Below are 57,519 nucleotides of genomic sequence, written 5' to 3' on the forward strand. Positions count from 1 at the left end.
TTAAATCCTCAATTTTATCAAAAAAGCTTTTTGGCTCTTTATCATCAGATTTAAAAGAGACAGCATCAATAATCTTTTTTATTAACTTTATATTCTCAACATTTATTACAACATAATCCCTATTAACCTCTAAAGAAAAAATATTGGTTAATGCTATCTTTAAACTGCCTTCTTTTATCAATCTCCAAAATAAAAATAGGTAGTTAAGTTTATCGAGCAAAATCTCACATTTAATCTTTTTTCTCTTTTTTTAATGGTACAATTTTTAAACCTACTTCTCCGTCAATAGTTAATTTATTAAATACAATTTTAACCTCACTTCCAGTGCCTTCTAAGATTTTAGCCAATTTTTCAACATCTACATTTACTTTAGGTAATTTATCCTTAACTTCATCGATAAGTTTTAACATCTCTTCAATTTTTTCTTTAGAAACTGCTTCTTTCTTTTCTTTTAAACTATTTAAAAATTGAGTTATTTTTTCAATCTTTTCAGCAATTTCTTTAGGAACTTCAATCTTTATTTCTTTAACTTCTTTTTCTTCTGACATACTAATCCCCACAGATTTTAATTAATGCCACAATATATCTATTATAAAAACTTTTATTTAAAGATATCTATAGTGTTTTTCAAAAGTTGTTAAAATTAAAAAGGAATATTTGAACGCCTTCTTAAAAGAAGGCGTTCATCAGTGTCTTAGTTATTCTAGAAGCCATAGGGGCTACGCCCCTATTGGCATACCTCCAATTTGCTAATTTACACCTCCGAGCGTAAGCGAGGAGGTGTTAGGTTTTGGTTAAGCTTTTACTAAAAGGTTATTCTTATTCTAAAGTATTTTGAAAAACACTATTTGTTCAACAACCATCGAGTAGATTTTTAAATTCTTTTAAGGTAGAATTAACATCAATATTCTCCATTCTTTTTATTTTCTTTAAAAACTCTTTCCTTAATTCTATAACCTCTCTAATTTTTTCTTTACCAATTTTTCCAGATTTTATGTACTCATTTACTATCTTTCTCGTTTCTTTATCTATTTTATCAAATACATTGTTAGTTCTGTTTTTATTCTCTTCTAAAGTATAAAATTTTGGAGTTTCTTTACTCTTTTCAATTAATTTTTTAGCTATATCATTAAAATCAATATCCCTTGTTGTATCTATTACTAAGAACGGCTTGTCCCATTTGTATTTTCTCCCCGGCTCATCAAATTTCTCATACATCTTCTTAATCACGTCATTTGGTATTTTTTCTCCTCTCTCAATATTTCTTTTAATTAAAACCTCTAAAGGAGCTTTTAAATATATTATAGCATAATTTTTATTATATTTTTTTGCTATATTTATCAAATCTCTCCTCATTGAGTTGTAATAGTTTGTATCATCCACAATAACCCAGTAGTGTTTTAAAGCAGAGTCTATTAAGCCATAACTTGCCTTTCTAATGAATTCCTCATAAGTTTCCTTCCAAATTGGAAAGCTCTCCCTAATCAAATCACTTCCTAAAACTATGATGTCAATATTGTATCTGCTTAAAATTTTCGCCAAATTCTTTGAAAATGTTGATTTTCCAACTCCTGGCAGTCCTGTTAAAATGATTAGCATGATATCACTCAAAAGGATTTTAAGACAAAAATATATAAGACATTCTGTAAATATTTAAATAATGGTGCATAACTGTGACACAAATTTTTGTGGTGGAAAAATGATTTATGACACAATAATTATTGGTGCTGGCCCTGCTGGCTTAACTGCTGGAATTTATGCTATGAGAGGAAAGCTAAAAGCTCTATGTATAGAGAAGGAAAATGCTGGAGGGAGGATTGCTGAAGCAGGGATTGTTGAAAACTATCCTGGATTTGAAGAGATTAGAGGTTATGAGTTAGCTGAAAAATTTAAAAATCATGCTGAAAAATTTAAACTGCCAATAATATATGATGAAGTTATTAAGATAGATACTAAAGAGAGACCTTTTAAGATTATAACAAAAACTACTGAGTATTTAACCAAAACTATTGTTATAGCAACTGGAACTAAGCCTAAAAAGCTTGGCTTAAATGAGGATAAATTTATTGGTAGGGGAGTTAGCTATTGCACAATGTGTGATGCCTTCTTCTATTTAAATAAGGAAGTTATAGTTATTGGAAGGGACACTCCAGCAATTATGAGTGCTATAAATTTAAAGGACATTGCTAAAAAGGTTGTTGTAATAACTGACAAATCAGAGTTGAAAGCTGCTGAGCCTATAATGTTAGATAGGCTTAAAGAAGCTAATAACGTTGAAATAATTTATAATGCAAAACCATTAGAAATTATTGGAAATGAAAAAGCTGAAGGTGTAAAGATATTGGTTGATGGAAAGGAAGAGATAATAAAAGCTGATGGCATATTTATAAGCTTAGGACATGTCCCAAACACTGAATTTTTAAAAGATAGTGGAATAGAGTTAGACAAAAGAGGGTTTATAAAGACTGATGAAAACTGCAAAACAAATATAGATGGAATTTATGCAGTAGGAGACGTTAGGGGAGGGGTTATGCAAGTGGCAAAAGCTGTAGGGGATGGATGTGTAGCTATGGCAAATATTATTAAATACCTGCAAAAATTGTAAGAAATTATATTTTAATATTTTTATTATAAACTTTATTATAAATTGACTATTTATTTTGTGTTAAAGGAATATCATAAACAATATCTCCTATTTTGAAGTCCAATCTTAAACCTTCTATGTTATCTGGTTTTCTAAATACCCAATAACCATTAATTTCTTGATTAATTCCAATTTCTACTTCATCAAGTCCTCCAATCTTCCAATATTTTTCATCTCCAGAAATTAAGCATACTTCTTTAGGAGAGAACAAATAAGAATCAGAGTTTAAGTTTTTGGCTGTAAAATCAACCCTAAATGCATCTTCAATTTTATCAGTTTGGTTGTTATAGAATTTGTAGTATCCAAACTCTTTTACAGTGAATTTTATTCCTACTTCATCTCTAAACTCCTCTATATTAGTCTTCACTGAATTTTCATGATATTCTTTCTCAAAGATTTCCTTCATCTCCTCTGGTGAGTATCTTTCAATTGTTCCATAGTTTGTTTTTGATAATGTCATGTTATTATACTCATAAGTCAATACAAATTTCGCATTGCTATAAAAGCCCTTAATTTTTGGTAGTTCAATTTCATAGTAATAATTTGCTTTTATAGGAAGATTGTTAACGTCATAAGTTTTTTTAAACAACAAACCGCTATCGTCAAATATTTCTAATATAACTTTTCCACTATTAACTTTTGCTAAACTTCCATTTTCATAGGCAAATGCAAATTGAATTTTTGTTTTATTGCCTTCTTTTACGATATACATGTATTTTATTTCTTTTATTTCATTCAATTGCTCCTTTTCAGTTTTTTGAATTGGAGTCTCATTTTCTAAGTTTTCGTTTGTTTCAATATTATTTGAACTGTTTATTTCATTATTTACATTTGTTGTTTTATTTGTAGTGCATCCACATAGCAAAACAGCAATTATAAAAATAAAAAATAGCTTTTTCATAACTTTCACCTCATAAAAATAAATAAAAAAGAAAAATTTAGAGAGTGATTTTATTTATCATCTAATTTACTCTTTTAATGCTGGAATTACTTTCTTACCAATTAACTTAATTGCTGTTTCTTTGTTAGGTCCAATTGGGGAACCAGCAACTATCTGGGTTACTCCCATCTCAGCTAATTTCTTACACTTCTCAACAACGTCTTCTGGTGTTCCGTAGATTGAGAATGCTTCCAACATTGTGTCATCAACATTCTTGAATGCCTCTGGGAAGTTTCCTGATTTTAATGCATTTCTTATTGCCTCAACTTTCTCCATGTCAATACCATGTCTCTCTAAGACTACTGGTGGTGAACCTGCTGCGATGAAAGCAACAACTGGAACTGCTGCCTGCTTTGCCTTGTCAGCATTCTTATCAACTGACATACATGCGTAGGCAGCGACATCAATCTCATCCATGCTTCTTCCAGCAGCTTCAGCTCCCTTCTTGATTAATGGAATTGCTGCTTCAAAGTCCTTTGGGTTTGATGCGTTGATTAAAACTCCATCAGCAATCATTCCAGCAGTTTCTAACATCTTTGGTCCTTGTGCTCCCATGTAGACTGGAACTTTCTTTTGAATTGGTTTTACAGCTAAAGCAGCTCCTGCAATCTTAACAACTTTTCCTTCAAATGAAACTCTCTCTCCTGCTAACAACTTTCTTATAACTTCAATTGACTCTTTTAATGTTGTAACTGGTTTAACCCACTCAATTCCTAAAGCATCAAAGGTAGCTTTGTCTCCTGGACCGATACCTAAAACAGCTCTTCCTCCTGATAACTCATCTAATGTTGCAATAGCTGATGCTGTTATTGCTGGACTTCTAACATATGGGTTTGTAACTCCTGGACCTAACTTAATTTTGTTTGTATTCATTGCGATAGCTGTTAATGCCATGTAAACGTTTCTGTTGTTGTAGTGGTCTGTAATCCAACAGTATTCAAATCCATTGTCTTCAGCTAACTTAACATAGTAACAGAGTTTTTGTATTGGCTCATTTGGGACAAATTCAATTCCAAATTTCACAGTCTCACCCTTAATTTTTGTTATTAACAACAATTATTATATTATCATTTTATGGTAGTAATTAAGTTTTCTATTTACCACAAATCGAAAAATATTTATAGGGGTAAAAATTTTTGATATGGGCTATTAATTTGTCTAAAAAAATATTTAACTTTAAGAAAAAATGTTTAAATCCCAAAACCATTTAAATAATATAAATAATAATTAGGAAGTTCATCACAAATTTATGATTGTTCAAATCATCTCTTATATTCGCATGTATATAATATTCCATATTATAAGCTTAAGAATTGAAGGTGACAGTTATGAATCTGGAAGAAAGAAAGAAATTGGAAACAAAATCTATTGATGAACTGGATTTAATTGGAAAAAAAGTTTGTGTCGATACCTGTGTGGTTATAGATGGGAGGATAACAGAATTAATTGAGAGAGGTAAGCTTAAAGATGCTACAATAATAATCCCTGAGGCAGTAGTCTCTGAATTAGAATATCAAGCAAATATGGGAAGAGAAATTGGATATAAAGGAATAGAAGAGCTTAGAAAACTAATAGAGAAAGCTAACGAACATAATATTAAAGTTGAATACTGTGGAGAGAGACCTACAAGAGAAGAGATATTTTTAGCAAAAAGTGGAGAAATTGACGCAATGATTAGGAAAGTGGCTAAAGAGACAAACTCTATATTATTAACAAGTGATTGGATTCAATACAACTTAGCTAAAGCACAAGGTATTGAAGCTTACTTCTTAGAAACTATGGAGGAGGAAGTTGAGCTTGTATTAGATAAATACTTTGATGAAGAAACAATGTCTGTACATTTAAAAGAAGGATGTTTACCTTATGCTAAAAAAGGTAAGCCAGGGGAAGTTAAACTTGTGCCTATTGGGGATAAGGAGCTAACTAAAGAAGAGATGGAAGATATAATTGACAATATTATAAAGTATGCTGAGCAAAACAATGGATTCTTTGAAATTCAAAGAAAGGGAGCTACAGTCATTCAGTTAGGAAATATTAGGATTTCAATTGCAAGACCACCATTCTCCGAGGCTTTGGAGGTTACAGCAGTTAGGCCAATAGTTAAAGCATCATTAGAAGATTATGGATTGTCAGAGAAATTAATGCAAAGATTAAAAGAAAGAGCAGAGGGTATTTTCGTTTCTGGACCACCTGGAAGTGGAAAGTCAACGTTTGTTGCTGCATTAGCAGAGTTTTATAGAAGCCAAGGAAAGATAGTTAAGACAATGGAAAGTCCAAGAGATTTGCAAGTTAGTAAGGAAATAACTCAATATGCCCCATTGGAAGGAGATATGGAAAAGACATGTGATATCCTATTATTGGTTAGACCTGATTATACAATCTATGATGAAGTTAGAAAGACAAGGGACTTTGAGATATTTGCAGACATGAGAATGGCTGGAGTTGGAATGGTAGGGGTTGTTCATGCCTCAAAACCAATAGATGCCATCCAAAGGTTGATTGGAAGAGTTGAGCTTGGGGTTATTCCTCAAGTTGTTGATACTGTAATCTTTATAAAAGATGGTAAAATCCAGAAGGTTTATGAGATTGACTTCACAGTTAAAGTGCCTTATGGAATGGTTGAAGAAGATTTAGCAAGACCAGTTATTGAAGTTAAGGACTTTGAAACAGGAAAAGTTGAGTATGAAATCTACACCTATGGAGAGCAAGTTGTAGTAATGCCAATTAAAGGAGAAGAAGGAAAAAAAGCTCCAATATATGGATATGCTGAAGAGAAATTGGAAGAGATATTGAAAAAACTTCTACCAAGAAAAGCCAAGCCAATGGTAAAGGTTACTGGAGATAATTCAATTGATTTAATTGTTCCAGAGAAATATATTGGGGCTATTATAGGTAAAGGTGGAAGGGAGATATCAAAATTAGAAGATATGCTTGGATTAAAGATTTCAGTTAAAGAGAAGGAAAAAGAAGAAGAAAAAGATATGGAAAGAATATATAGAAAATACGAGTATGTAAATGAGCTTGAATCAACACGAATCTATGAAACTGATAAATATGTGATTGTGGATGTTGGAGAGGACTTTGCAGGAGAGAATATAAGGATATACATAGATGGGAAGCTATTAACAACTGTAACTGTTAGAAATGATGGAACAGTAAGGATAAACAAAAAAACAAAGGTAGGAAAAGAGATTTTGGATGCAATTGACGAAGGAAGAGATATATATGTTGATTTGCAGTAAAAATTATCTTTTACTATTTTTTAACTTTTAGCTATTTTTACAGCATCTTTTAAGTTAATTAAACCTTTATATAAAGCAGAACCAATAACAACTCCATAAATACCAAGTTCTTTTAAAGCTTTTATATCCTCTAAGGTTGTGATTCCACCAGAGTAGATGATAGGGATGTCAGTTTTTTCAATTAACTCTTTAATTATCTCAACATTTATTCCTTTTAACAAACCTTCAACATCTACATTTGTAAATAAGACATAGCCAACCTTATCTTCAAATTCTTTAATAACCTCTAATGGTGTTTTATCTACCTTCTCTTTCCATCCTTTAATAACTACTTTCCCATCTTTACATTCTACAGCCAAAACTATCTTATCTTTTCCAATCTCTTTATTTAAATCATCTATAAATTTTGGCTCTAAAATTGCCTTAGTTCCTACTATAACTCTATCAACTCCTAAGCCAATCAATTCTTTTGCTATCTCTAAATTTCTAATTCCTCCTCCAACTTCAACTGGAACATTAACTTCTTTTATAATGTTTTTAATAATATCTCTATTATTCCCTGTTCCAAATGCAGCATCTAAATCAATTATATGTAGATACTCTGCCCCTTCATCTACAAATTTTTTAGCAACTTCTACTGGATTATCTATCTCTAAATGCTTTTTATTTGGGTCTCCCTGAATTAATTGAACACACTTTTTATCTTTTAAATCAACTGCAGGAATTATTATCATTTAAATCACCACGAAACTTTTAGAAAAAGTTAAACAAAAACTCTTCGAGTTTTTGTAGCTCGAAGCTAACGCTTCGATTAGATGAAAACCTAAACGGTTTTCATTGCCCGAAGCTAAAGCTTCGGTTTCATCAAAAAGTTTTGAAAGACACTATAAATCACCACAGAGTTATTATTAAAGGCCCTTTAGCATTTGGTTTCTTTTTTATCATCAATATAGCATCTTCCCCATCTTCATAGTATTTTGGAAGGAGCTTTCTATCTCTATAACCCATCTTATAATAAAATTTTCTTGCAACAATGTTTGAAACTCTAACCTCCAAAACTATGTAGTTGCAGTTAGCTATGTTGAAATAATAATTTTCTAATGTTTTTAATAAAGATGTTCCAATTCCAAACCCTCTATATTCTTTTTTTACAGCTAATGAGACAATATGCCCATTCCCCCAATCCATACTTCCTAAAATATAACCCACAACCTTTCCGTCAATCTCTGCTACATAAAAACAGTTTGGATACATTGCCCATATTCCTAAAATTAAACTGGTTGGATAAGGGGTTTTAAATGCTTCTTTCTCTATTTCTTCAACCGCATCTAAGTCTTTAGATGTAAATTTTCTTATTATCATGCTGTTTCATCCTCAGCCTTTTTGTATTTTTTATTTTTAATTCTTTCCCTCTCCAAGATAAATTTTTTCTTATCTAATCCGTAAGAATAACCCCCCAACGAATTTTTAGCAACAACTCTATGACACGGAATTATTAGAGGTAGAGGATTTCTTTTTAAAGCCATTCCAACAGCTCTTGGTGAGGTATTTAGTTTTTTGGCTATATCTCCATAGGTTAATGTTTCTCCAAACTCAATATCTTTAACAATATCTAAAACTTTTCTTGTAAAGGTGGGGACTTCTAATTTATAATTTATTAATTCTCTTGCTTCTTTATCATCAATCTCTGCAAAATATAGTTTTAATATAATTTCGGCTATTTTTAAATACTCTTCCTTTGGGTTGCTAATAACTTCTCCATTTATGAAATTAAATATCTCCTCCCCTCTTAGAGGGATTGTATTTTTAACCAATTGATTACCTTTAAATATCATCCCTATAAAATAATCATCTATCTGAACTATCATTCTCTCACGGTGAAAGCATATGTTGATTGTAATTAACTACAAGACATACAAGGAGAGTATTGGAAAGAGAGGTTTGGAGATAGCTAAAGCTGCCGAGAAAGTTAGTGAGGAAAGTGGAATTACCATTGGGGTAGCTCCTCAGTTTGTAGATTTAAGGATGATTGTTGAAAATGTTAATATTCCAGTTTATGCTCAACATATAGATAACATAAATCCTGGAAGTCATACTGGACATATATTAGCTGAGGCAATTAAAGATTGTGGTTGTAAGGGAACTTTAATAAATCACTCAGAGAAGAGAATGCTTTTAGCTGATATTGAAGCAGTTATAAATAGATGTAAAGATTTAGGATTAGAGACAATTGTCTGCACAAACAATGTAAATACTTCCAAGGCAGTTGCAGCTCTAAGCCCTGATTATATTGCAGTTGAACCACCAGAGCTTATAGGAACTGGCATTCCAGTATCAAAGGCAAATCCAGAGGTCGTTGAGGGAACTGTTAAAGCGGTTAAAGAGATAAATAAGGATGTTAAAGTGTTATGTGGAGCTGGAATATCTAAAGGAGAGGATGTTAAGGCAGCTCTTGATTTAGGGGCAGAGGGTGTTTTATTAGCTTCTGGAGTAGTTAAAGCGAAGAATGTAGAAGAGGCAATAAGAGAATTAATAAAATTCATTTAAATTATTAAGCTATTATCTTTTAAATTTTTTGGTGAGATTTATGGCTTTGGGGTTAGATAAAAATATAGAGGGGGTTTTATGCTATTTGTTATTTTGGATTAGTGGATTGATATTTTTGTTATTAGAGAGGGAAGATGACTTTATTAGATTCCATGCTATGCAGTCATTTGTAACATTTTTAAGTTTAAACTTGGTGGCTATAGTTGTTTCAGCAATTCCAATAATTGGATGGGTAATTTCTGCTTTAATAAATATTGCAATAATAGTTTTATGGATTGTTGGGATGATTAAGGCATATAACGGAGAGATGTATAAATTCCCAGTGTTTGGAGACATAGCAGAAAAACACTATAAAGAATTTTTGAAATAAAAAAATTCAAGGATTGTTATGTGGTTCAAAAAAAGGATTATAATAAAAGAGACGAATATACTCTTAAAAGTTGATGATAAGAGGTATTTTAAAAAGGCAGAGGAGATTATTTTAAAAAATAGATTGGAGTTAGAGAGATACATATTAAAAAATCCTTATTTTTTAACTTCTTATTTTCCTGTTAGTATAGAAGAGGATGTTCCAGAAATTGTAAAGTTAATGGCTATAGCTGGAGAGATTGCCAATGTAGGGCCTATGGCAAGTGTTGCTGGAGTTATTGCTGAGATGTTGGTTAAAAATATTGGAGCAAAAAACATCATTGCTGAGAACGGTGGAGATATCTGCTTAAGGGCTAAAAAAGATGTTGTTGTTGGTTTATATGCTGGAAATTCAAGGATTACTGGAGAAGTTGGATTTAGATTAAAAAAAGAGAAAATTAGAAATATTTACGGAGTTTGCACTTCCTCAGCTACTGTAGGGCATTCAGTAAGCTTTGGAGAGGCTGATGCAGTAACCGTATTTGCAAAAAGCTCTGCCATAGCTGATGCTGCTGCAACAGCAATATGTAATTATTCAAGAGGAAGAGATGTGGAGGAGATGATAAGCAACGCATTAGAAAAGGCAGATGATATTGAAAAAATAGACGGGGTTTTTGTTGTTGTTGGGGATAAGGTAGGAATCAAAGGAAAAATCCCTGAATTAGTTAAAACAGATAAAAAAATAACCTTAGGAGAGTTGTTTGAGATGTATTAATTAGAAAAGTAAAATATTTATATGAGTTTGTTGATAATTTTGATTAAGATGTTTTTAGGTGTTTATTATATTGTTGTGTTTGTCTCGTTGAATAGGCTTGGAATTTGATAAGGTTGTTAATTAGATAGTATTTGTTAATTTAGAGGATTTAAATTTAATTTCTAAGGGTTTGTAAGTTTGATTATTTGGAATATTTGGGTTTATTAAATTATTTAGATTTTTAAAAATTAAGATTGGATATTTAGCTAAATAAAATTTCTCTAACTAATAAGTTAAATCTTCAAATTTAGAAAGATAAGAATACTTAATTTTGTTAAAAAGGAAAGATTTAAATATTAGTGGGTTTATAAATAAAGACGGTTATTTACCCTTAGAAAAATATACTACCAAAAAGTATAAATATAAGAAGAATAATAAAAAATTGATTGTGAATGATTGCCCTGTTAAAATCAGACCGATTCGGTATGGAAACAAAGCTTATACAAATCGTTAAACTTCCTGATTTTCAAAGTTAAAATCAGACCGATTCGGTATGGAAACATATAAGTATTTTTGAAGATTTTCGACTAAAACATCATATTTCGTTAAAATCAGACCGATTCGGTATGGAAACTTAGGACTCTCAGTAAAATCATCTAACAGTGTTCGTTAAAATCAGACCGATTCGGTATGGAAACTAAGTCATCATATAAGTTATTTATGTTATTAATCTCGTTGTTGTTAAAATCAGACCGATTCGGTATGGAAACCTTCCCAACTTTGAGTATAATGCACCAACGAACAATTACAGTTAAAATCAGACCGATTCGGTATGGAAACAATAGGGCAATACCAAATCTAACAATAGCACCAGACCAGTTAAAATCAGACCGATTCGGTATGGAAACTTGATTTCATGGGGAGGGATGTATGGTATATAGAGAAGTTAAAATCAGACCGATTCGGTATGGAAACGAGTATTCTTATTTAAAATGGGAGAGAATATGGAGGTTTGTTAAAATCAGACCGATTCGGTATGGAAACTTGAAAAACAACAAATAATAGAAGTAGAAGACAACAATGGTTAAAATCAGACCGATTCGGTATGGAAACTAAATCAGATTAAGAATAGGATTTATACGGATTACTTAGTTAAAATCAGACCGATTCGGTATGGAAACAAAATTAGTTTTTTGAATTTTTCAAAGTCTTCGGAAAAGTTAAAATCAGATCGATTCGGTATGGAAACTTATCAACTTGGTATGGTTCAACTTCGGCAAGGTCTTGTTCGGTTAAAATCAGACCGATTCGGTATGGAAACTCATGTAATTATGCAATTCATAGTTTCTAATGTAAATAAGCCGTTAAAATCAGACCGATTCGGTATGGAAACTCAACTATTGGAGACAGCAATTCTCCCATTGAAGCTATGTTAAAATCAGACCGATTCGGTATGGAAACATCGGCAGGAGCACCTGCGTTAGCATATCCCTGAATTGCTTTGGTTAAAATCAGACCGATTCGGTATGGAAACTTGGATTCATTCACATCCCCCCCACCATTATTATCATTATTAAGTTAAAATCAGACCGATTCGGTATGGAAACCCGTATTCAAATCTTCCAGAATATTCTAAGTCAGTGTAGTTAAAATCAGACCGATTCGGTATGGAAACACTTTCAAGCTCCCATTTCCTTATTTTTTATATTGTTAAAATAAGATAGTTGCGGTATAGAAACGAAATTATTAAACTTACCATTAATTGTCGCTAAGAAAGCACCGCCCTTTAGGGCGGTGATGAATTAGGGGAGGTGGGTGGGACAAGCGTAATTTTTATATATTCGAAGTTAGAATCTAACGATTGTCCCCAGTCCACGTTATTATGGGTGGGATTCAGGCGAAATCAAAGATTTCGCTACCTGAAGCAGAAACTTCAGTCTCGAAAATCCCACCGCTGGGGACGTTAAGTTGGGAAAAGGTAGTCCCGAACCCCGAAAGGGGTAGGGATAGTGGGCTTGGCAACCCATGGAGGGTGAGGGTTTTAAACCCTCTGCTCTCCTAAAGAAACTCCGCCCTTTAGGGCGGAGAGTATGTCATTAAAAAACTCCCTACCTAATTAAAATCCCAATACAATATAGAAAATAAGATAAAAAATCAGAAATTTTAAACTCTCATTTTTAAAAAGATTTGAGTTTAATTATTAATTCTCCAAATAACTTTTCTTGAATTAATTCCGCCTTCCCATCATTAGCTAAGTATAATGAAGGTATAAAATACCTAACTCTCTCCTCCTTTGTTTTAAATTTCTCCTGATAAACTATAATGCCTTCTCTCATCAAATCCTCTAACAACTCTGCTATTATATCTGAAATATCTTCCTCTTCTATAAGCTCTTCTATAATCTCTTCAACTTCATTTATCTTCTTCTCTTTCTTTCTTTTAGATTTTTTAACTTTATTCAACTCTCTTTCAATAGTTTTAATTAATTCATCAACAGTAACAGGTTTTTTGCTTTTTTTATCTTTATTTTTATCTTCCTTTTCTTTTTTCCTACTTTTTTTAGGTTGTTCCTCTACATCATCATAATCATAATAATCATCATAGTAATCATAATCATCCTCTTCCTCCTCAACCTTACATTCATCATACAAAGCCTCAGACTTCATCCTCAGTAAGATACCACCAACAAGAATAACATCGGCAGAAAGCCTAATATCAAACTTCTTAAGCTCTCTAATCTTTTGTATGTAGTAATCTGCTATTTCAGCAATATTAACATCCCAAGGATTTAGGTTTTTCTTCTCTATCCCTTCTTTAATCATCCTAACCCAAAGAACAATGTCAAAAGTGGCATCAACCATAATTATCACAAAAATCATTTTTTAATCTTCTCAACAACTCTAATTCCAAAAATCTCAGCAGTTTTATACTGCCCATTCTCATCCTTTTCAGCAGATTTAACCATATCCCAAATTGTCAATAGAGCTATAGAGACCCCAGTTAATGCCTCCATCTCAATACCAGTTTTATAGGTAGTTTTTACTGAACAAATTGCCTTTATCTTATCCTCAAATATCTCAAATTCAATATTTACTGAAGTTATTGGTATTGGATGACACATTGGAATTAGCTCATAAGTTTTTTTAACTGCCAAGATTCCAGCTATTTGTGCAGTTGTTAAGACATTGCCTTTTTTAATTTTATGTTCTTTTATTAATTTAATGGTCTCTGGTTTTAATTTAATATAGCCCTCGGCAACACAAAATCTTTCAACATCATCTTTCTTAGAGATATCAACCATCTTAACTCCTTTATCATCAACATGTGTTAGCATTTAATCACCACTATCTTATTAAAATCCTACAATTATACAATAACATTATAAACATTGCCGAATAAACTATATAAATCATTTTCATGGACATATTTATATATGTAAGTTTAAAGTTTATTGGTGATTATCATGGATGAAAAAGCCAAATTAATGAGATGCATCATTGAAAGAATCTTAGATGAATACAACAGGGGAAACACCTTAGATAAAAAGAGAATTGAGCAGATAAAGGCAGAGTGCTTAAGAATTCATAGAATTGGTATTGGACATCCATCAAACTCTGAAATCTTACAGTATGCAACTGAAGAAGAGAAGAAGATATTAATCCCTATATTAAGAAAGAAGCCAGTTAGAACAATCTCCGGAGTGGCAGTTGTAGCAGTTATGACCTCTCCAGAAAAATGCCCTCATGGAAAATGCATCTTCTGCCCCGGAGGAGTTGGAAGTGTGTTTGGAGATGTGCCACAAAGCTACACTGGAAGAGAACCAGCTACTATGAGAGGTTTAATGTTCAACTTCGACCCATACTTACAAACAAAAGCAAGGATTGAGCAATTGGAAAAGGTAGGGCATCCAACAAACAAGATAGAGCTTATTATAATGGGAGGAACATTTCCAGCAAGAGAAATAGCTTATCAAGATTGGTTTATTAAGAGATGCTTAGATGCTATGAACGGTGTTGATGCAAGTAGTTTGGAAGAAGCCCAAAAGATTAATGAAACTGCTGAACATAGATGTGTAGCTCTCTGTATAGAAACAAGGCCAGATTGTTGTGGAGAGAAGGAGATAAACCAAATGCTAAAATTAGGGACTACAAGGGTAGAGTTGGGAGTTCAAACAATCTACAATGAGATTTTAGAATTCTGCAAGAGAGGTCATACAGTTGAAGACACAATAAAAGCAACCCAATTATTAAAAGATAGTGGTTTGAAGGTTTCTTATCACTTAATGCCGGGAATGCCCGGCTCTGATATGGAGATGGACAAAAAGATGTTTAAAGAGATATTTAGCAATCCAGACTTTATGCCGGATATGGTTAAAATCTATCCATGCTTGGTTATTGAAGGAACTGAACTCTATGAGATGTGGAAAAAGGGGCTTTATAAACCATACAGAGAAGAGGAGGCAATAGAAATAATTGCCTATGCAAAGTCAATAATGCCAAAATGGGTTAGAACTTCAAGGATTCAGAGGGATATCCCAGCTACAGTAATAGTTGATGGAGTTAAGAAGAGCAATTTGGGAGAGTTGGTTTATAAATACATGGAAAAGCATGGAATTAAATGCAAGTGCATAAGATGCAGAGAAGTTGGGCATGTTATGTATAAAAAAGGAATAATGCCAGAGATAGAGCATATAAAACTATGCAGAGAGGAGTATGAGGCAAGTGGTGGGACTGAGATATTTTTATCCTATGAGGATGTAAAAAACGATATTTTAATAGCATTTTTAAGATTGAGGGAGCCATATAAGCCATTTAGAAAGGAGATTGATGATAACACCATGTTAGTTAGACAACTCCATGTTTGTGGGCAAGAAAAACCATTAACCAAGGATTTGAAGGAAATTACATGGCAACATAAGGGTTATGGAAGAAAACTTTTAGAAGAGGCTGAAAGGATAGCAAAAGAAGAATTTGGAAAGAAGAAGATTTTGGTAACAAGTGGTATTGGAGTTAGAGAATACTACAGAAAGTTAGGATATGAAAGAATTGGGGCTTATATGGGCAAATACTTAGAATAAACGCCACAACAAAAGGCAGATATAGATTATCATCCACTTTTATCCTCTTACTTACAAATTCAATTAATGCAGAGGTTAAAGCAACAAAAATTCCATAAATCCCATAAAATGGATATAAAATCAAAGATGCAGAGATAAAAAATGCTAAAAATCCTTCAACTGTTTTTCCAAAGTAGCTAATCTTTAATCTTCCATTAATGCCTATAATAGTGGCTAATGCATCTCCAACGGCAAAAACCAGTATTCCAAAGAATATAGCTTTTATGTCATCAATTAAAATTAAAGAAAACAACATCCCAAAAGCAAAGTATATTGCCCCTTTTCCATCCTCTTTCTCTCTTTTGCAGAGATTTAGCAAATCAGATATTATTGGGACGTAATACCTTTTACATAAAAAATATAAGCAGATACCAATAACTATACTGACAATTAACGGGATTATTAGTTGTTTTTTAAATATTAGCACTGAGAAGGCTATCAATGTTCCAGCAATTAAATGCACTATTTGCCTATAAATCTCTCTCAAAGTTCCAGCCTTTTTTAGTTTATTTATTATTTATTATTAAGTTCTTTATTATTAATGATATTGCATGAGAAGATATTTATATCTTTATAAAGCTAAAATACTTATGGTGATATTATGGGAGGTATTAAAAAACTCCTCATCTTAACTTTTGCTGTATGTTTGGTAGTGGGCTTTTCTGGATGTTTAGAACAGCCAAAGATTGAAGTTGTTGGGCAGAAAATTCAAAAAGTAGATGCAGATAACACAAAGATAGAGATTCAAGTTTTAGTAGATAACCCCAACCCTATTGGAATAACGATAGATAAAATCTCATTCGATATTTATGCGTTAGTTGATGGAGATAAGGTATATTTAGGACATGGGGAGCAGAGTAATATTAAAATAACCTCTGGGAATAGCTCCTTTACTTTGCCAGTAACTATATCCAATAAAAAACTTATTGAAGTAGCTGTAAAAAGTAAAAGCACAAAAATACCTATTGAGATTAAAGGAAATATTGCAGTTAATTTATTCATAACAACAGTAAATATTCCAATAGACATCCAGCAAGAAATAGACGTCTCTGAGATAGCAAAGGAAGAGATGTTGAAACAATTAAGTAATTTAAATGCTAACCAAATACAATCAATAGCACAATAATTTTTATAACTCTAAATATTTCTCTATTCATCTTTTATAATCTCAACTCCATACCTAACAACATTATCCCTCATCAAATAATCTCTAAAATCACATATTTTATAGGTTGTCTCCATAATCTTTTTTGCATACAACGGCTCAACCAATGTATTTAAAAAAGCCCTCAAATCGTAAGGGTTTTTAATTTGATATTTATTTTCAGCATCAGAGCAGATAACAACTGGCACATCAAATTTCTTAGCTAATTTTAGGTTGTTTCTAAAAAATATTAAAGTCCTTGCCCTCTCATAGCCATCTTTATTTAATAGATTTTTAAAGTTTATCTCTATAGCAACCCTATGTGTTGATGCCAATCTCGCCAATACATGGTCTATTCCACTATCTTTCCTTCCAAGCTCTGGAGTTGATAAAATATCTACATCATGCATCTCTACAGCAGTTCTATTTATTTTTAAAACTCCTCCTTCAACTAATATAATATGGCACTTATTTCTGAATTTTTTTACTTTCTCTCTCAGCTCTTTAGAGTTTTCTGTCTTTATTTTAACCCCAGAATATACCTTTAGCTTATAACTCTCAGCTATTGCTTTAATTTCTTCATATCTTTCTTTATCAAACTCATCATCATACTGGTAAAAAACAAACCCATTCCATTTTAGTTCTTTGAGTAATTTTATATCTTCCTCTTTTTCTATTCTGTTTATATCAATTCTCATGTTATCACAAGATTTTATTTAAATCTAACAACTTTACCTTCATCTTTCTTATATATTCCAACTACATCTATACTATTTTCCAATAATGCAAACATAACATCTTTTTCATAACCAAGATTTTTTAAATTCTCTGCAGATGATGAATTTAAAATCAAAGACATCCAATCATGCTTAACCAATTCTAAAGCAACCTTAGTAAATTCATCAAACTCTCCACTTAGGTATTTTGCTATAATACCACATCCAATAAAGTCATCTATTGCAAAATTATTTTCTCTATGGCAGGGAACTAAGCTTATATTTTCAAATTCTTCAACTGCCTTAGCAACATACTTCGCATTAACTATTGCTCCTATGAAAATATAATCAGCATCTAAGCTTTTTAAGACCCTCGTTCCGTTTGTGGTTGTTAGAACTACCTTTTCTCCGTTTTCATATCTTTCCTTTATAATATCTTTATTTGCTAAAATTTCGGTTGGAGAGTTTCCAAAATCAAATCCTTCTATTTTTTTACCTTTTCTCTCTCCAATATATATTGCATTCTCTTTTTTAGATGTTGAGGTGGTTATATATACCTCATCTATAAATGATAGGAGTGTTGTTATTGTTGTAGAAGCCCTTAAAACATCAACAACTATAGCTACATTTCCACATCTGTATTCAGTAAATTTGTTACATAGAGTTATCATATTTATCAACCATATTAATTTATTTTATGAATTTTGAAATCCTGAGGTGATAAATATCTTAGGTGTAGAGGAATTTTTACAACTTATTGGAATAATAACAATAGCTATATTTGCATTGGCATTTATATCCTTCATCTTAATTTTAATCATTGGTTATATATTACTAAAAAAGAATAAATTAATATTTCCAAGTTTGGCTTTATTTTTGATGGACAATCTCTATTCAATACTACTAAAGCTATTCCTCCTTATAGGAACTGAAGATACATTTTATAGAGTAGGGATTGAATTTTATAACAAATATTATGAAGGCAGGTTTAAAAAAGCTAAGAAGAGGGTTTTAATATTGCCTCACTGCCTTAGGGATACAAAATGCCCAGCCAAATTAACACCAAAGGGTGTTGAATGCATTTTTTGTAATAGATGTAGAGTAGGAGACATAATAAAAGTTGCTGAAGAAAAAGGATATAAAGTTTATATAGTCCCTGGTTCTACATTTTTAAAGAGGATTTTAATGGAAGAGAAGCCAGATGCAGTTTTTGGTGTAGCATGTAATAGAGATTTATTTTATGGAATGAACATGCTTTCAAGAAAAGGTATTCCTTCACAAGGACAACCTTTATTAAGGGATGGATGTATAAATACTTTGGTCGATGTTGATGAACTCATAACAAGATTAAAATCATTATAATAAATAGGGTGATATTGAATGTTATCAAAGATTAAGGACTCAATAAACTCATTGAGAGGAATTACTGAGAAAAAATTAGAAAAGAAGGATGGAACTAAATACATCATGTTTGGAGGTAAGGGAGGAGTTGGAAAAACAACAATGAGTGCTGCTACTGGAGTTTATTTAGCTGAAAAAGGGTTAAAAGTAGTTATCGTCTCAACAGACCCAGCTCATTCATTGAGAGATATATTTGAGCAGGAGTTTGGACATGAGCCAACAAAGGTTAAAGGTTACGACAACTTATATGTTGTAGAGATAGACCCACAAAAGGCAATGGAAGAATATAAAGAAAAATTAAAAGCCCAGATTGAAGAAAACCCATTCTTAGGAGAGATGTTAGAAGATCAATTAGAGATGGCAGCTCTCTCTCCAGGAACTGATGAAAGTGCTGCATTTGATGTATTCTTAAAGTATATGGACAGCAATGAGTTCGATGTGGTTATATTTGACACCGCTCCAACTGGACACACCTTAAGGTTTTTAGGAATGCCAGAGATTATGGATAAGTATATGACAAAACTCATTAAGTTGAGAAAGCAAATGAGCGGATTTATGAAGATGATGAAAAAATTATTGCCATTTGGAGGCAAGGATGAGGATATAGATTATGATAAGATGTTAGAAGAGCTTGAAAAGATGAAAGAAAGAATAGTTAGAGCAAGAAACATTTTATCAGACCCAGAGAGAACTGCATTTAGGTTGGTTGTAATTCCAGAGGAGATGAGTATCTTAGAGAGTGAGAGGGCAATGAAGGCTCTCCAGAAATATGGTATTCCAATTGATGCAGTTATTGTAAATCAACTTATTCCAGAGGATGTGCAGTGTGATTTCTGTAGAGCAAGAAGAGAGTTGCAGTTGAAGAGATTAGAAATGATTAAAGAGAAGTTTGGAGATAAGGTTATTGCCTATGTCCCTCTCTTAAGAACTGAAGCAAAGGGTATTGAAACATTAAAGCAGATAGCAAAAATATTGTATGGAGAAGAAGAAAAAGAAGAACAAAAAGTAGAGCAAAAAATTAGCCAATAAATTATTTTTAAATTTTTTGAAAATTTAAACATAAAATTTTGTTGTTTTATTTTTAAGAAAATTTAAACATTTATATATAAAATCAAATGTTGAATGTGCAGGATTGAGGTGATTTTTATGTTAGACATTGTTATCTATGGAAATTCAATCCTAAATTATATTTTATGTATTTTAACAATTGTAGCAAGCATTTTTATTGCAAAAATGGTTGGAAAGTTTATTAAAACCCACTTAATAAAATTTGCAAATGGCACTAAAACAAAATTGGATGATATACTAATTTATTCATTAAACACTCCACTATTGGTGTCTATTGTAATACTTGGGATATATTTTGGGATTAAATTTTTAGCTTTACCCTCCCATATATCAGATTTGATTCATAAAGGAGTTGGGATTGCCTTAACATTCTGTGGAGTTGCATTTGTTGAGAGGTTTGTAGATAAAGCAATTGAACTTTATATTGCCCCGTTAGTTGAAAAAACAGAGACACACATTGATGACCAACTTTTACCAGCACTGAGGAAACTTTTAAGGTTAATAATCTATATATTTGCTATATTGTTTATTTTGAAAAACTTGGGGTATGACATAACAACATTGCTCGCTGGTTTGGGAATTGGTGGTTTAGCAGTAGCTTTAGCTATGCAGGACACTACAAAAAACCTCATAGCTGGGTTAATAATTATCTTCGACAAACCTTTCAAACTGAAAGATTGGATTATATTTGATGGAGGAGAAGGAATTGTTGAGGAGATTGGAATAAGGAGCACAAGGATAAGAACATGGGATGATAGCTTGATAATTATGCCAAATTCCTCCCTTGTTGATGCAAAAATAATAAACATGTCTGCGATGAGGAAGAGAAGAGTTAAGATGACTATTGGACTAACTTACGATACTCCTCCAGAAAAAATTAAGAGGGCAATTGAGATAATTAAAGATATCTTAGATAATCATGAGGCAGTAGTTGAACCAAAAAGAGTTCATTTTGTTGAGTATGGTGATTGGAGTTTAAATTTAAGAGTTGAATATTTTATAAAAAATCTTGGTTTTGATTACTACTTAAATGCCTTAAATGAAATAAATCTAAAAATAAAAGAGGAATTCAAAAAAGAAGGAATAGAAATGGCATTCCCAACATATACTGTTTATTTGGAGAGAGATAATAAAACTTCAGATAATTAATAATTGAGGGGTATAATGACAATAACTCAAATAATAACTGATATTTTAATGCACAATACTTTAACTAATTATATTTTCTCTATGCTTTCAATTATCTTATCAGTAATAATTGGAAAATATGCAAATGCACTTATCGAAAGAATTGCAGATAAATTGCATGAAAAAAGTGGCATAGAGTTGGATGAACTCTTAGTTAGGGCATTGTCTCTTCCAATTGCAATAGCGATAGTACTAACTGGATTTTATTTTGGAGTAAATTTTTTGTATCTTCCTTCTTCATTAAAAATAACAATAAATGAAGGAATCTTAACTGCCTTTATATTGTGCGTTGTTGTATTTTTTGATAGGTTTTTTACTGAACTTGTAGAGAGATATTTAGCACAAACAATATCAAAAAGGGCTAAAAGAGAAGTCGATGACCAAATTGTCGTTATAACCAAAAAACTCGTGAGATTACTTGTATGGGTTGTTGGACTGTTGTTAATTTTAAGTAATCTTGGGTATGATATAAAAACTCTACTTGCTGGTCTGGGGATTGGTGGTTTAGCAGTTGCCTTAGCATCACAAAATCTTGTTTCAAATTTAATTGCTGGTTTGATAATATTAACTGACAGACCATTTAAAATTGGGAATTGGATAAGTTTTAGTGGTGGTAGCGGAATAGTTGAGGATATTGGGATAAGAAGCACAAAGATAAGGGCAACTGACAACTCAATAATTGTAGTTCCAAACTCAAAACTTATAGATGAGATAATCCAAAACGTCCCTTCTAAAAATAAATGGAAGGTTTCAACAACTATTGGGATAACCTATAACACACCAGTTGAGAAAATAAAGAAGGCAGAGGAGATTATAAAAAATATCCTCTTAGAACATCCAAATGTAGAGGATGAGCCAATAACCATTTATTTTAAAGAGTTTGGTGATTGGAGCCTAAACATTCAAGTAGTTTATTATATCAAAAATAACAGATATAATGGCTATCAAAAGTATGTGAGCACAATAAACGAAGTTAACTTAAAAATAAAAGAGGAATTTGATAGGGAAGGAATTGAGTTTGCATTTCCAACTTATACGTTGTATCTAAAGAGAGATGATTAATTATTTATCAACAGCTATTGCCACAGTAACTCCATCTCTTTTAAACTTTTTTAACAACAATTTTATGCTATCAAAATCTTTATTTGCTAATCTTTTAACTGCCAATATTGATGCTGGTTCTGAAACTCCATAAACCCCTAAGTGTTTATATACAAAATCTGACTTTTCTAAATCTATTTTTTTATAAACTTCATTAATCTCCTCTCTACCAAAAATAAGCAATGGTTTTTTGAATTTATTTACTACCTCTAAAATTCCTTTCTCATCTCTTTTATCCTCTACTGTAGCAAAGGCATCAACCCTCCAAATAGGGATGTTTCTTAAAAATAGAGCTTTTTTAATTGCCCAAAAGACCTTATGCCTTTCAATGCCTCTTCTTGCTCCTAAGCCAACAGCTATTTTTAAAGGTTTTAATATTATAGAATCATCAACTATAGCCTCATACTCATCATGATAGCTAATTTTATAGCCATTCAAATTTTTTATTTTCCAATGCCTTGGAATAGTTAAGCTAACTTCCTCCTCTAAAATCTTCTTGTTTATCTCTAAGATATATTTTCTCTTAGGAGTTTCTAAGAATAGCATCTTAGATAGCTCATCAATCCCTACTTTTTCATTAACATCCGTTGCAGTTGTAAAAATAACTCTCCCGTTTATATTGTTAGCTATTAACTTAGAAAAATAGTTTCCTCCTCCTAAGTGATTTGATAGTAAAGGGATGAGTTCTTTATTTTCATTGCAAACAATAACAAAAGGGTCTTTAAACTTATCATGCTTAATTTTATCCAAAAACTTCCTTAAAATTATGCCCGTAGCCATTATAAATATAAAACCTTTCTCAATTCCTTCTATCCTAAAGTCTTTTATATGCTCCACTCTATTATCATAGTGGTAATAATCTAAAACATGTTTAATTTCTTCAGCTATCCTTTTCCCTCCCTTAGTAACATATACAATTTTAATCATTATAAATCACACAAAAAGTTTTTATTAAATTAAATTAATAATAAAAATATATTTTAGAGGTGGATATTTATGGGATTGGAACATCTAATTTTATTGCTATTGCTAATTCTTGTAGCCATTTTATTCTTTAAATTGACCTATAAAATATTAAGATATTTGGCAATAAATACAATTGTCGGATTGATTTTGGTAGGGATTTTAAACTTCCTCGGAATTACACATATACATCTGAATCTAATAAACTTGTTAATAATAGCGGTTGGGGGAGTTATAGGAGTGTTTATCTTAATTTTACTCTCAATCCTTTAAAAATAAAAATAGTAAAAAAATTTTTGCAAAAGTTAAGCTTTCATTGAATATTTATAAGCTTGACAGGCCCAATAATCTAAAACATCCTTTATTGATTTTAAGTTCTTTTCTTTTCTTTTTTTAATTCTTGCCATGTTTCTTAGTATTTTTAATGTTCTTTCAATTTCATCCTCACTCATTAAGGTGGCGTCCATCAATAAGCTTATAGCTTTCCTATCTATATCATCCATGATACCACCTTTTAATACTACAATTTAAGTTAGTATTATAATATATAAGATTTTCGGTGATAAGTATGAAATCATTATTTCTACAATATGTAAAGATTATTTTATAACTATTAAAATTTTTTGGATTAATTTTATTTCATAAAAAGTAGAACTCTAATCATAATATATATTACAAAATCTTAGAATTTCAATGATAGTATAAATAGCATCTTTCAAAAATTAATAAAATTTATTAAAAATGTTTGAAAGACACTAAAAAAATAGATTCTTAAAAATAAAAAAAGTAGATGTTGATATTTCTATTATAAGGCCATTATCTCACCAACTTCCTCCAACTCTACAGGAAACCCATCCAATTGTTTGGGAATTTGTTTTTTTAGCTCATCAGTTATTTTTACAACATATACTTTTATACAAGGTTTTCCACCACATTCCCCCACTCCAACGCCTACAACTCCTTTTTTACTTAATAATTCATCTTCATACTTACTTATCACATCCTCTATTGACATATCAACACCTTAAGACTAAATAAAAAATAAAAATAGTTTATGTGGATTGCAATATTTCTTTCAGTTTTTCTAACATATTTATGTATTCTCGAGCTTCTTTCCTTTCTTCAGCATCCATCTCATCCAAATTTTGATGAGTCTCTTCAATTTCCATAGATATTTCACAGAGAATTTGTTTTTTATCTATATTTGCTGCTTTCATAAGAACTTTATATGCTGTTTTTAGCTCTTCTATGTTAATATTCTCTCTTTTTAATGCTTCTATACCAAGTGCCAACATCACTGGTGGAATGCACCGTTTCCCGTTTCCATAGCTTATCATAGCATTTAATAACTTATCATACAAATCGATAAGTTATGGAAACGGGTTGTCCTCAACCTATAGCTTCATCGGGAACACCGTTCCCTCAACTATGGTCTCATTGGACTTTTAGGGACAACGGAAAGCCCCCAAAATCTTTTTATCAAATTGAATACAGCTACAGCATCCCTATCAGCATAAAATCCACATTCAAAACAATACATTGGTCTCGAAGGCAGAGCCCTCTCATCGACTAATTTATACAGTTGAGATAACCTATTTCCACAATTTGGGCATAATACCGAAGTATAGGCAGGATTTACCTCAACAACTTTAACTCCGAATTCTAAGCATTTATTTTTTAAATAACCTAAGAATTTTTTAGCAGATATGTTATGCAATTTATGTTTTAGTTTTTTAAATGATTTTTTAGTAATATTTTGGTTAAAATAGGGGGATAAGCCCTCGATAATTAAAATTGCATTTTTATCTCTAAGTTCTTTAGCTATTTTATTAGCCAACTTCTTTAACTTGTCCTCTCTAATATTTTTTAATCTCCTACCGAATTTTTTAAGTAAAACAAAACCTTTCCTCTTTAACGGTTTATCCTGCCTATGAATTCCTTTAAATGAGAATTTTTCTTGAATGTTAGCCATTATATTAGAGTATTTTTCGGTTAATTTCCCTAAATAAGTTTTTATCATCTTTATATTTTCGAAGTTACCATAAGTTATATTATCTAAGTTAAAATCTAATGCATAAACTTCTTTAAAATTGTCATTAATTGTTATTTTATTCTCTAATGGAATTAAAACAGCTATCGTCCCCTCTTCTTTATTAAGCCTTAATTTAAAACCTGCCTTTATCTTCCAACCCTCTTTTAGCAGTTTAAAAAATTGCTTATGTGGTTTTAGAGGAATAACAATCCTACCATTCGGAGTTGATAATCTTAAGTATAAGGTTTTCTTCCCTTCTTTATTTATAGAAAATAATCTCTCTATATTGGTTTTGAAATTTTTGTAGTTGAATAAAATATCATCCAACCATAAGGAGACATTTCTAACTTCTGGCTTTGAAGTGCATGCTTTCTTTTTCTTTTTCATGGCTATAAAGCTCTTTATTCGAGTGGATGCATCTTGAGAGGCAGTATAAATATAATGAGTTGGTAATTTTGGATATTTAATTTTTATTTCTTCATAGATTCCTTCTCTAATTTTTCTATGGCTTTTTCTCTTATTTTTTAAACCAAAATTTAGGGCAATAGATAAAACGTCTTTATACATTTCGATAATGTTTTCTATGATTTTTATTTTTGTCTTTGTTAATGGCTTGCTTTTCAATACTATAGTTTTAGTTAGTTTGATTATTTCTGACATGTTTATTCACTAAATAGTTTTTTTGCTGTTTATAATAATCTGTCACTATAAGTATTTATATATTACAACATGCTACAAAAACTAAGAAATGTTTCAAACCCCTCCCCCAGCAAGTAGTTTAAATTTAACTCTCTTTTCTTCAATTTCTTCTACATGTTCGTGAGCCTCTTTTTCTACAAAATTAGGCAGTATTAAATTTATGCAGGCAGAATCTTCACATCTAACGATAACTATGGCCCTATCACTGTATATATTGCCTCCACGCATTCCTGCCCTTACAATGTAGCATCCAGGAGGAAGCTCTACCTCTGCATGGCCGTCTTTTATAACCCAACCTGTAAATACCTCCCCCCAGGCAGTTATATATATGTAAATGCCCAGTTCGTTTAATAACTCTACAATTTTTATCTCTTACCCATATTGAGTTTTGCCTTTCTCGAAACTGTTTAGTTTTTTGTGAGTATTCGTGAGCAAGCTTTATATACTGTAATACTCATACGAGTATTTTTGAAGATGACTATCCTCCCGATGAAGTCGATGAGCTAGGCGAGGTGGAGGGAGATAGGATTCCAGTGAGCGTTCGGGGAACTCGTCCTCTATGGGCGGGGTAACCCGGGCACTCACTGTCGATAGGGGGATGAAATAGTATGTGTGCTCACAAAAGTACACATGCTATGAATCCCTTTCCCATAATTTCCCCAATTTTTGTTATTAAAAAGATTTAACTCATATGATTTAATAATACTTTTGAGTAGGCTCTAATTCAACTTCCAACGCCATTAAAACATTGTATATGTTATTATGAACTGTGATAACTGGAGAACCTGCAAATAGCAAGCCTACAGCTCTTTTGCTCATATCAAGTAGTAAAGAACCAGAATCTCCCCCAGCAGCCATTCTTGTTGTTATTATTTGATTTTTAAACAAATAACTCACTCCCGGTCCGTACCCCACCATTACTGTTGCGTTAGTAGATAGGATTCTCCCCGTTGTATGTTGTGTAGTTCTTCCAGTTTTTTGAACCTGTAAGCCAAGCACAGCTTCTCTAACACCAGTAGGAATTCCAATTTTTGCAATATCTGCTTTTATATACTTCATATCCAAAGGTTTAGCTACTGCAGCATCAACTAAATTATATCCTGAAACTAAAGGCACAAATCTCTTTAATCTTGCAATGATATCCATTCTTCCTCCACCATCGTATCTTCCAGGTTGCAATATAGGGTCTCCAATGTTTGCATTGTTAGTATTTGCAAGAACGTGATTATTGCTCAATATTAAAAAATCATGGTCTCTTTTATCTTGAACTATGCATCCAAAAGTTCCTGCAGTTATTTTATAATGCCCTATACTACACCCTGGAAAAGCTGGTCTATATCTCCCTTTATATGTAAGGGCCTCTATTTTGCCAGTAGCAATTACATCTGTTCTGATGCCATTTATTTCTTTAGGGATAATTTCATACTGTGAAAGCTGAGTTTCTGATATTTTCTTCTCAACCAATACCTGTATGCACAGTTCTGGAACAACCTTTCCAGCTTTAACTCTGTATCCAGTAGCTACCCCTACAACATTTGGATACTCGAGGATTTCTTCATCTACTTCTTCACGAATCTCTTCAATTTTAGCAATTTTTTCTATTTCACTTTCCTCTAATTCAGGTTCTTCAGGGAGTTCTCTTGAAGCTTTTTCTTTAAAAAAAGTTTCAAATTCTACTGCAATTTTCTTTGCTTCTTCTGTTAATTCAAAAAATTCTTCTTTAAGCTTTTTTATCACACTCTCACCCCAATACGTACAGTAATTATTGTAAATATTTCTTTATTTAAAAATTATGAATTATAAACATGTAAATTAAACATGATGTTATAAACCTCTATTAAAATAATACCAAAATATTGAAATTAATAAATATAATGTAAAAATAAAAAAGAAAAGAGATATTCAGAATTTTACTGAATACCCATAGCTTTATTTGTCTTTTCAATTGATTTGAAGTTATCTTCCTCCATCTGAAGCATAGCTCTTATACAATCAATATTTTCAGGTATTACAATACTTTCTTGATGGACTGCCTGCATTAGGAATATTTCATTCTCTAAAACGTTAATGCTTTCTTCCCAGACAACAAGCTCATTTATGTCATACCTTAATCTACCTAAATCCCTTCCATATTCTATTATCTTGGCTGTTGAACTAAACCCTTCTTCAGCTTTAACAGTTATAATCCTTGGAGTTTTCTTGATAGCTTCTAAAACATCATCTTTACCAATATTTCCTTCAATCTCTACCATTAAAGTGTGCATATGCATTAATGTTGTTGGAACTATAACTGCTGATGTTAAGATTTTTCCTTCAAATTCTGGGACAACTGAAACAACGTCAGGACCGTGATGGGAAGGAACTGTAACTGGATTTGGAGTTATGGCATTTACTGGCCCTGTTTTGTCATCATTTGGGTCAGCTGCCCTTCTTACTAATACGATTCTTGCCTTCTTTATCTCTGCAACTGAGTTTATAGCATATAAAATTCTGCATAAACCTGTTGTGTTACATGAAACAACTCTTACGTAATCTTTTCCATAACATCTGTTATAACTCCACAAAGCGTTGAAGTTGTCTTCAACATCTTTTGCTTTCTCTCCCCCTTGCAATATAGCTTTAACTTTGTGAGGTTTGTAGATGTTTTCTAAGTTTTGTTTTCCGATTTTCTTAGGAGCTCCATCAACAACAATATCTGCTTCTTCTATAATATCCAATACTGTCCCCTCCACTGGAATTCCCGCATCTTCAAATAATTTAACTCTCTCTTTATCTGGAATGGCAACAAACAATTTGTATCCTTTCTCAACAGCTAATCTTGCTTCAAAATCTGGTTTTGTCTTTGTAACCCCTATAACTTCCATATCATCCTGCATTGAAACTGCATCAGCTACTCTCTTCCCAATTGAACCATATCCATTTATTAATACTTTTGCTGGCATAGATTCACCCACTTTTATGGTTTAATCCTATATAAATTAGATTTGAGTTTGAGATATAAATATTTATGGCAACTTTATTATCTGCAAAATTCATAAAAAATTATAAAAATAATTGGTTTTATTTAATAGCTAAAAAGCTTATATTTAAATATTTGCTCTATTTTGATTAATCATACTCTCTCCATGTATGCCCACATTTCTTACACTTGTAGAATCTTGTTTCTGGTTCATCAGCACATCTTGTCTGTTGTAGCCACCAGTAAGCTTCATTATGCCCACATTTTGGACATTCAATTCTTGTTGTAGGCAGTGTCTCTAAGCCCTCACTTTCAATAACTGTAATTTTTTCTTTTTTATTTTCTAAGTGTTCCTTGTATTCATACTCTTTACTTCCTTCAGCTGTTGTTTCTTCTTCATAACCACAAACAACACATCTCAATTTTCCATCCTTTGGTAGCATTAAGTTGTTGCATTTTGGGCAAAACTTAACCATTCTTCCACCTCGTATAATCTTCAATTATTTTTTTATGGTCAAAGGCTAATTTTGGCAGATTATTTAAATCAAAAAACTTAGCCTCTTTTGCATCATCTCCTGCTTTTAACTCTCCTCCTATAACATCTAAGATGAATACAATTGAGATAACATGCCCTCTCGGGTCTCTATCTGGGGATGAATAAACTCCCAATAAGCTTTTTACCTTTGTTATTAACCCAGTTTCTTCCCTAATTTCTCTAACAACTGCCTCTTCAACAGTTTCTCCACATTCAACAAATCCTCCCGGAAGGGCAAAACATTCCTTAAATGGATTGTTTTTTCTTTTTATTAGGAGGATTTTATTGTCTTTTTCAATAATTCCATCAACAGCAATTGCTGGATGAAGATATAGCCTATATTTTTTTAAATCTCTCTTTTTTATGATTTTTTTAGAGTATCTCTTTCCAAACAAATTTAGGGCAAATATTTTTCCACTTATGCAGAAACATTTTTTAGACATGCTCTCACTTATATATAAAAACTTCATTATAATATATGGGAAGATATTTAAAATTTGTGGTGCTTATGAAGGATGAAATAGAAGTTATAGGTTTTGATGATGCCCCCTTTAATAGAACAGATAAAGAGTGTATTTTGATAGGTACATATATGAGAGGGAATAGAATAATAGATGGCATTTATTTTAGAAAATTTAAGAAGGACGGGATGGATGTTACAGAGAAGATAATAGGTATCATTAAAGAAAAGCATTATAAAAAAATAAAAGCAATTTTTTTATCTGGAATAACTTTTGGGGGATTTAATATAGCTGATTTATGGGAAATAAATAGAGAGACTAAAAAACCAGTTATCGTTGTTATTGATAAGTATCCAAATAAAGAGAAGATGTTTTCAGCTCTTAAAAAATACTTTGATGATGCAGATGAAAGAATAAAGCTTATAAACAGCTTTCCAGAACCAGAGAAAATAGATAATATTTATATTCAGTATGTTGGAACTAATAGGGATTTTGTTGAGAATATTATTGAAAAAACAAAACTTAAAAGTAAAATTCCAGAGTGTTTGAGAATATCTCATTTAATTGGTAGAGGATTTTTAGGATTGAAGTAAAATAATTTGAATAGGACTTTCACATTTTTTATATATAATTTGGAACTTAGATGCTAAAGACATCAGTTTTCCTTAAAAAATTTTATTCCTGTGAAAGTCCTATTGAATATTCAGTGACTGTAGTCATTTGGAGCTTGGCCTTATATGAAAATAGATTATAAAATTTATTCAAAGAGTTCAAATGCTCTCTTATAACATTCTAAAGCATCCTCAATTTTTCCTAATTTTTCAAGAGCTACTGCTTTACCATGCCAAGCATATACATTAGTAGGACTAATTTCTAATACTTTATCAAACCACTCTAATGCCTTTTTATATTTCCCTAATTTGTTTAGAACAATCCCATAATAAACGTAAAGTAATGAGCTATTAGGATTTAATTTTAATGCTTTTTCGATGTATTCTTTGGCTTCGGTTATTCTTCCAAGGAAAATTAAAATTTGTATAACATACAGTAATGCACGAATATCTTTTTCATTTTTCTGAATTATCTTTTCAAAGCATTCTAATGCCTCCCTAAACTTTCCAAGTTCAAATAATATTTCTCCTTTATATAGTAAGGAAAGATAATCTTTAGGGTTCACTTCTAAAGCTTTTTCAAAACATTCTAACGCTTCCTTGAGTTTTCCTTCACTATATAGTATTTCTCCTTTTTCAGCCCAAGCAATAGCTGATTTTGGATAATCTTCGAACATAGTTTCAAGGATTTTTAATGCTTCGTCAAACTCTCCAAGTCGCATTAATATAGTAGCGGTTATACATTTAGCACCTATATTAGATTCTTGTTTATCTAATTCTAATAATTTTAAAAATACTTCTTTTGATTCTTTTAATCTACCCAAACTCATTAATAAAACTCCTTTTAAAAAATATGCTCTACTATAGTCTGGTTTTAATTTTAATGCCTTATCTAAACATTCTAATGCCTCGTCATACCTTCCTAATGATTTTAATAATCTTCCTTTTCTTACGTAAAAATCTGGAGTTTTTTTAATCTTTAAAAGTTCATCCAGTATAGAAATAGCCTTTTCATAATCTTTTTTTCTAGCAACTTCTAAATATTTCTTCCATAAATTGTTTTTATCGTTGGTTTCCATAAGAATCCCTCATTTATGAATAATAAAAATATATAAATTATTGCCATAAAAATTATTACTTATATTGTGATATTTATTATTTAAATTTAGTTATTAACCACCTTAAAAGCTTTCTTATTCTTTAAAATATTCAATAACCTATGTAAAAACATGTTTTAATTATTTTATAACTTCACAAAATTGTTTAAGCAATAGATATATTTCCTCCTATTAAATTTCTCTTTTATCAAACCGCAGAATATCAATTTATGCAATTCATTGTAAAACTCTTTTGGTGAAATGCCATGTTCTTTAGCAATCTCTAAAAATCTCCCTTTTCCAGTAATTGTTCCATATTCCTTTAAAATATCAATTAACTTACTCTCAACCTTAACATCTAACTCTTTTAAGATTTTATTTATCCTATCTTTCACGTTGTTCTCTTTAAGCTCTTTGATTTTTTCTTTTGGTGCATATATTGATATATTCCACAACCTCATCTCAGACGGTTTTAAACTCTGAGCCAACGGAGAAACTTCATCTAATCTCTTAACACCATCATCTAAGATTATATAGACGTTATGCTCCTCCATCTTAGGAATTGGATAAATATCAATAAATATATCGCATCCAAATTCTTCATAAAACCTACTTTCTAATGATAATACTTGTTTTTCGTCTAAATTAACAAAAATCCATTTCTCTATTGGGTTTAAATCAAAATAGCCATAGGTTATGAGATTTTTATAAAGATTTCTTCTGTCTATTCTCTCCATTAGATAGTTTTCAGATATCCTCAAAAATGAAACAAGTGCAATATCATCCATAATAGCTAAATCTTTTATATCTAAATTTTTCTCCTGTATTTCTTTTATTACTGCCCTTTTTATCATAGTATCTGCTATTCTAACCGTTGGATGCATATAGACAGCTGAATACATCTGATGCCTCGCAACCAATAGCGATTCAATTGCCTGAATTCCTTTCTTTAGTATCCCTATCTTAATCTTCCCAAAACTCTCAAAGGTTGTTATGCTCCTCAAAATTCTTGGTAAATCAATCATTCCATAAGCTGTTCCTGTGTGATAGCTGTCTCTCAACAAATAATCCATTCTATCAGCATCAACATCTCCAGAAATTATTTTCCCTTCTAAATTTTTCCTATTTAAGGTTTTAATTATCTCACTTTTTGAAAAATTATCCAAATCCATGTGCTTAATTTTCTTTCTGCCAAAAGATTCATGGCTGTAGCCGCAAATCTCCAATGTGTGAGAAAATGGAGGATGTCCAATATCGTGTAATAAAGCAGAGACTCTTGTAAGCTCAATATCTGCATCAATCTTTTCTGCTATCTTTGATGCAATAAACATTGTTCCTAAGGAATGTTCAAACCTTGTATGATTTGCTGATGGATAAACTAAATATGTTAAACCAGTCTGTTTAATATTTCTCAATCTTTGAAATTCCTCACTATCAATAATCTCCAGCTCTTTTTCGTCTAAATATATATCTTTGTGGATAGAGTCTCTAATAACTTTCATCCTCTCCCAGAGTTTTGGTTTTATTTTTGAGCTTCTAAACTTCTAAATCATCTTATTGGAATGGATATTATTAATTTATTTTAGAGGCATGAATATTTGAAAATAGAGATTATATAAAACAGTATTTATACTTTGTGGAAAAATAGGGTTTGGAACAGTTTCTTAGTTTTTGTAGCATACCATAACATATAAATACTTAGTCGTAGCATTATTTTTATATTATGGTCGATGAGGAGGCTCTGCCTTCGAGACTAATGTAATTGTATCTAAATTTGATAAAAGGTTTTATGGGGCTGTCTCCGTTCAGCCCGAAGTCCAATGAGTCTATAGTTGAGGGAACGGTGTTCCCGATGAAGCTATAGGTTGAGGACAACCCGTTTCCATAGCTTATCGGTTTGTATAATAAATTATTAAATGCTATGATAAGCTATGGAAATGGGAAACGGTATAATAATATAAAACCCAAAAAGAAGAATTAGTATTAAGAATTTTATAGAATTCTTAAATGGGATTTCCATAAAAATAAATAAGAATAAGATTTTTTATTGCAAATTGACATCATTTGAATGTTATAGTTTTTTGCAAAATTTAAAATTTAATTTGCTTATGCTCTTTATTTTCTCTATTTTTATTCTTTCTCTGCTTTCTTCTCTTCTCCATCTGATTCATAATCCACTTATAAATAATTCCTTTATATCCAACCATTTTAAATCCTTCTAATGCCTTTTCCCAATTTTCCTCCTCTCTATATAGGCAGATGGCTTTTTGAATCTTTTTCTCTTTATAGGTGTAAGGAACATAAACTTTCTCGTTAGTTATTGGATTTATGCCAGTGTGATACATTGTTGTTGATAGAGTCATAGGAGTTGGGGTGAAAACTTGCACTTGCCTTGAATAGCAGTTATTTTTATGGATGAATTCTGCTAACTCAATCATCTCTTTAATAGAGCAATTTGGATGGGCAATAAGCCAATATGGCAAAACTTCTTTTATTCCTCCAACTTTTTCAGCTATTTCTCTATATTTCTCTAAAAATTTTTTAAATAACCTTCCATCAGGTTTTTGAATTGCCCTACAAACTTTTTTAGAGATGTGTTCAGGAGCTACCTTCAACCTTCCAGAGACGTGATATTTGGAGAGTTCTTTTATATACTCCTCACCATATTTTTCATCATACATTATTAAATCATATCTAACTCCACTTCTAACATAAACTCTAACATCATCTCCAACAATATCTCTAATTTTCCTATAGAGCTTAATTAACGGCTTATGATTTATGATTAAATTCTCGCATGGTTCTGGATAGAGACAATTTTTTGGACATCTATCTGCTAAACCTTTTTTACATCCCATTCTATACATATTTGCTGTTGGTGCTCCAATATCTTGAATAACTCCTTTAAAATCTTCATGATTCAATAATTTTCTAATTTCCTTTAAGATGCTTTTTTCACTCCTATTTTGAATAACCTTACCTTGATGATGTAGAATTGAGCAGAAGGAACAGCCTCCAAAGCATCCTCTATGTGTTACAACTGAAAACTGAACTGGAACAATTCCTGGGACATAAGAATAAGAAGGATGAGCTCTTCTCTCAAAAGGCATCTCATATATTTCATCCATTTCCTTTTCAGTTAAATAAATTGGTGGAAATTGAACTAAATATTGATTTCCAACTTTTTGGTAAATAACTTTATCCATTGTCATTAACTTCCTATGCATTTCAGCGTATTTTTCTTTGCTATTTACAACTTCTTCATGAGAAGGTAGTTCTTTAGTATCATATCTTTCCTTTATATCCTCTAACTTTTTTCTATTAACTCTAACTACAGTTCCATTTATTTCTAAATCTTTTATGTTCTCTCCACTTTCTAATGCTTTAGTTATTGATAGAATGCTCTTCTCTCCCATCCCATACATTAAAATATCTGCCTTTGAATCAATTAAAACACTCTTTCTAACTTTGTTATCCCAATAATCGTAGTGAGAAAATCTCCTCAAAGATGCCTCAATTCCTCCTAAAGCTATAGGAATATTTTTAAATGCCCTTTTTATTAAATTAGTATAAACAATTGTAGCTCTATCTGGCCTCTTTCTTATCCCTTCATTAGACATTGAGTCAAAGTCCCTCAATCTCTTTTGTGGTGTGTAGTGAGCTAACATACTATCCAAATTCCCAGCAGTTACAGCAAAAAAGTAATTCGGCTTCCCTAATCTTTTTATATCATCTAAATTTTTCCAATCTGGTTGTGAGATAATCCCAACTCTATAACCATGCTCAACCAAATACCTCCCAACAACAGAAGCTCCAAATAAATAATGGTCTATGTATGCATCTCCAGTAACAATAATAACATCCAATTCTTCCCATCCCCATTCATCCATCTCTTCTTTAGTAGTTGGCAAAAACATAAAATATCACTTCAAAAAGTTTATGACACCTCTCCGCTTAAAGCAGAGGTTTCTTAGCGATGATTAATGGCAAAATTATTTGAGTAAACATTAATAAACATTAAAATAGACGATATAATATATTATTTATTGTTTGTGGGTTAAAACTTATAAAATAAAAGATAAAAAAGGAAAATGGGAGATTTAGGATTTAGATTACTTCTTTACCTTCTTCTTTTTTCTTTTCAACTGATGTGGCTCTTCCATACTCTTGAGCCAACTTTTCATAAACTCTCATATCCTCCTTACTTACGGATGGTCTAATCTTCTCGAGAGCTTTCATGAAGTGTTCTTTTTTAATCTTAACATCTTTTGTTGAAACTTTCAATCTTATGCTCTCAATATCCTTTAATATGTTCTTGAGCTCATCCAATGATGTTGTGAATCTTTGAATGATATTTTGTGTTGTTTTAATTATCTCATCAATCTCTTCAGCTGAAACTTGTTCTTTTAAGGTATTCAACTTGTTCTCCAACTCGTAGATGTTGTCTATCATTTCTTTTAACTTGCCTAATATGTCCTTTAAGTATTTTGCTAACTTATTAGCTTCATCTTTCTCTGATGGCTTCAAGTCTTCTTTGTTTATAATTTCAAGGAATTTATCAACTTCTTTTTCTACTGCTTCAATTTTCTCCTTAGCTGGAGCTAAAACGCTAATTATCTTTCCAATGGCATTCTTTAACTCACTGAACTCTCCTGCTTCAGCAGATTCTCTCTCTTTTGTAGCTTTAATGACACTGTTTAACTCTACAGCCGCTCCTCTGAATGTTCCTGAAATGCTCTGTAAGTAGTTGATTAAGTCTCTTAAAGCTGTTTCAATTCCCCATGGTTTTCCTATACTCTCTCTAACTGCTAACATTGCTGCTTCTCTACACAATGCCTCAATATCAGCCCCAGTGTAGCCCTCAGTTTTCTTAGCAAGCTCTTCTAAGCTAACATCCTCAGCTAAGTTCATAGCTCTTGTGTGTATCTTGAATATATCCAATCTTGCCTTTTCATCTGGAACTGGGACTAATATAACCCTGTCCAATCTTCCTGGTCTCAATAAAGCTGGGTCAATGATATCTGGTCTGTTTGTTGCGGCAATAACAATAACGTCCTTTGGCTCTTCCATTCCATCCAATTCAGTTAATAATTGGTTGACAACCTTATCTGTAACTGCTGAGCTCAAGTCTCTACCTCTCTTTGGTGCTATAGCATCAATCTCATCGAAGAATATTATACATGGTGCTGACTGTCTTGCCTTTCTGAATATCTCTCTTATTGCTTTCTCACTTTCCCCTACCCATTTGCTAAAGATTTCTGGCCCCTTAACGCTTATGAAGTTTGCTCCACTTTCGTTAGCTACAGCCTTAGCTAATAATGTCTTACCTGTTCCTGGTGGTCCAAATAGCAATACTCCCTTAGGTGGTCTAACTCCTATTTTTTCAAATACTTCCTTAGCTTTTAAAGGCCATTCTACTGCCTCTCTTAATTCTTGCTTAACCTCCTCTAATCCTCCGATATCTTCCCACTTAACATTTGGAACTTCAACTAAAACCTCTCTCATTGCTGATGGCTCAACATCTTTCAATGCCTCTTTGAAGTCGTCCATTGTGACTTTTAAGTTATCTAACACTTCTTTTGGAATCTCTTCTGCCTCTAAGTCAATGCTTGGCAATACTCTTCTCAATGCCCTCATTGCTGCCTCTTTACATAAAGCTGCTAAATCAGCCCCAACAAATCCGTGTGTTACATCTGCTAAGTAGTCTAAATCAACATCTTCAGCTAATGGCATGTTTCTTGTGTGTATTTGCAATATCTCTTTTCTACCTTCTCTATCTGGCACTCCAATAACAATCTCTCTATCAAATCTTCCTGGTCTTCTTAAAGCTGGGTCTAATGCATTTGGTCTATTTGTTGCACCAATGACAACAACTTGTCCTCTTCCTTTCAATCCATCCATTAAGGTTAAGAGCTGAGCAACTAATCTTCTCTCTACTTCTCCTGTAGCTTCATCTCTCTTTGGTGCTATAGCATCAATCTCATCAATGAATATTATACTTGGAGCGTTCTCTTCAGCTTCTTCAAATATCTTTCTTAAATTCTCCTCTGTCTCTCCAACATACTTACTCATTATCTCTGGACCGTTAATTACGTAGAAGTTTGCTCCAGCTTCGTTAGCTACTGCTTTAGCTAATAAAGTCTTTCCAGTTCCTGGTGGTCCAACTAATAAAACTCCTTTTGGTGGTTCAATTCCTAACTTTTCAAACAATTCTGGATGTCTCATTGGAAGCTCTATCATCTCTCTAACTTTCTTAACTTCCTCTTTCAAACCACCAATATCTTCATATGTAACATCTGGAATCTTAGTTTCTTTAATTTCACTGACTGGCTCTTCTTTCAATTCAACTTGTGTGAAGTCAGTTACTCTAACAGGTCCAGTTGGAGTTGTACTAACAACCACAAATGTTAAGGCAGTCCCTAAAACTCCAATAGTGACTTTTGAACCTTTGCTTAAAACTTGCCCCAGTATCTTTCTCTTAATAAAGTCTTCAAATCCAGGGCCGAATCTAATTGGCTGTGTTGGGGCTAAGACTACTTTCTTTGCCTCTTTAATCTCTACTTTTTTAACCTTCACTCTATCTCCAATGGCTACTCCAGCGTTCTGCCTTAAATAACCATCAATTCTAATAATTCCTTTTCCAGCATCTTCTAAGAAACCTCTATAAACTATAGCGTAAGCTTTTCCCTTAGTTCCTTCAATTTCAATAACATCTCCTGGTTTTAACCCGAGTTCTTCCATTGTGTAGGGGTCTATTCTCGCAATACCCCTCCCAACATCTCCCTGATATGCTTCAGCAACTTTTAATTCCTTAACCATAAGAATCCCTCCATCTTAATTTTTATAATAATAATTTTCCTCCCTGGAGATAATATACCGTTGAGGTTCTATATATACTTTTCGGTTTTGTTCATGTTTATGGCACATCAAAACATAAAGTTGTATTTATTTATAGAAATACATTGCAATTATTTTATCTGCCCTTATGTATATCTCCCCAATATCACAGTCTTTTTCCAGTGGTTCGATGACTATAAATGATGTGCCAAATAATTCCTTATTTTCTTTTAGTCTTCCAATTTCTTCCACTGTATTATTAACAGTCTCATAAACTATCTTAACTCTAATATCCTCTTCTTCTGGTTCTTCTTTCAATTCAACTTGTGTAAAGTCAGTTACTCTAACAGGTCCAGTTGGAGTTGTGCTAACAACTACAAATGTTAAAGTAGTTTCTAAAACTTCAATAGTAACCTTTGAACCTTTGCTTAATACTCGTCCTAATATCTTCATCTTAACAAAGTCCTCAAATCCAGGACTAAATCTAATTGGCTGAGTAGGAGTTAGAATGATTTCTTCTGCTTCTTTAAGTTCTATTTTTTTAACCTTTACTTTATCTCCAATAGCTACCCCAGCATTTTGCCTTAAATAACCATCAATTCTGATAATTCCTTTTCCAGCATCTTCTAAGAAGCCCCTATAAGCTATGGCATAAGTTTTTCCTTTTTGTCCTTCAATCTCAATAACATCTCCTGGTTTTAAGCCCAATTCCTCCATTATGTAGGGATCTATTCTTGCAATACCCCTCCCTACATCTCCTGGATATGCTTCATCAACTTCCAGCTCTTTAATTAATTCTTCTGATTCTTCAGGAATTTTTGACATTTTATCCCTTATTTTATTTATTCTGGAATATCCAATATATGAAACTGATAAACCCTTGTAAATCCACAGTTTCTACATCTTACAATCATCTTCGTTTCTGTTATTGCTATATCTTGGATAGCCTCTTTTTTACAGTTGAAGCATACAGCATTTTTCTCTAAAAACCATGGCTCATATTTGTGCTGTCTGTTTTTTTCATCTTCAATTATGCTTTCATCTTCAATCCCCACCCTTCTTAAGATATAATATCTCGTAGCTCCACAGTTAGAGCACTTAACAAACGCCTGGTTTGTATAAATCTCAATTATCTGTTCTGCTTCTTTCTTACAATTAAAGCAGGTGGTTAATTTTTTTAATGTCCATTTTTCCATAAAATCACCAAATATTAGATTCCCCCACTTTACCAAATACATTAATAATTTATGTGTGTTATACTATATATACACTTTTTGATTTATCATTTATATAATTGTATATTTAATTTGAGGGAAATTATGTTATGTAGCTGTGGAAACGAGGCATTTTATTATCAAAAGTACTCAAATAGACATTTATGTAAAGATTGTTTTAAAAAAGATATTGAAAGAAGAGCTAAAAAGGTTTTAGGGAAAGATATTATAAGAAATAATGTTAAAATAGGAATTGGGGTTAGTGGAGGAAAAGACAGCTTAGTTATGGCATATATTTTAAAGAAACTCTTTGAAAACATTCCTAACTCTAAGTTAATTTGTTTTTTTGTTGATGAGGGGATAAAAGGTTTTAGGGAGAAGGCTAAAGAATACGTTAAAGAATTTTGTGAAGAGCATAATTTAGATTTAAAGATTATAAAATTTGAGGATGAAATTGGCTATACTTTAGATGAGATTATAAAAAATAATTATTTAAGCAAATTAAATATAGGAAAGCCATGTTCCTTTTGTGGAGTAGTTAGGAGATATTTGCTAAATAAATATGCTTTAAAAGAGGGTTGTGACTATTTAGCCATAGGGCATAACTTAGATGATTTCTGCCAGACAATTTTAATGAACTATATCGAGGGAAATATAAAAAATATTGTCCAGTTTGGTAAGGAGTTTGAGGGAGAAGGATTTGTTAAGAGAATTAAACCACTAAAATTAATTCCTGAAGACGAAGTTAGGCTTTATGCTGAAATAAATAATATAAGATATCAAAGAGAGCCATGTCCCTATTCCTCTCTATCGTATAGGCATAGAATGAAAAAAATAATTGAGATTTTGGAGAAAGAAAAGCCAGGAGTTAAGTTTAGTATATTGAGGGGTTATGAAAAACTTTTAAAATATTTAAATGTTAAAGAAGAAATCAGGAGATGCAAGATATGTGGTTTTCCATGTAGTGGAAATTTATGTAAGGTATGTTCATGGCTTAGGTGCTTCAAAACCTATCCAAACCATATCAAACATTCCAAATGATTACTTCCGAAATAATCTGAATAGGTTTTCATCAGCACCCGCTCCCTTAACGGGACAGACCAACCTCCACGTCCATTTAGGAGGGCAGAGGTTGCCTAAATGTGAGTTATTAGATTAGTTATCACATTCACGTCCCCCGACGTGGGGACTTTATTCGAATATGACAACTTTAACTCCTAAAATCATTTTATATCACCACAAATAGAATCGACATTTATTATGTTTATGCTTCTAATATATAAGATTTTTTCGGTTCTCTGTGCATGGGAAGTATTTATATGATAATATGCAAAATATGTAAAAATATGTCTAACGAACTAATTCGGAACAAATAAACAAAATTATGGGTAATAAAATTGAAAGAAATTAAATAGGACTTTCGCAGTTTATAATTGTATGTAATTTTTATGGTGATGATTATGATAGGAGATTATGAGAGATTTAAAAAACTTAAAAAAAAGGTTGCTGAAGCATTAAATATTAGTGAAGAGGAATTGGATAGGATGATTGATAAAAAAATTGAAGAAAATGGAGGAATAATATTGAAAGATGCTGCACTAATGATGATTGCAAAAGAACATGGGATTTATGGGGAAGAAAAAGATGATGAGGAATTTTTAATTAGCGATATTGAAGAAGGGCAAATAAGTGTTGAGATAACTGGAGTCGTAACTGATGTTTCAGATATAAAAACATTCAAAAGGAGAGATGGAAGTTTAGGGAAATACAGAAGAATTACAATAGCAGATAAGTCAGGAACTATAAGAATGACTTTATGGGATGATTTGGCTGAATTAGATGTTAAAGTTGGGGATGTTATTAAAATTGAAAGAGCAAGAGCAAGAAAATGGAGAAACAATTTAGAATTGAGCTCAACATCTGAAACTAAGATTGAAAAATTAGAGAATTATGAGGGAGAACTTCCAGAGATTAAAGACATATATGATATAGGAGAGCTAAATCCTGGAATGACTGCAACATTTGAAGGAGAAGTTATCTCAGCTCTCCCAATAAAAGAATTTAAAAGAGCTGATGGTAGTGTTGGGAAATTAAAATCATTTATTGTTAAAGATGAAACTGGGAGTATAAGAGTTACTTTATGGGATAATTTAACAGATATCGATGTTGGTAGAGGAGATTACGTCAGAGTTAAAGGTTATATAAGAGATGGTTACTATGGAGGGTTGGAATGCACAGCGAATTATGTAGAAATATTGAAAAAAGGAGAAAAGAAAGAAGCTGAGGAAGTAAATATTGAGGATTTAACAGAATATGAAGATGAGTTAGTTAGCGTTAAAGGTAGAGTTATAGCTATAAGTAGTAAAAAAAGTGTAGATTTGGATGGAGAAATAGCAAGGGTTCAAGACATTATATTGGATAATGGCACTGGAAGAGTGAGAATTTCATTTTGGAGAGGCAAAACTGCTTTATTAGAAAATATAAAAGAAGGAGATTTGGTAAGAATAACAAATTGTAGGGTAAAGACATTTTATGATAGGGAAGGAAATAAAAGAGCTGATTTAGTGGCAACTGTAGAAACAGAAATTATTAAAGATGAGAGCATTGAAGCCCCAGAGTATGAGCTAAAATATTGCAAAATTGAAGATATCTACAACAGGGATGTTGATTGGAATGATATAAACTTAATAGCCCAAGTTGTTGAAGATTATGGAGTTAATGAAATTGAATTTGAAGATAGAGTTAGAAAAGTAAGAAATTTGTTGTTAGAGGATGGAACTGGAAGAATAAGGTTGAGTTTATGGGATGATTTGGCTGAATTAGATGTTAAAGAAGGAGATATTGTAGAAATTTTACATGCCTATGCTAAGGAGAGAGGAGATTATATAGATTTAGTTATTGGAAAATATGGAAGGATAATTATAAATCCAGAAGGTGTTGAGATAAAAAGTAATAGAAAGTTCATAGCTGATATTGAAGATGGGGAAACTGTTGAGATTAGAGGGGCTGTAGTTAAGATATTGAGCGACACTCTCTTCCTTTACCTATGTCCAAATTGTAGAAAGAAGGTTGTAGAGATTGATGGAATTTATAACTGCCCTATTTGTGGAGACGTTGAACCAGAAGAGGTTTTGAGATTAAATTTTGTTGTAGATGATGGAACAGGAACTTTATTATGTAGGGCTTATGATAGAAGAGTTGAGAAGATGTTGAAAATGGGGAGAGAGGAGTTAAAGAACTTAACTATAGAAATGGTAGAGGATGAAATATTAGGGGAGGAGTTTGTTCTATATGGAAATGTTAGGGTAGAGAATGATGAATTGATTATGGTTGTTAGAAGAGTTAGTGATGTAGATGTTGAGAAAGAAATAAGAATATTGGAGGAGATGGAATGACAAAAAATAAATAAATATAAGTCAATATTATAACCAAAAAAATTTACGGTGATGTGATGATTGTTGAGAGAGTTGAAGAGTATTTAGATAGGATAGAAAAAATTAACAAGGATATTAACGCATTAATAGAAGTGAATCCAGATAGAGTTTTAGAGGAAGCAAAAAAATTAGAAAAAGATGAAAAAGCTAAGAAAAAGCCATTATATGGGAAGCTTATAGTAGTTAAAGCAAACATAAACGTTGAGGGATATACAATATCATGTGCATCAAAGACTTTGGAAAATTATATTGCCCCTTATGATGCCACTGTTATAGAGAAGATTAAAGAAAACGGTGGATTGATAATAGGAATAGCAAATATGGATGAGTTTGCATGTGGTAGTAGTGGAGAAACTTCCTATTACGGTCCAACAAAAAATCCAAGAGCTAAGGATAGAATTCCTGGAGGAAGTTCTTCAGGAAGTGCTGCTGCTGTTGCAGCTGATTTATGTGATATGGCTTTAGGTAGTGATACAGGAGGAAGTATTAGAAACCCTGCTTCACATTGCGGAGTTGTTGGATTTAAGCCAAGTTATGGAGTTGTTAGTAGATATGGTTTATGTGATTTGGCAATGAGTTTTGACCAAATAGGGCCTTTAACAAAAACAGCTGAAGATGCATTATTATTAACAAACATCATTAAAGGTAAAGATTTGAGAGATACAACAACTGTAGAGACAAAACCATTTGAGAAGAGAGACATCAAAGGCTTTAAAGTTGGAGTTGTTAAGGAATTTATGGATGTTGCTGATGAGAAGATAAGAGATAAGATAGAGAAAGGCATTGAGGTCTTTAAAGATCTAGGATGTGAGATTGTTGAATTAAGCTATAAATATGTTGATTTAGCTCTACCAACTTACTATTTAATTAACTACGTTGAGTTTTTCTCATCCACAAGAAGGTATGATGGAAGAAGATATGGATATAAAATAGAAGAAGTTTGTGGAGAGGAAGTTTTAAGAAGAATTATGATTGGTTCAATGATTAGTCAAAAAGAGTATAGTGGTAAATATTACAAAAACGCTTTAAGAGCAAGGAATTTAATGAAAAATGAGATGATTAAGATTATGAAAGATGTTGATATTATAGTGGGAGCAACAGTTCCTAAGTTACCACACAAATTAGGAGAGAAGTTAACACCAATGGAAATGTATAGTTATGATGTCTTAACAGTTCTAGCTAATATCTGCGGTTTGTGTGCTGGAGTAGTTCCATGTGGAGATATAAATGGAATTCCAGTTGGATTGCAAATCCAAGGAAAACCATTTGAAGATGAAAAGGTTTTAAGTGCAATGATTGCATTTGAAAAGGCAATGCAATAATTAAAAAATATTGGTGCTAAATTTATACTATTTTTTAATATTTTGGACGAATTTTTATTTTTATATTTAAGTTTAAGTTCTAAATTCAAATGGAAATATTTTTATTTTTGATTAAATTAAGCTATCTTTTATTTAAAAAATGAGGGGGTTATATGAGAAATTATATTTTAATATCATTAATTTTGGCATCTCTATTTTTATGTCAAAGTGTTTTTGCAGAACCTAATGCATATAACATTACTATAAAAAACCACACCAGTGGGGAAATTATTTATCAAAAAATAGTGCCCAATGGAGAACAATTTTATGTTGATACAACTAATGGAAATGTCCATATAATTATAAATTATACTTCTCAATCCTCTTATTCTTATAACCGTGTCCGTGTAACATCCTCTAATGGCAATACAATTGTAAATATTACTTTTGGAGGTAGTGGAGCAACTACTCATATAGTAAGTAATGGGATTGAGGTAGATATTACACCAATAACCTACGACTTTAATTCATCATCTTCATCAACAAAAGCTCCAATTCCATTAGGAGTTTATTTAATTACAACTGCTTTCTTTACCTATATCCTATATAGAAAATCAAAAAATTTAACTTAAAGCCCAGCGAAATCTTCTAAAATAACCATGTTCTTTTTTGTGTCATAGACAAAATAACTCTTTGGGGATGGGTTTACAACTATTGTATTTCCAATTTTATCTATGCATCTACTTTCATGTATATGCCCACAGGCACAGAATATTATGTTATTATTAAAATCTTCAATTATCTTTCTAATGCTTTTACTTCCAACGTGAATATCTTTGTCTAAATCAACAATATCGGCCATTGTATTATATGGAGGAGCATGGCTAACTAAAAATATGTTTTTTAAGTTTTTAACTAAGTTTATTAGCTTATTATATATCTCCTCTTCTGTATATTCATTTGGAGTGTTAAAGGGAGTTTTATTACTCCCTCCTATTCCAACAAAATTTATATGGTCTATCTTTTTCACTTTTCCATCAATGTTTAATTTAAAGCTATTTAACTCATCTATAACTTCTTTAGTATCACAATTTCCTGGAATGCATAGAACTTCCATATAATCTGATAACTCAGCTAATTTCTCTATAACTTCAATCCCTTTACCAAAGTGTGTTATATCCCCACAAACAACCAAAACATCAGCAAAATCTTTAAATTCCTTAACAGCTGGAGGTAATTTTCCATGCAAATCAGTAATTCCTACTATTTTCATATATTTCACCATTTTATTTTATTTTTTAAGCTTTTGAAATTTTCAATTTAATTTTTAAGGCGTCCATAAACAACTTTTTATCAGATTGAGAAAATTTCCTAACATAATAAAAATTTAAATAGCTTAACGTTAAAATTATTATTGGAGGTGGGAAGATGATAACATGGTATGGTCATGCATGCTTTAAAGTAGATAATGTTTTAATAGACCCATTTGTTCCAAATCCTTTATGTAATTTGCCTTATGATGAGATAATGAAAGGTGTAGATGTAATAGCAGTAACTCACGGACATGCAGACCACTTAGGAAATGCTGAAGAGTTAGCTAAAACCTACAATGTCCCAGTAGTAACTAACCATGAAATTAGTGTCTATTTATCAGAGAGAGGAGTTAATGCAGAAGGTATGAACATTGGAGGAACTATTGAAATAAATGGAGCAAAATTGACAATGGTTAAGGCAGAGCACTCATCAGATATATCTCCAACAATAAGTGGGGGAGTAGCTGCTGGATTTATTATAAATGATAGAGTATATCATGCAGGAGATACTGGTTTGTTTGGAGATATGGAATTAATTGGGGAGATATATGCCCCACAAATAGCTTTATTGCCAATAGGTGGAAGATACACAATGGGAATTGATGAGGCATTAGTGGCTATTGAGCTTATATATCCAGAGATTGTTATTCCAATGCATTACAACACATTCCCATTGATTGAAGTTGATGTAAATGAGTTTGTGAAAAAGGCAGAGGCATTAGGAGTAGAGGTTATAGTTCCAAAGGTTGGAGAGCCATTAGATTTATAAATTTCATTATTTTTCAATTTTTAAAAATTTTATCTATTTATTTAATTCATACAATAAAGTAAAATTAATATTAATGGTGGTTTTGGATGAACATTGTTCAATCATATATTACTGATGAAAAAGGAAATATCAAAGGAGTTATTTTAGATTATAAGACATTTAAAAAGATTGAGGAGTTGTTGTTGGATTATGGACTTTTAAAGGCGATGGAAGAAGTTGAAGATGAGGAAGAGGTTGATTTAGAAACTGCTAAAAAGTTGTTAGGGCAGTGAGATAATGGAAGTATCTTTTAAAAAGTCTTTTATTAAAGATTTAAAGAATTTACCTAAAAACATCCAAGAAAAGATTAAAAAATTAGTTTTTGAAGAAATTCCAAATAAAAATTGTTTATCTGAAATTCCTAATGTAAAAAAGCTAAAAGGTGCAGATAGCTACTACCGAATTAGAGTTGGAGAGTATAGGATTGGTTTTAAATACGAAAATGGAAAGATTGTGTTTTATAGAGTTTTACATAGAAAACAAATTTACAAAAAATTTCCATAATTTTATCGTTCTAAATCATCTAAATTTTTTAACTTATCTTATATTTCTTAACATAGATTTTATATGTTCTATTAACTCAAGAGCATCATCCATCTTTTTTAACTCTTCAATGCTAATAACAGGTAAATTTCTATACTCCTTCTCCTTCTCCTCTAATATCAACAAAGAGTAGCCATCTAAAAGCCTTGACAACTCCCTAACAAATAATGCCTTTCTCTTTACCTCTTCACTATCTTTCTCTTCAATATTTGTTAATAGGATGTTTAAATTGTCATCTACATCCTTCTCAGCCACAGCATCAAATGGAGCTTTTTCAACAACAAATGAATTAAACCCTAACTCGTTTAGAAAATTTATTGCCTCTTTCTTAAAATCTTCCAAATTTTCTAATTTGTTTTCTACCTCTTCATCATCAATTGGTTCAAATAAATCAATACCTTTAACTAACGGCACATCTAAGAACTCTTCAATTTTTATAGCTACATCTACTGAAGGATTTGCCATTTGTGTTTCATATTTATAGATTGCCTTTCTTGAGACACCAGCAACCTCTGCTAATTTTCCTACAGAGATCCCCATTGCCTCCCTAACTTCCTTTAAGACTTTTCCATCTATTTTTACAAAGAATCCTCCTCTATTAGCATAAACCACTGGAGGGCTTCCTTCCAAATAATCCCTAAACGTTTCAAAGGTTACTGCCTTTATATTGTATCTGTCATAAACAACTCCATGCTCCATAGGGGCGTTTCTTGTCCTAATACCAATTATTAGAGGAGTTCCATGTAATATTTTGCTAATCTTCTTTAATTCTTTTGACTGTTCTCTACTTAAGCTGTCAATATTCTTTAAAATTTTTAAAATTAATCTAATGTCCTCTTTACTTGCTACCATATCAAAACAACTTCTTCCTAATGGCTTTGAGACGATGAATTTATGTGCCTTTAATAATTCTATACATTCGGATATTAAAATCTCTCTCATAATCATCACCGTAAATTCTTCTAATCTAAATCATCATGATATTTATTTTTTATGGTTGTATTTTTATATTATTAAGCTTTACAAATATAAAGCTTTTCTACCAAAAATAGAACTTTTATTCAATTATAATGAACTATCGATAATAATGTGAGCAAAGCACACACTAATATAAATGAGTTTCTACTTAACTCTTATGTATATTATTTATAAATGAAAATCATCAACTAACATAATGTCCATGTGAGAGGATGCCAGAGCATATTCTTTCTGGAATAAAGGCAATAGTGGCAATGAAATTAAGAAGAAAAGGGCTTTTGCAGAGGGAAATAGCAAAAATTATCAAGAGTGATAGATCAATCATCTCTCATTATCTCTCTGGAAGATATCCAAAGGAGAAAATCCTAAAAGTGGCAAAAACTGTTGAAGAACTTCCTCCAGAGTGCGGAGCTAAGCTTGTCCATTCTTTAACTGACGATAAAGAGCTTGCAAAGAACTTAATAAAAGAGTTATACTGCATAGAGCTTTTCTGGGATGAAAATTCCTGCATAGCTTGCGGTTCTTGTTTGGGGTGTGCAGCACTCACACTCAATAACTTTGTAGTAAATATAAATCATGACTACTGCCATCTATGTGCATCCTGCATATTTAGATGTCCTACAAACTCATTAAAATTCATTAAGGAGGAATAACCATGATTGAGCAAGTAAAAGAGGTTTATGAAAACGGATTTACCATATATAGAGATGGGGAAGTAGAAAAAAGAGAACTTACATGGAACGACGATGCCTGTGTTGGTTGTGGAATCTGTGCCGATATCTGTCCAGTAAGTGCTATTGCTATGGGACCTTTAGGAGCTATTGCTAAGGGAGATATTATAGCCCCAAAATTGGATATTGATAAAGATGTTTGTGTTTTGTGTGGAATGTGTGCTTCAGCATGTCCATTTGATGCTATGGATTTAAAAATTAACGGAAAGTCAATAAAAGAGGATGAAAGATATCCAAAGATTAAGAGAGATATTAAAATCTATCAAGATAAGTGTGTTTTGTGTGAGCAGTGTGAAATGGTTTGTCCTCAAGGGGCTATAGAAGTTGAGAGGGACTTACCAGAAAGAAAGAAGTTTGTTATTGGAGAGATAAACATAAACAAAGAAAAATGTGTTCTCTGTGGAATCTGTGCTGAATACTGTCCAGCAGATGCTATAAACTTAAAATACAACTATCCAACACCAACAAATCCAAAACCAATAACCGATATCGAAGTTGATAAAGATGCATGTGTATTTTGTAAGGTTTGTGAATTCGTTTGCCCACACGATGCTATTGAAGTTATCTGTTACAAGTGTCCAATGATGAAGAGAATTCCACAAGCAAAATTATATGATGACATTAAAGGAAAGGTTAATGTTGATAAAGATGCATGTGTAACATGTGGATGGTGTGCCTTTATATGTCCAGCTGGAGCTATTGAAGTTGAAAAACCATTCAAAGGAGAACTAATAATTGATGTTGATGCATGTAATGCCTGTGGAGCTTGTATTGCTATATGTCCATGTAGTGCCTTAGAATTCCCAGCACCAAAAGATAAGGCAGAGAAAGTCCCAAGAATTATTGTAAATCAGAACTTGTGTGTTTTATGTGGAGCTTGTGCTAAGGCATGTCCAGTCAATGCTATAAAAGTTAAGAGAACAGAAATCAACTTTGAAAGAGAACCAAAGGCAATTGCCTGGAAAGAGGCATTTAAAAAGTTAATGAGCCAATAAATTAAAAAATCACAAAGGTGAGGAAATGAAAACCTACGAGTTAGTAGTTTATCCAGAAAGATGCCATGGATGTGGAAACTGTGTTATCGCATGTCCGGTTAATGCCAAACATCCAGAGACATGGGGAGGTAAAGGGCCTTACAGTGATGATGTAGTTATTAGAGTTGAGAATGGGACAGTTACAGTAGTTAATCAAGATTTATGTGGTGGATGTGGAGCTTGTATAGAGGCATGCCCAGTTAATGCTATAGAATTAGTTTTTAAGAGAAAATAAGGTGAGATTATGAAGTTTTTCTTAAACACTGGGAGAACTATTTGGCAAGGAGAGGCAATAGAGGCTGGAAAAAACCTTGATTTGTATGTTAAAGCCGCTGGAGTAGTTTATATTAATGAGGAAGATATGGAAAAATTAGGAGTTAAAGAAGGGGATAAAGTTAAAGTTAAGTCAGAGTATGGGGAAGTTGTTGTTTATGTAAAAAAAGCTACAGAAAGAATGCCAGAAGGGATGATTTATATTCCAATGGGTCCTTGGGCAAACTGTGTAGTTAAGCCAGATACACACAGCACTGGAATGCCTACATACAAAGGATATCCTGGATTTTACGTTGAAGTAGAGAAAACAGATGAGGAATTTTTAGATATGAGGGCATTAATGAGGAAAAAATACATTGAAGCAGTTGAATAAACCAAATATAAACAAATGGTGATAGAATGGAATATATCATAAAAAATGGGATTGTTTACGACCCATTAAATGGAATTAATGGAGAAAAGATGGATATTTGTGTTAAAGATGGGAAGATAGTTGAGAGTGTCTCTGATAATGCCAAGGTTATTGATGCCTCTAACTGTGTTGTAATGCCTGGAGGGGTTGATTCTCACAGCCACGTTGCTGGGGCAAAGGTTAATGTCGGTAGAATGTTTAGACCAGAAGATAGTAAGATGGAAATCTTTGCTAAGAAAGGATTGAGAAGTGGAACAGGATTTTCAGTTCCATCAACATATAAAACAGGTTATCAATACTGTGAGATGGGATACACAACCGTTGTTGAGGCAGCAATGCCTCCATTAATTGCAAGGCACACACACGAAGAGTTTATGGAAACTCCACAAATAGATAAAGCTGCAATGCCATTATTTGGAAACAACTGGATGGTCATGGAGTATTTAAAAGAAGGAGATATTAAGGCATGTGCCGCTTATGTTGCTTGGTTGTTAAAGGCAACAAGAGGATTTGCTATAAAGATAGTCAACCCAGGAGGAACAGAGGCATGGGGTTGGGGTAAAAATGTCCATAGCTTAGACGACCCAGTCCCATACTTTGATATAACACCAAGAGAGATTGTTAGAGGATTGGCAGAGGTTAATGAATTGCTTGGTTTACCTCACTCAATCCACGTCCATCCAAACAACTTAGGGCATCCAGGAAACTGGGAAACAACCTTAGAGACAATGAAGTGTGTTGAAGGAGTTGAGGCAAAACCAAGAGTTGGAGAGAGAGAAACCTCTTACTACAACACACATGCCCAATTCCACTCCTATGGAGGAACTTCATGGAAGGACTTTGAGAGTAAAGCAATAGAGATTGCTGAGTATGTAAACAAATCAAAGCATGTAGTTATTGATGTTGGGCAAGTTACATTAGATGAAACAACAACAATGACAGCAGATGGGCCAATGGAATATGACTTACACATGACTAATGGGTTAAAGTGGGCAAACTGTGATGTTGAGCTTGAAACAGGTTCTGGAGTTGTTCCATTCATTTACAGTCCAAAAGGGCCGGTTTATTCAGTGCAGTGGGCAATTGGTTTAGAACTCTTCCTCCACACAGATGTTGATAAAGTAATGCTAACAACCGACCATCCAAACGCTGGACCTTTCACAAGATATCCAAGAGTTATTGCATGGTTGATGAGTAAGAAGTATAGGGATGAGTGGCTATACAACAAAGTCCATAAGTGGGCTCAGCAGAGAAGCCATGTAGCAGATAGTGATAAAGAGTATGACTTATATGAAATAGCAAAAGTAACAAGGGCAAATCAAGCTAAGGTTTTAGGATTGAGTGAGACAAAAGGACACTTGGGAGTTGGAGCAGAGGCAGATATAGCCATTTATGCAATAGACCCAGAAGAGAAAGATGGTAAGAAGATTGAGAAGGCATTTAGATATGCTAAGTATGTATTAAAGAGAGGGGAGATTGTTGTTAAAGATGGAAACATTGTTAAGGAAGTCTTTGGAGACACAATCTATGTTGATGTCCAAGTTGGAGAAGATTTAATGAATGAAGTTATGAAAGATATTGAGGAGAAGTTTAGAAGATACTACTCAGTTAACTTAGACAACTATCCTGTCTCAGATGAGTATGCAAACAGCTGGAGAGTTATAAAGATAGATGCAACTGATATTAACTAAATATCTTTTTACTTAATTTAATTTTTTAACATGTGATTTTGATGATAACCACAACTACTGACAACTTAGAGGGTTTTAAAATCGTCAAGTATTTGGGCGTTGTAATTGGTTATGGAGACGACCCAGACGATGCCTTAGAAGATTTAATGGATGTAGCTAAAGAGATGGGGGCTAATGCAGTTATTGGAATAAGAATTTCTAATGAATTAACAACTGAAATTACCTGTGATGAAAACTATGTAGTCCCAGAACTAACCTATTATGCTTATGGAACGGCTGTTATAGTTGAAAAGATTGATAAAGAATGATGGTGATGGTATGAAGGAGTTGATATTAACATTGCAAAAGGATATTATTGTTCCAGTTGAGATGGATAAAGTATTACCAGAAGTTATTGAAAAGATGAGCTTAGAGGAAATAAAAAATATTGAGTTAGTTCAAGGAAGAAAGAGAGTTAAAGTTGCTGACATTTTTGATGTTGAGCTAAATAATATTGAAGGAGACCCAAGAGTTATCATTAAAAACTCAAACCAAAAATTAAAATACATTGGTTCAAAGATGACAAAAGGGGAGATTGTTGTTGAAGGAGATGCTGGAATGTATGTTGGGGCAGAGATGAAGGGAGGAAAAATAGTTGTTAATGGAAATGCTGACAGCTGGGCTGGGCAAAATATGAAAGGAGGAGAGTTGTTAATTAAAGGAAATGCAAGGGACTATGTTGGTTCTGCCTACAGAGGAGACTGGAGAGGTATGAGTGGAGGAACAATTATTGTTGAAGGAAACGCTGGAAATGAGATTGGAGAGTTTATGAGTAAAGGGCTAATTCATATAAAAGGAAATGCTGGAATGTTAGCTGGAATTCACCAAAATGGAGGAATCATTATTATTGATGGAGATGTTGATGTGAGAGTTGGTGGGGAGATGAAGGCAGGAGCCATAGTTGTCTATGGAAAGGTTGAGGAGGTTTTACCTTCATTTAAATATGAGGGGATTGTTGAAAACCCAGTTATAAAGTTGAGTAAAAAAGATGCTGGAACTCCAATAACTGGAACATTCTACAAGTTTAGTGGAGATTACGTCTATAACAAACCAAAAGGACAGTTGTATATAGCAGTTGATAGCAACCCAGATTTAATTTAAGTTCTTAAAACTTTTTTTCTTTTTTTTATTAGGAACTAATTTATAAAAACTAAAATTTAAAAAAGGAAGATTAATTTAAACTCTATTTTATAATTCTTCACCTAATGCAGCTTTAACTAACCCATCAAATAATGGATGAGGTTTATTTGGCCGTGATTTAAACTCTGGATGTGCTTGGGTAGCTATAAAGTATCTATTTTTATCTATCTCTATAAACTCTGCCAATCTTCCATCTGGAGACTTTCCAGAAATTGTTAGGCCATGATTTTCTAATATCTCATGATATTCTGGATTAACCTCATATCTATGCCTATGCCTCTCATAAACCTCCCTTCTTCCATACAACTTATAAGCCAATGTTCCCTCCTTCAATATTGCTGGATAAGCCCCCAACCTCATTGTTCCTCCTTTTGCATCAATCTCTTTTTGCTCTGGTAATAAATCAACTACTGGATATTTAGTGTTTTCATCAAACTCAGTTGAGTTAGCTCCTTCTAACCCACAAACATTCCTTGCAAACTCTATAACCGCACACTGCATTCCCATGCAGATACCTAAGAATGGTATATCATTCTCCCTTGCATATTTTATGGCGTTAATTTTGCCCTCAACTCCTCTGTCTCCAAATCCTCCCGGGACTAAGATACCATCTAATTGGTTATTCTCTCTATATCTGTCCAATATTTCTTCAAACTCCTCATTTTCCAATCTTTCAGAGTGTATCCAATTTATATTAACTTTGGTATCATTCTTAGCTCCAGCATGAATTAATGCTTCAGTTATACTTAAATAAGCATCTTTCAACTCAACATACTTTCCAACTATACCAATAGTTATTTCATTCAATGGGTTTATAACCCTATCAACAAATCTTCTCCACTCCTTTAAATCTGGCTCTCTATCTGGGAGGTTTAGTTTTTTAGTTACCAATTTACCTAAACCTTCTTTTTCTAAATTGAGAGGGACTTCATAGATTGTTCTTGCGTCCCTTGCCTCAATAACTGCATCTTTATCAACATCACAAAATAGAGCTAATTTCTCCCTAATTTTATCACTTATTGGCATCTCTGTTCTACAAATCAATATATCTGGCTGGATTCCAATGCTTCTTAGTTCTTTAACACTATGCTGTGTTGGTTTTGTCTTTAACTCTCCAGCGGCTTTTATATATGGCAGGAGGGAGACGTGGATATATAAAACGTTCTCCTTACCAACATCCTTTTTAAACTGCCTTATAGCCTCTAAGAATGGCAAGCTCTCAATATCTCCAACAGTCCCTCCTATCTCAACAATAGTTATATCATAACTCTCTCCAAGCCTTTTAATCCAATCCTTTATCTCATTGGTTATGTGTGGTATAACTTGAACTGTCTTTCCTAAATACTCTCCTTTTCTCTCCTTTGTTAAAACGCTCCAATATATCTTTCCAGTTGTTATGTTGTTGTTTTTTGTTAAGTTTTCATCAATAAATCTCTCATAATGTCCTAAATCTAAATCCGTCTCTCCTCCATCCTCTGTAACAAAAACTTCCCCATGCTCATAGGGAGACATTGTTCCAGCATCTATCTGCAGATATGGGTCTATCTTTATCATATTGACTTTAAATCCTCTTGCCTTCAACAATCTTCCCAGAGATGCCGCTGTAATCCCCTTTCCTAATGATGATATAACTCCTCCAGTGATAAATATAAACTTCATTCTTCCCACCCACTTTCAAATTTAAACAATTTTTAACAAAACAATAAGATAAAATAAAAAATAAAAATAATAAGGTTTTTATAAGCTACATGGATGTATAACCATAGGGCTATCGCCCTATTGGGATCCCAAATAACACCTCCGAGCGTAAGCGAGGAGGTGTAAAATTTTTGTTCTAACAGTTACAAACTACATGGATGAATAAAACCTCCTTTAATCATCAAATCAGCTAATGTTATAGCAACCATCGACTCAGCTACAGGTATAATCCTTGGGACTATAACTGGGTCATGTCTTCCCTCTATCTCAATTTCAACATTTTCTAAAGTTTTTAAATTTATAGTTCTCTGCTTTTTACCTATTGAAGGAGTTGGCTTTACGGCAATTCTTAAAACTATTGGAGTTCCACAACTAATTCCTCCCAATATGCCACCGCAGTTGTTTGTTTTAAATCTTATATTTTTGTCGTCATCGAAATACATCTCATCGTTCATCTCACTTCCATACATTTCAGCCGCTTTAAAACCAACTCCTATCTCAACACCTTTAACAGCATTTATACTCATTAATGCTCTTGCCAATTCGCCATTTAATTTATTAAATATTGGATTTCCAACTCCAACAGGGACATTCAGAGCAACTATCTCAACAATACCTCCAACACTATCTTTATTTTCCATGGCTTTTAAAACATACTCTTCCATATCTTTTTCATTCATAGAAGGGCATCTTAATGGATTGCTTTCAATAATCTCTATTAAACTCTCCAAGGACTTTTCATTCTCAAAAACTTCTGGATTTTTATAATAGCTAAAATCCCCCTCAATCTTTCCAATTTTTATAGTGTAGCCAACAATTTTTATGTTGTATGTGTAAGATAAAAGTTTTTTAGCAACAGCCCCTCCAATAACATGTCCTATGGTTACTCTTCCACTTGCCCGTCCTCCTCCCCTGTAATCATAATTTTTATATTTCAGCCGATAGGTTAAATCTGCATGTCCTGGCCTTGGAGTATCTTTTATTTTTGAGTAATCCTTAGGTCGCATATTTTTGTTATATACTATAGCACAAATTGGAGTTCCAGTAGTTTTTCCCTCAAAAATTCCTGATAAGATTTCAACTTTGTCCTCTTCTTTTCTTGGTGTGGAAAATATGCTCTGCCCTGGTCTTCTTCTGTTTAGCTCTTTTTGGATATCTTCCTCAGATAACGGTAGATTAGCTGGACATCCATCAACAACTGCTCCAATAGCCTTTCCATGACTTTCTCCAAAAACTGTAACTCTAAACATATCCCCATAAGTGTTCATTTAATCACCAAAAAAACTTTAATCAAATTTTAAAAACAAAAATAAAAATAAAAAGAGAGAATAAGTAATTTTATCTATATAAAACATCTAAGTGTGCTGGTTCTTTAACTTTAACTTTCTTCTTCTCCATAATCTTCTCAACTGCTTTTTTGAAATCTTCCATTGTTACATAGTCTCTAAGTTCTCTAATTGCGTTCATCCCTGCCTCTGTACAGATTGCCTTTAATTCAGCCCCTACACATCCCTCAGTCATCTTAGCTATTTCCTCCAAATTAACATCTTCAGCTAAGTTCATCTTTCTTGTGTGTATCTTTAATATCTCTAATCTACCTTTCTCATCAGGGGCTGGAACTTCAATAATTCTATCAAATCTTCCAGGTCTTAATATTGCTGGGTCTAAGATATCTGGTCTGTTTGTGGCTCCAATTATCTTAACATCTCCTCTCGCATCGAATCCATCCATCTCTGCCAACAACTGCATTAATGTTCTCTGAACTTCTCTATCTCCACCAGTTAAAGCGTCTGTTCTTTTTGCAGCAATAGCATCAATTTCATCTATAAATATGATTGATGGTGCTTTTTCTTTAGCTAATTTGAATATATCTTTAACTAATGAAGCTCCTTCTCCAATAAACTTCTTAACTAATTCAGAACCAACAACCCTTATAAATGTTGCATTTGTTTCTGTAGCAACTGCCTTAGCCAATAAAGTCTTACCAGTTCCTGGAGGCCCATATAAAAGGATACCTTTTGGTGGTTCAATTCCAACCTTTTCAAACAACTCTGGATGTTTCAATGGAAGTTCAACAACTTCTCTAATCTCTTGTATTTGCTTATCTAATCCACCAATATCTTCATATCTAACATTTGGTCTCTCATCAACTTCCATTGCTTTAGCCCTATAATCCTTATTTTCTGGCAATACATCAACAACTGTCAATGTTTGCTGATTTAAACAAACTCTCTTTCCAGGGGCTAAATCCTCTGGATTTACAAAGTGAGAGACATTAACTAAGAAACTTGGTCCAGTAGAGCTTTTAACAACTACTTTTCTCTCCCCTACTTTATCAACTACAGTCCCAACTATCAATGGAGGAACTCTCATTCTGTCTAATTCTCTTCTTAAAATTTCATTTTCTTTCATTAGCTGTAAATTCTCTCTTTCAAGTTCCTTTTTTTCTAATTCTAATTTTAGTATTCTACTTTCTAATTCTGCAATAACTGCTTTTTCTTTTAGCT

At 32.4% G+C, this 57,519-nt stretch carries 61 protein-coding genes and 1 CRISPR repeat array (2 of these 62 only partly in view); of the genes, 27 read left to right on the forward strand and 34 right to left on the reverse strand.

Features of this window, described 5'->3' with window-relative positions; translation table 11 throughout:
- The 3 genes from MFS40622_RS03725 to pstK form a co-directional block, all read right to left on the reverse strand.
- Nucleotides 1-220: the 5' portion of a hypothetical protein gene (locus MFS40622_RS03725; RefSeq protein WP_012980342.1), read on the reverse strand. 191 nt of this gene lie to the left of the window's left edge; 220 of the gene's 411 nt are visible here — the first part of the coding sequence; its start codon is at nt 218-220; its stop codon lies beyond the left edge, outside the window.
- Between the two features lie 10 nt (nt 221-230).
- Entirely contained in the window at nt 231-548 is a 318-nt protein-coding gene (locus tag MFS40622_RS03730) for a hypothetical protein (protein WP_012980343.1), read from the reverse strand.
- Between the two features lie 304 nt (nt 549-852).
- A complete protein-coding gene (pstK, locus tag MFS40622_RS03735) occupies nt 853-1,599 on the reverse strand; it encodes an L-seryl-tRNA(Sec) kinase (protein ID WP_012980344.1) in 747 nt (248 codons plus the stop codon).
- Nucleotides 1,600-1,699: 100 nt separating this feature from the next.
- Here pstK and trxR point away from each other — a divergent pair, with 100 nt between their 5' ends.
- Entirely contained in the window at nt 1,700-2,605 is a 906-nt protein-coding gene (trxR, locus tag MFS40622_RS03740; protein ID WP_012980345.1) for a F420-dependent thioredoxin reductase, read from the forward strand.
- 46 nt (nt 2,606-2,651) lie between these two features.
- Here trxR and MFS40622_RS03745 read toward each other — a convergent pair whose 3' ends face one another.
- Nucleotides 2,652-3,545 carry a hypothetical protein gene (locus MFS40622_RS03745; protein ID WP_012980346.1) on the reverse strand — a complete coding sequence of 298 codons (894 nt, stop codon included), beginning with the start codon at nt 3,543-3,545 and terminating at the stop codon, nt 2,652-2,654.
- A 66-nt stretch (nt 3,546-3,611) separates the two neighbouring features.
- Nucleotides 3,612-4,607, reverse strand: a complete 996-nt coding sequence (gene mer, locus MFS40622_RS03750; protein ID WP_012980347.1) for a 5,10-methylenetetrahydromethanopterin reductase — start codon at nt 4,605-4,607, stop codon at nt 3,612-3,614.
- A gap of 305 nt (nt 4,608-4,912) precedes the next feature.
- Here mer and MFS40622_RS03755 point away from each other — a divergent pair, with 305 nt between their 5' ends.
- Nucleotides 4,913-6,826 carry a PINc/VapC family ATPase gene (locus MFS40622_RS03755; RefSeq protein ID WP_012980348.1) on the forward strand — a complete coding sequence of 638 codons (1,914 nt, stop codon included), beginning with the start codon at nt 4,913-4,915 and terminating at the stop codon, nt 6,824-6,826.
- Nucleotides 6,827-6,846: 20 nt separating this feature from the next.
- On the opposite strand, the gene hisA is transcribed toward MFS40622_RS03755, so the two are convergent.
- The 3 genes from hisA to MFS40622_RS03770 all read right to left on the reverse strand — a co-directional run bounded on the left by hisA (nt 6,847) and on the right by MFS40622_RS03770 (nt 8,694).
- Nucleotides 6,847-7,560: a 1-(5-phosphoribosyl)-5-[(5-phosphoribosylamino)methylideneamino]imidazole-4-carboxamide isomerase gene (gene hisA / locus MFS40622_RS03760; RefSeq protein WP_012980349.1), complete on the reverse strand. Its 714-nt coding sequence runs from the start codon at nt 7,558-7,560 to the stop codon at nt 6,847-6,849.
- A gap of 157 nt (nt 7,561-7,717) precedes the next feature.
- A complete protein-coding gene (rimI, locus tag MFS40622_RS03765) occupies nt 7,718-8,188 on the reverse strand; it encodes a ribosomal protein S18-alanine N-acetyltransferase (RefSeq protein ID WP_012980350.1) in 471 nt (156 codons plus the stop codon).
- On the reverse strand, nt 8,185-8,694 hold the full coding sequence (locus MFS40622_RS03770) for a methylated-DNA--[protein]-cysteine S-methyltransferase (RefSeq protein ID WP_012980351.1): 510 nt from the start codon (nt 8,692-8,694) through the stop codon (nt 8,185-8,187). Before MFS40622_RS03770 ends, rimI begins: the two co-directional genes overlap by 4 nt.
- Before the next feature lie 19 nt (nt 8,695-8,713).
- Between MFS40622_RS03770 and tpiA the strand changes: the two genes are divergently transcribed.
- The 3 genes from tpiA to MFS40622_RS03785 are packed head-to-tail and all read left to right on the forward strand — an operon-like array spanning nt 8,714 to nt 10,496.
- Nucleotides 8,714-9,373, forward strand: coding sequence for a triose-phosphate isomerase (tpiA, locus tag MFS40622_RS03775; RefSeq protein WP_012980352.1), 660 nt, complete (start codon nt 8,714-8,716; stop codon nt 9,371-9,373).
- A gap of 40 nt (nt 9,374-9,413) precedes the next feature.
- Nucleotides 9,414-9,743 carry a DUF4870 domain-containing protein gene (locus tag MFS40622_RS03780; protein WP_012980353.1) on the forward strand — a complete coding sequence of 110 codons (330 nt, stop codon included), beginning with the start codon at nt 9,414-9,416 and terminating at the stop codon, nt 9,741-9,743.
- Between the two features lie 18 nt (nt 9,744-9,761).
- A complete protein-coding gene (locus MFS40622_RS03785; protein WP_012980354.1) occupies nt 9,762-10,496 on the forward strand; it encodes a UPF0280 family protein in 735 nt (244 codons plus the stop codon).
- 442 nt (nt 10,497-10,938) lie between these two features.
- A CRISPR array of direct repeats spans nt 10,939-12,214; the repeat unit is 30 nt; unit sequence GTTAAAATCAGACCGATTCGGTATGGAAAC.
- A 438-nt stretch (nt 12,215-12,652) separates the two neighbouring features.
- Here the strand turns inward: MFS40622_RS03785 and MFS40622_RS03790 are convergent.
- Nucleotides 12,653-13,336, reverse strand: a complete 684-nt coding sequence (locus MFS40622_RS03790) for a segregation/condensation protein A (protein WP_048197452.1) — start codon at nt 13,334-13,336, stop codon at nt 12,653-12,655.
- 14 nt (nt 13,337-13,350) lie between these two features.
- Nucleotides 13,351-13,809, reverse strand: coding sequence for a cyclic pyranopterin monophosphate synthase MoaC (gene moaC / locus MFS40622_RS03795; RefSeq protein ID WP_012980356.1), 459 nt, complete (start codon nt 13,807-13,809; stop codon nt 13,351-13,353).
- A gap of 129 nt (nt 13,810-13,938) precedes the next feature.
- Here moaC and MFS40622_RS03800 point away from each other — a divergent pair, with 129 nt between their 5' ends.
- Nucleotides 13,939-15,552, forward strand: a complete 1,614-nt coding sequence (locus MFS40622_RS03800; RefSeq protein WP_012980357.1) for a tRNA uridine(34) 5-carboxymethylaminomethyl modification radical SAM/GNAT enzyme Elp3 — start codon at nt 13,939-13,941, stop codon at nt 15,550-15,552.
- Here MFS40622_RS03800 and MFS40622_RS03805 read toward each other — a convergent pair.
- Nucleotides 15,485-16,078 (reverse strand): diacylglycerol/polyprenol kinase family protein, encoded by a 594-nt coding sequence (locus MFS40622_RS03805; RefSeq protein WP_012980358.1) that lies wholly within the window; start codon nt 16,076-16,078, stop codon nt 15,485-15,487. The genes MFS40622_RS03800 and MFS40622_RS03805 overlap by 68 nt on opposite strands.
- 114 nt (nt 16,079-16,192) lie before the next feature.
- Here MFS40622_RS03805 and MFS40622_RS03810 point away from each other — a divergent pair, with 114 nt between their 5' ends.
- Nucleotides 16,193-16,717: an LEA type 2 family protein gene (locus tag MFS40622_RS03810; protein WP_012980359.1), complete on the forward strand. Its 525-nt coding sequence runs from the start codon at nt 16,193-16,195 to the stop codon at nt 16,715-16,717.
- A 23-nt stretch (nt 16,718-16,740) separates the two neighbouring features.
- Here MFS40622_RS03810 and rnp3 read toward each other — a convergent pair whose 3' ends face one another.
- Together rnp3 and comB are read right to left on the reverse strand one after the other, a co-directional pair.
- Nucleotides 16,741-17,433 carry a ribonuclease P protein component 3 gene (gene rnp3, locus MFS40622_RS03815; protein ID WP_012980360.1) on the reverse strand — a complete coding sequence of 231 codons (693 nt, stop codon included), beginning with the start codon at nt 17,431-17,433 and terminating at the stop codon, nt 16,741-16,743.
- A 14-nt stretch (nt 17,434-17,447) separates the two neighbouring features.
- Nucleotides 17,448-18,122 (reverse strand): 2-phosphosulfolactate phosphatase, encoded by a 675-nt coding sequence (comB, locus tag MFS40622_RS03820; protein ID WP_012980361.1) that lies wholly within the window; start codon nt 18,120-18,122, stop codon nt 17,448-17,450.
- A 46-nt stretch (nt 18,123-18,168) separates the two neighbouring features.
- Between comB and MFS40622_RS03825 the strand changes: the two genes are divergently transcribed.
- From MFS40622_RS03825 to MFS40622_RS03840, 4 genes are all read left to right on the forward strand, one after another.
- On the forward strand, nt 18,169-18,813 hold the full coding sequence (locus MFS40622_RS03825) for a DUF116 domain-containing protein (protein WP_012980362.1): 645 nt from the start codon (nt 18,169-18,171) through the stop codon (nt 18,811-18,813).
- A gap of 18 nt (nt 18,814-18,831) precedes the next feature.
- Nucleotides 18,832-19,881, forward strand: a complete 1,050-nt coding sequence (locus tag MFS40622_RS03830; protein WP_012980363.1) for a TRC40/GET3/ArsA family transport-energizing ATPase — start codon at nt 18,832-18,834, stop codon at nt 19,879-19,881.
- Nucleotides 19,882-19,998: 117 nt separating this feature from the next.
- Nucleotides 19,999-21,069, forward strand: a complete 1,071-nt coding sequence (locus MFS40622_RS03835) for a mechanosensitive ion channel family protein (protein ID WP_012980364.1) — start codon at nt 19,999-20,001, stop codon at nt 21,067-21,069.
- A 15-nt stretch (nt 21,070-21,084) separates the two neighbouring features.
- A complete protein-coding gene (locus MFS40622_RS03840; RefSeq protein WP_012980365.1) occupies nt 21,085-22,170 on the forward strand; it encodes a mechanosensitive ion channel family protein in 1,086 nt (361 codons plus the stop codon).
- Here MFS40622_RS03840 and MFS40622_RS03845 read toward each other — a convergent pair whose 3' ends face one another.
- On the reverse strand, nt 22,171-23,136 hold the full coding sequence (locus tag MFS40622_RS03845; protein ID WP_012980366.1) for a cobalt-precorrin 5A hydrolase: 966 nt from the start codon (nt 23,134-23,136) through the stop codon (nt 22,171-22,173).
- A gap of 69 nt (nt 23,137-23,205) precedes the next feature.
- Between MFS40622_RS03845 and MFS40622_RS03850 the strand changes: the two genes are divergently transcribed.
- Nucleotides 23,206-23,445 (forward strand): pro-sigmaK processing inhibitor BofA family protein, encoded by a 240-nt coding sequence (locus MFS40622_RS03850; protein WP_012980367.1) that lies wholly within the window; start codon nt 23,206-23,208, stop codon nt 23,443-23,445.
- A gap of 32 nt (nt 23,446-23,477) precedes the next feature.
- On the opposite strand, the gene MFS40622_RS03855 is transcribed toward MFS40622_RS03850, so the two are convergent.
- The 9 genes from MFS40622_RS03855 to nudF all read right to left on the reverse strand — a co-directional run bounded on the left by MFS40622_RS03855 (nt 23,478) and on the right by nudF (nt 29,840).
- Nucleotides 23,478-23,675 carry a hypothetical protein gene (locus MFS40622_RS03855; RefSeq protein WP_012980368.1) on the reverse strand — a complete coding sequence of 66 codons (198 nt, stop codon included), beginning with the start codon at nt 23,673-23,675 and terminating at the stop codon, nt 23,478-23,480.
- A 302-nt stretch (nt 23,676-23,977) separates the two neighbouring features.
- On the reverse strand, nt 23,978-24,187 hold the full coding sequence (locus tag MFS40622_RS03860) for a hypothetical protein (protein ID WP_012980369.1): 210 nt from the start codon (nt 24,185-24,187) through the stop codon (nt 23,978-23,980).
- A gap of 37 nt (nt 24,188-24,224) precedes the next feature.
- Entirely contained in the window at nt 24,225-24,509 is a 285-nt protein-coding gene (locus MFS40622_RS03865) for a hypothetical protein (RefSeq protein ID WP_012980370.1), read from the reverse strand.
- Between the two features lie 89 nt (nt 24,510-24,598).
- Complete coding sequence (locus tag MFS40622_RS03870) at nt 24,599-25,864, reverse strand: zinc ribbon domain-containing protein (protein ID WP_012980371.1); 1,266 nt, start codon at nt 25,862-25,864, stop codon at nt 24,599-24,601.
- Between the two features lie 93 nt (nt 25,865-25,957).
- The gene (locus MFS40622_RS09455; protein ID WP_012980372.1) at nt 25,958-26,131 is read right to left on the reverse strand and encodes a hypothetical protein; all 174 of its coding nucleotides are present in this window, start codon (nt 26,129-26,131) and stop codon (nt 25,958-25,960) included.
- A gap of 468 nt (nt 26,132-26,599) precedes the next feature.
- Entirely contained in the window at nt 26,600-27,640 is a 1,041-nt protein-coding gene (locus MFS40622_RS03875) for a hypothetical protein (RefSeq protein ID WP_012980373.1), read from the reverse strand.
- 173 nt (nt 27,641-27,813) lie between these two features.
- Nucleotides 27,814-28,845 carry a type II glyceraldehyde-3-phosphate dehydrogenase gene (locus tag MFS40622_RS03880; protein WP_012980374.1) on the reverse strand — a complete coding sequence of 344 codons (1,032 nt, stop codon included), beginning with the start codon at nt 28,843-28,845 and terminating at the stop codon, nt 27,814-27,816.
- A gap of 166 nt (nt 28,846-29,011) precedes the next feature.
- The gene (locus MFS40622_RS03885; RefSeq protein WP_012980375.1) at nt 29,012-29,338 is read right to left on the reverse strand and encodes a transcription factor S; all 327 of its coding nucleotides are present in this window, start codon (nt 29,336-29,338) and stop codon (nt 29,012-29,014) included.
- Nucleotides 29,331-29,840, reverse strand: a complete 510-nt coding sequence (nudF, locus tag MFS40622_RS03890; RefSeq protein ID WP_048197455.1) for an ADP-ribose pyrophosphatase — start codon at nt 29,838-29,840, stop codon at nt 29,331-29,333. Before nudF ends, MFS40622_RS03885 begins: the two co-directional genes overlap by 8 nt.
- Nucleotides 29,841-29,905: 65 nt before the next feature.
- Between nudF and MFS40622_RS03895 the strand changes: the two genes are divergently transcribed.
- On the forward strand, nt 29,906-30,451 hold the full coding sequence (locus MFS40622_RS03895) for a DUF99 family protein (RefSeq protein ID WP_048197456.1): 546 nt from the start codon (nt 29,906-29,908) through the stop codon (nt 30,449-30,451).
- A 164-nt stretch (nt 30,452-30,615) separates the two neighbouring features.
- Here MFS40622_RS03895 and MFS40622_RS03900 read toward each other — a convergent pair whose 3' ends face one another.
- From MFS40622_RS03900 to MFS40622_RS03925, 6 genes are all read right to left on the reverse strand, one after another.
- Nucleotides 30,616-31,548, reverse strand: coding sequence for a tetratricopeptide repeat protein (locus tag MFS40622_RS03900; RefSeq protein ID WP_012980378.1), 933 nt, complete (start codon nt 31,546-31,548; stop codon nt 30,616-30,618).
- Nucleotides 31,549-31,712: 164 nt separating this feature from the next.
- A complete protein-coding gene (locus MFS40622_RS03905; protein ID WP_012980379.1) occupies nt 31,713-33,068 on the reverse strand; it encodes an HD domain-containing protein in 1,356 nt (451 codons plus the stop codon).
- Nucleotides 33,069-33,656: 588 nt separating this feature from the next.
- A complete protein-coding gene (locus MFS40622_RS03910; RefSeq protein WP_012980380.1) occupies nt 33,657-35,483 on the reverse strand; it encodes a YgiQ family radical SAM protein in 1,827 nt (608 codons plus the stop codon).
- A 190-nt stretch (nt 35,484-35,673) separates the two neighbouring features.
- A complete protein-coding gene (locus tag MFS40622_RS03915; RefSeq protein WP_012980381.1) occupies nt 35,674-38,385 on the reverse strand; it encodes a CDC48 family AAA ATPase in 2,712 nt (903 codons plus the stop codon).
- Nucleotides 38,386-38,511: 126 nt separating this feature from the next.
- Nucleotides 38,512-39,228, reverse strand: a complete 717-nt coding sequence (locus tag MFS40622_RS03920) for a hypothetical protein (RefSeq protein WP_048197457.1) — start codon at nt 39,226-39,228, stop codon at nt 38,512-38,514.
- Between the two features lie 17 nt (nt 39,229-39,245).
- Nucleotides 39,246-39,599, reverse strand: coding sequence for a hypothetical protein (locus tag MFS40622_RS03925; protein ID WP_012980382.1), 354 nt, complete (start codon nt 39,597-39,599; stop codon nt 39,246-39,248).
- Nucleotides 39,600-39,722: 123 nt separating this feature from the next.
- On the opposite strand from MFS40622_RS03925, the gene MFS40622_RS03930 reads away from it, so the two are divergent.
- From MFS40622_RS03930 to MFS40622_RS03945, 4 genes are all read left to right on the forward strand, one after another.
- Nucleotides 39,723-40,658: a TIGR00269 family protein gene (locus tag MFS40622_RS03930; protein WP_012980383.1), complete on the forward strand. Its 936-nt coding sequence runs from the start codon at nt 39,723-39,725 to the stop codon at nt 40,656-40,658.
- A gap of 419 nt (nt 40,659-41,077) precedes the next feature.
- Entirely contained in the window at nt 41,078-43,012 is a 1,935-nt protein-coding gene (gene rpa / locus MFS40622_RS03935) for a single-strand DNA-binding protein Rpa (protein ID WP_048197458.1), read from the forward strand.
- 56 nt (nt 43,013-43,068) lie between these two features.
- Nucleotides 43,069-44,373, forward strand: a complete 1,305-nt coding sequence (gene gatA, locus MFS40622_RS03940) for an Asp-tRNA(Asn)/Glu-tRNA(Gln) amidotransferase subunit GatA (RefSeq protein WP_012980385.1) — start codon at nt 43,069-43,071, stop codon at nt 44,371-44,373.
- A gap of 152 nt (nt 44,374-44,525) precedes the next feature.
- Nucleotides 44,526-44,984 carry a hypothetical protein gene (locus MFS40622_RS03945; RefSeq protein ID WP_012980386.1) on the forward strand — a complete coding sequence of 153 codons (459 nt, stop codon included), beginning with the start codon at nt 44,526-44,528 and terminating at the stop codon, nt 44,982-44,984.
- On the opposite strand, the gene MFS40622_RS03950 is transcribed toward MFS40622_RS03945, so the two are convergent.
- The gene (locus tag MFS40622_RS03950; RefSeq protein ID WP_012980387.1) at nt 44,981-45,625 is read right to left on the reverse strand and encodes a metallophosphoesterase; all 645 of its coding nucleotides are present in this window, start codon (nt 45,623-45,625) and stop codon (nt 44,981-44,983) included. The two genes, MFS40622_RS03945 and MFS40622_RS03950, sit on opposite strands and share 4 nt — an antisense overlap.
- A gap of 155 nt (nt 45,626-45,780) precedes the next feature.
- On the opposite strand from MFS40622_RS03950, the gene MFS40622_RS03955 reads away from it, so the two are divergent.
- The 3 genes from MFS40622_RS03955 to MFS40622_RS03965 all read left to right on the forward strand — a co-directional run bounded on the left by MFS40622_RS03955 (nt 45,781) and on the right by MFS40622_RS03965 (nt 46,977).
- Nucleotides 45,781-46,434: a metal-dependent hydrolase gene (locus MFS40622_RS03955; protein ID WP_012980388.1), complete on the forward strand. Its 654-nt coding sequence runs from the start codon at nt 45,781-45,783 to the stop codon at nt 46,432-46,434.
- Between the two features lie 86 nt (nt 46,435-46,520).
- The gene (locus MFS40622_RS03960) at nt 46,521-46,706 is read left to right on the forward strand and encodes a hypothetical protein (protein WP_012980389.1); all 186 of its coding nucleotides are present in this window, start codon (nt 46,521-46,523) and stop codon (nt 46,704-46,706) included.
- Nucleotides 46,707-46,710: 4 nt separating this feature from the next.
- A complete protein-coding gene (locus MFS40622_RS03965; protein WP_012980390.1) occupies nt 46,711-46,977 on the forward strand; it encodes a type II toxin-antitoxin system RelE/ParE family toxin in 267 nt (88 codons plus the stop codon).
- A gap of 33 nt (nt 46,978-47,010) precedes the next feature.
- On the opposite strand, the gene MFS40622_RS03970 is transcribed toward MFS40622_RS03965, so the two are convergent.
- Nucleotides 47,011-47,958, reverse strand: a complete 948-nt coding sequence (locus MFS40622_RS03970) for a transcriptional regulator (RefSeq protein WP_048197459.1) — start codon at nt 47,956-47,958, stop codon at nt 47,011-47,013.
- 248 nt (nt 47,959-48,206) lie between these two features.
- Here MFS40622_RS03970 and MFS40622_RS03975 point away from each other — a divergent pair, with 248 nt between their 5' ends.
- Genes MFS40622_RS03975 through fwdC form a run of 7 tightly spaced genes read left to right on the forward strand, consistent with a single transcriptional unit; the run spans nt 48,207 to nt 53,275 of the window.
- On the forward strand, nt 48,207-48,647 hold the full coding sequence (locus tag MFS40622_RS03975; RefSeq protein ID WP_012980392.1) for a transcriptional regulator: 441 nt from the start codon (nt 48,207-48,209) through the stop codon (nt 48,645-48,647).
- A gap of 2 nt (nt 48,648-48,649) precedes the next feature.
- The gene (gene fwdF / locus MFS40622_RS03980; RefSeq protein ID WP_012980393.1) at nt 48,650-49,720 is read left to right on the forward strand and encodes a tungsten-dependent formylmethanofuran dehydrogenase subunit FwdF; all 1,071 of its coding nucleotides are present in this window, start codon (nt 48,650-48,652) and stop codon (nt 49,718-49,720) included.
- Nucleotides 49,721-49,745: 25 nt separating this feature from the next.
- Nucleotides 49,746-49,994: an ATP-binding protein gene (locus tag MFS40622_RS03985; protein ID WP_012980394.1), complete on the forward strand. Its 249-nt coding sequence runs from the start codon at nt 49,746-49,748 to the stop codon at nt 49,992-49,994.
- Between the two features lie 9 nt (nt 49,995-50,003).
- Nucleotides 50,004-50,405: a tungsten-dependent formylmethanofuran dehydrogenase subunit FwdD gene (gene fwdD / locus MFS40622_RS03990; protein ID WP_012980395.1), complete on the forward strand. Its 402-nt coding sequence runs from the start codon at nt 50,004-50,006 to the stop codon at nt 50,403-50,405.
- Nucleotides 50,406-50,431: 26 nt separating this feature from the next.
- Complete coding sequence (fwdA, locus tag MFS40622_RS03995) at nt 50,432-52,135, forward strand: tungsten-dependent formylmethanofuran dehydrogenase subunit FwdA (RefSeq protein ID WP_012980396.1); 1,704 nt, start codon at nt 50,432-50,434, stop codon at nt 52,133-52,135.
- A gap of 41 nt (nt 52,136-52,176) precedes the next feature.
- Entirely contained in the window at nt 52,177-52,443 is a 267-nt protein-coding gene (locus MFS40622_RS04000; RefSeq protein ID WP_012980397.1) for a YbjQ family protein, read from the forward strand.
- 10 nt (nt 52,444-52,453) lie between these two features.
- A complete protein-coding gene (fwdC, locus tag MFS40622_RS04005) occupies nt 52,454-53,275 on the forward strand; it encodes a tungsten-dependent formylmethanofuran dehydrogenase subunit FwdC (protein ID WP_012980398.1) in 822 nt (273 codons plus the stop codon).
- Nucleotides 53,276-53,362: 87 nt separating this feature from the next.
- Here fwdC and pyrG read toward each other — a convergent pair whose 3' ends face one another.
- The 3 genes from pyrG to MFS40622_RS04020 all read right to left on the reverse strand — a co-directional run.
- Nucleotides 53,363-54,973, reverse strand: a complete 1,611-nt coding sequence (pyrG, locus tag MFS40622_RS04010; protein ID WP_012980399.1) for a glutamine hydrolyzing CTP synthase — start codon at nt 54,971-54,973, stop codon at nt 53,363-53,365.
- A 182-nt stretch (nt 54,974-55,155) separates the two neighbouring features.
- The gene (aroC, locus tag MFS40622_RS04015) at nt 55,156-56,280 is read right to left on the reverse strand and encodes a chorismate synthase (RefSeq protein ID WP_012980400.1); all 1,125 of its coding nucleotides are present in this window, start codon (nt 56,278-56,280) and stop codon (nt 55,156-55,158) included.
- A 70-nt stretch (nt 56,281-56,350) separates the two neighbouring features.
- Nucleotides 56,351-57,519: the 3' portion of a proteasome-activating nucleotidase gene (locus MFS40622_RS04020; RefSeq protein ID WP_012980401.1), read on the reverse strand. The gene runs 124 nt beyond the window's last position; the window shows 1,169 of its 1,293 coding nt (coding positions 125-1,293); its start codon lies off the right edge, out of view — the gene reads right to left on this strand; the stop codon is at nt 56,351-56,353.

Origin of the sequence: Methanocaldococcus sp. FS406-22 (assembly GCF_000025525.1) — an archaeon.
Lineage (GTDB): Archaea > AGJL01 > Methanococci > Methanococcales > Methanocaldococcaceae > Methanocaldococcus.

Coding starts and splice junctions, on each gene's coding strand:
- gatA (WP_012980385.1), top strand. CDS start 43,069: ATGATTGTTGAGAGAGTTGAAGAGTATTTAGATAGGATAGAAAAAATT.
- MFS40622_RS03895 (WP_048197456.1), top strand. CDS start 29,906: ATGAAGGATGAAATAGAAGTTATAGGTTTTGATGATGCCCCCTTTAAT.
- MFS40622_RS03745 (WP_012980346.1), bottom strand. CDS start 3,545: ATGAAAAAGCTATTTTTTATTTTTATAATTGCTGTTTTGCTATGTGGA.
- tpiA (WP_012980352.1), top strand. CDS start 8,714: ATGTTGATTGTAATTAACTACAAGACATACAAGGAGAGTATTGGAAAG.
- MFS40622_RS03840 (WP_012980365.1), top strand. CDS start 21,085: ATGACAATAACTCAAATAATAACTGATATTTTAATGCACAATACTTTA.
- MFS40622_RS03985 (WP_012980394.1), top strand. CDS start 49,746: ATGAAAACCTACGAGTTAGTAGTTTATCCAGAAAGATGCCATGGATGT.
- rnp3 (WP_012980360.1), bottom strand. CDS start 17,433: ATGAGAATTGATATAAACAGAATAGAAAAAGAGGAAGATATAAAATTA.
- MFS40622_RS03880 (WP_012980374.1), bottom strand. CDS start 28,845: ATGCCAGCAAAAGTATTAATAAATGGATATGGTTCAATTGGGAAGAGA.
- MFS40622_RS03905 (WP_012980379.1), bottom strand. CDS start 33,068: ATGAAAGTTATTAGAGACTCTATCCACAAAGATATATATTTAGACGAA.
- fwdD (WP_012980395.1), top strand. CDS start 50,004: ATGAAGTTTTTCTTAAACACTGGGAGAACTATTTGGCAAGGAGAGGCA.
- MFS40622_RS03850 (WP_012980367.1), top strand. CDS start 23,206: ATGGGATTGGAACATCTAATTTTATTGCTATTGCTAATTCTTGTAGCC.
- MFS40622_RS03800 (WP_012980357.1), top strand. CDS start 13,939: ATGGATGAAAAAGCCAAATTAATGAGATGCATCATTGAAAGAATCTTA.
- MFS40622_RS03915 (WP_012980381.1), bottom strand. CDS start 38,385: ATGGTTAAGGAATTAAAAGTTGCTGAAGCATATCAGGGAGATGTTGGG.
- MFS40622_RS03960 (WP_012980389.1), top strand. CDS start 46,521: ATGAACATTGTTCAATCATATATTACTGATGAAAAAGGAAATATCAAA.
- pyrG (WP_012980399.1), bottom strand. CDS start 54,973: ATGAAGTTTATATTTATCACTGGAGGAGTTATATCATCATTAGGAAAG.
- MFS40622_RS03755 (WP_012980348.1), top strand. CDS start 4,913: ATGAATCTGGAAGAAAGAAAGAAATTGGAAACAAAATCTATTGATGAA.
- MFS40622_RS03920 (WP_048197457.1), bottom strand. CDS start 39,228: ATGTCAAAAATTCCTGAAGAATCAGAAGAATTAATTAAAGAGCTGGAA.
- aroC (WP_012980400.1), bottom strand. CDS start 56,280: ATGAACACTTATGGGGATATGTTTAGAGTTACAGTTTTTGGAGAAAGT.
- MFS40622_RS03970 (WP_048197459.1), bottom strand. CDS start 47,958: ATGAGAGAGATTTTAATATCCGAATGTATAGAATTATTAAAGGCACAT.
- MFS40622_RS03885 (WP_012980375.1), bottom strand. CDS start 29,338: ATGGTTAAGTTTTGCCCAAAATGCAACAACTTAATGCTACCAAAGGAT.
- moaC (WP_012980356.1), bottom strand. CDS start 13,809: ATGCTAACACATGTTGATGATAAAGGAGTTAAGATGGTTGATATCTCT.
- MFS40622_RS03965 (WP_012980390.1), top strand. CDS start 46,711: ATGGAAGTATCTTTTAAAAAGTCTTTTATTAAAGATTTAAAGAATTTA.
- MFS40622_RS03835 (WP_012980364.1), top strand. CDS start 19,999: ATGTTAGACATTGTTATCTATGGAAATTCAATCCTAAATTATATTTTA.
- fwdA (WP_012980396.1), top strand. CDS start 50,432: ATGGAATATATCATAAAAAATGGGATTGTTTACGACCCATTAAATGGA.
- MFS40622_RS03945 (WP_012980386.1), top strand. CDS start 44,526: ATGAGAAATTATATTTTAATATCATTAATTTTGGCATCTCTATTTTTA.
- MFS40622_RS03855 (WP_012980368.1), bottom strand. CDS start 23,675: ATGGATGATATAGATAGGAAAGCTATAAGCTTATTGATGGACGCCACC.
- MFS40622_RS09455 (WP_012980372.1), bottom strand. CDS start 26,131: ATGCGTGGAGGCAATATATACAGTGATAGGGCCATAGTTATCGTTAGA.
- MFS40622_RS03975 (WP_012980392.1), top strand. CDS start 48,207: ATGCCAGAGCATATTCTTTCTGGAATAAAGGCAATAGTGGCAATGAAA.
- MFS40622_RS03830 (WP_012980363.1), top strand. CDS start 18,832: ATGTTATCAAAGATTAAGGACTCAATAAACTCATTGAGAGGAATTACT.
- pstK (WP_012980344.1), bottom strand. CDS start 1,599: ATGCTAATCATTTTAACAGGACTGCCAGGAGTTGGAAAATCAACATTT.
- MFS40622_RS03950 (WP_012980387.1), bottom strand. CDS start 45,625: ATGAAAATAGTAGGAATTACTGATTTGCATGGAAAATTACCTCCAGCT.
- rpa (WP_048197458.1), top strand. CDS start 41,078: ATGATAGGAGATTATGAGAGATTTAAAAAACTTAAAAAAAAGGTTGCT.
- MFS40622_RS03910 (WP_012980380.1), bottom strand. CDS start 35,483: ATGTTTTTGCCAACTACTAAAGAAGAGATGGATGAATGGGGATGGGAA.
- MFS40622_RS03865 (WP_012980370.1), bottom strand. CDS start 24,509: ATGATAAGCTATGGAAACGGGAAACGGTGCATTCCACCAGTGATGTTG.
- MFS40622_RS03930 (WP_012980383.1), top strand. CDS start 39,723: ATGTTATGTAGCTGTGGAAACGAGGCATTTTATTATCAAAAGTACTCA.
- MFS40622_RS04000 (WP_012980397.1), top strand. CDS start 52,177: ATGATAACCACAACTACTGACAACTTAGAGGGTTTTAAAATCGTCAAG.
- MFS40622_RS03845 (WP_012980366.1), bottom strand. CDS start 23,136: ATGATTAAAATTGTATATGTTACTAAGGGAGGGAAAAGGATAGCTGAA.
- MFS40622_RS03810 (WP_012980359.1), top strand. CDS start 16,193: ATGGGAGGTATTAAAAAACTCCTCATCTTAACTTTTGCTGTATGTTTG.
- MFS40622_RS03790 (WP_048197452.1), bottom strand. CDS start 13,336: ATGGTTGATGCCACTTTTGACATTGTTCTTTGGGTTAGGATGATTAAA.
- MFS40622_RS03955 (WP_012980388.1), top strand. CDS start 45,781: ATGATAACATGGTATGGTCATGCATGCTTTAAAGTAGATAATGTTTTA.
- MFS40622_RS03780 (WP_012980353.1), top strand. CDS start 9,414: ATGGCTTTGGGGTTAGATAAAAATATAGAGGGGGTTTTATGCTATTTG.
- nudF (WP_048197455.1), bottom strand. CDS start 29,840: ATGTCTAAAAAATGTTTCTGCATAAGTGGAAAAATATTTGCCCTAAAT.
- rimI (WP_012980350.1), bottom strand. CDS start 8,188: ATGATAATAAGAAAATTTACATCTAAAGACTTAGATGCGGTTGAAGAA.
- MFS40622_RS03770 (WP_012980351.1), bottom strand. CDS start 8,694: ATGATAGTTCAGATAGATGATTATTTTATAGGGATGATATTTAAAGGT.
- MFS40622_RS03785 (WP_012980354.1), top strand. CDS start 9,762: ATGTGGTTCAAAAAAAGGATTATAATAAAAGAGACGAATATACTCTTA.
- MFS40622_RS03730 (WP_012980343.1), bottom strand. CDS start 548: ATGTCAGAAGAAAAAGAAGTTAAAGAAATAAAGATTGAAGTTCCTAAA.
- MFS40622_RS03900 (WP_012980378.1), bottom strand. CDS start 31,548: ATGGAAACCAACGATAAAAACAATTTATGGAAGAAATATTTAGAAGTT.
- trxR (WP_012980345.1), top strand. CDS start 1,700: ATGATTTATGACACAATAATTATTGGTGCTGGCCCTGCTGGCTTAACT.
- MFS40622_RS03860 (WP_012980369.1), bottom strand. CDS start 24,187: ATGTCAATAGAGGATGTGATAAGTAAGTATGAAGATGAATTATTAAGT.
- MFS40622_RS03925 (WP_012980382.1), bottom strand. CDS start 39,599: ATGGAAAAATGGACATTAAAAAAATTAACCACCTGCTTTAATTGTAAG.
- MFS40622_RS03870 (WP_012980371.1), bottom strand. CDS start 25,864: ATGTCAGAAATAATCAAACTAACTAAAACTATAGTATTGAAAAGCAAG.
- fwdF (WP_012980393.1), top strand. CDS start 48,650: ATGATTGAGCAAGTAAAAGAGGTTTATGAAAACGGATTTACCATATAT.
- hisA (WP_012980349.1), bottom strand. CDS start 7,560: ATGATAATAATTCCTGCAGTTGATTTAAAAGATAAAAAGTGTGTTCAA.
- comB (WP_012980361.1), bottom strand. CDS start 18,122: ATGATAACTCTATGTAACAAATTTACTGAATACAGATGTGGAAATGTA.
- fwdC (WP_012980398.1), top strand. CDS start 52,454: ATGAAGGAGTTGATATTAACATTGCAAAAGGATATTATTGTTCCAGTT.